The organism is Azospirillum agricola (assembly GCF_017876095.1).
Lineage (GTDB): Bacteria > Pseudomonadota > Alphaproteobacteria > Azospirillales > Azospirillaceae > Azospirillum > Azospirillum agricola.
Genome location: NZ_JAGINM010000030.1, coordinates 1 through 57,671 on the forward strand (window position 1 = coordinate 1; position 57,671 = coordinate 57,671).

Sequence of the window (57,671 nt, forward strand, 5' to 3'; positions counted from 1 at the left end):
ATGCTCGACTACCGGGCGGCGACGCTGCTGTTCGCCGTCGGCATCCTGCTGTCGGTCGGCTACCTCTTCGCCAACACCATGTCGGAGCTGGCGCCCGAGGAGGACCAGGGCATCCTGTTCGGCATCTCCAGGGCGCCGCAATACGCCAACCTCGACTACATCGACAGCTTCGGCAAGCAGATCGACGAAACCTTCAAGTCCTTCCCGGAGACCGACACCCGCTTCGCTACGTCACCACCGGCTCGGGCGCCGCTTCCCTCCGCTGACCGGCTGGCTTGGATGGCCTGCCACGTCCGGACGCCTGAAACGATCCGGATGTGGCGGCAGCTGCGGGAGCGAAGCGCGGATCCCATCTTCGAGGGCGGTCGTGGCGGTGGCTGGACGGCGCCCCTTCAACCGTCGTAGCGCGCCTCCAGCAAGTCGAGTTCGCGGACGATCTTCCGCGCCATCTCGCCGCTGAGCTCGCGCCGCCGGACCATTTGGAAGAGCGCCTTGCGCTCGGCCTTGAGGGCGGCGACATGGATCGTCCGCCCGATGGCGTCGGTGTGCCGCGTGGTGTCGGCCGCAGCCCCCTCCTGGGACAGCGCCTCGATGCGGGTACGGTAGACGTCCATGACCTGGGCGGCCGCGGCGACGTAGAGGTCGGCGTCGTCGCGCCCCGCCGCCATGTCGTGCTCGACGCGCTCGATCGCGGCGATGGCCGCCTTGGCCGCCGCGATGCGCGCCCGGTCCTCCTCGGCCTGGTGGGAGGGCTCCGGCGGCATCTCCAGCCCCTTCAGCAGCATGGGCAGGCCGATGCTGGCGGCGATGAGGGAAACGATGATCACCCCCATCGCCAGCAGGATGGCCAGATCCCTGGCGGGAAAGGGCGCGCCGCTGTCGAGCGCGACCGGCAGCGTCAGGATGCCGGCCAGCGTGATGGTTCCCCGCGCGCCCGCCAGCGAGGTGGCGGCGACGAGGCGCCAGCTGGGCCTGTTCATGGCGCGGCCCCGCAGGTTGGCGCGGAACAGCGTGAGGCTGAGGGAGACCCAGACCCAGGCGAAGCGGAGCGCCGCCAGCGCGAGGTTGATGGCGACCACGTAGATCACCAGCCATCCGGGATCGTGGTGTCCGGTCACGCGGACCGTCTCGACCGCGCCCGCCAGGATGGTGGGCAGCTGTTCGCCCAGCAGCACGAAGATGATGCCGTTCAGCGCGAACTGGATCATGTCCCAGACGGTGTTGCGGCGGATGCGGGTCACCGCCAGGGTCTGGCCCGTCACCTCGGCGACGCTCATCGTCACCCCCGCCGCGACGGCCGCGAGGATGCCCGAGCAATGCAGGTGCTCGGCCACCAGATAGGACGCGAAGGGAATGAGCAGGCTGATCAGGATCTGCGAGCCGCTCTCCTCGCCGTAGCGCCGGGCGATCCATTCCTTGGCCCGCGTGATGCACCAGGTGACGAGGACGCCGACGGCGATGCCGCCCAGCGCCACCCACAGGAAGCTCAAGGTGGCGTCGTAGAGCGAGAAGGCGCCGGTGAGGGTGGCCGCGATGGCGAAGCGGAGGCAGACGAGGCCCGAGGCGTCGTTGAGGAGGGATTCCCCTTCGAGGATGTGCATCAGCCGCTTCGGGATGGGCACCCTGGCGGCGATGGCCGACACCGCGATGGGGTCCGTCGGCGACAGCACGGCGGCCAGCGCGAAGGCGACCGGCAGCGGCATGGCCGGGATCATCCAGTTGATGAAGAAGCCCACGCCGATGACCGTGAACAGGACCAGCCCGAGGGCCAGTTCGAGGACCGTCTTGGCGTCCTTCAGCAACTCCTCCTTCGGGATCCGCCAGCCATCCAGAAAGAGCAGGGGCGGCAGGAAGAGCAGGAAGAAGATGTCAGGGTCGAGCTGCACGCGAAGGTCCGCCGCAAGCCCGATCACGCCGCCAAGGCAAATCTGGACGAGGGGACGTGGAATCGCCCATGGCAGTGCCCGCGCGATAAATCCGCTCAAGACGACGGCGAGCAGAAGAATGAGTGCGATCGTGATGACGCCCAATGATCGATTTCCCCCTGTGTGCCGTGGAGGGGCGAGTATCTTGGATGCGGGGATCGTTGGAAACCTCTTTGTGCGTCAGGGACGCCCGATCTTCCTGAGGCCGGGGCGGGCGGGGTGGAGAATCCCGCGCGTCCGGGAACTGCGGATCGGGAACTCCCGCATCGGCCAGCTCGTCGGCGGCGTGCTCCGCCTGGCCGACGGAGCGGGGGCGGGATCGTCGCGTGGCGGTCGGCCCCGAACCATCCGGACCGCGCCGGGCGGCGGCAGCGCTGGCATGTTCCGGAAGGCGTTGGGGAGGGGCTGGCGTGCCGCCGCCAGTCCCGCCGCCGACATGCCCACCCAGGCGATCCCAGGCGGCGGCCGTCGCCCGCCGGCAAACATTCGCAGCGGAACTTTGAAGATTGTGCCGTCCGGGACTTGAAAGATGGGGGATTTACCTCATATAGATTTGGCGTCCGATGGACGCTTTTCCGTCCAGCTTCCTTCCCAGACGCCGAACGGCTCGAACGCGCCACCCGAAAGGAGGGCGTGGACGCCTCCGGCTCCGGGTCTTGCCGTCCGATCCTGCGAGGGCCGGGGCAAGGGCCGGGCGTCAGCCACCTGTGTCCGGGATGTGTCTTCGCTATTGTCCTCATCACCAAGCGATTGTCATCAAATCGTTGTCATCGGATCGTTGTCGCCAGGACCTTTCGTGGTCCCGCTTTCCCCAGTTTTCCGGATCGGCGGCGCTGAACGCAGCGCGCCTTCCTTCTCGGCCGAGCTTGTCTGGCCGCCGCGATGCCGCCCCGGCATCGTGGCGCCGCGGCGTGGCCGGGGAGCCCCTTTGCGCATCGACGAGCGATGCACGCCCTCCGGCAGCGTCGAATGCCGGCTTCGAAAGACCAGAACAGAATGACGTTTGATCCCAAGCGGCGCCGCAAGGCGTCGGGCGACCAGTCACGCCCGCAGCGCGGGTGGTCGTCCGGACAGGCCCTCCACGGGTCTGGCGGGCGCCGCCAGCCGATGACGGGGCCGGTGCCCGGCACCGATGAGGTGCTTTTCCTGCCGTTGGGCGGCTGCTCGCGCATCGGCATGAACATGGCGCTCTACGGTCACGCCGGGAAATGGCTGATCGTCGACGCCGGCGTCGCCTTCATGGGCGACGACGCGCCGGGCATCGACTCCCTGATGGCCGATCCGGCCTTCATCGAGGAGCGGATGCAGGACGTCGTCGGGTTGATCGTGACCCACGCTCACGAGGACCACATCGGCGCCATCCACCATCTGTGGCCGCGCCTGACCTGCCCGATCCATGCCAGCCCCTTCGCCGCCCATGTGATCCGCGAGCGCATGAAGGAGGCCGGCGCCCTGCGTCAGGTCCGCATCCGCGAGTTCGCCATCGGCGACACGCTGGCGCTCGGCCCCTTCGAGGTGAAGACCATCGCGGTCACCCACTCGATCCCGGAGCCGATGGCCCTGGCCATCCGCACGCCGGCGGGCACGGTGCTGCACACCGGTGACTGGAAATTCGACCCCGATCCGCTGGTCGGCCGGCCAACGGACCTCGACGCCTTGCAGCGCCTCGGCGACGACGGCGTTCTGGCGATGCTGTGCGACAGCACCAACGCCGACGTGGAGGGCTCCACCGGTTCCGAGGCCGACGCCCGTGCCGGCCTGATGGATGCCTTCGCCGGGTGTGGGGGGGCGATCGCCGTGACCGGCTTCGCGTCCAACGTGGCGCGGATGAGGGCGGTGGCCGAGGCCGCCTCGGCCAACGACCGCAAGGTCGTGCTGCTCGGCCGCTCCATGCTGCGCATGGAGAAGGCGGCGCGCGCCTGCGGCTATCTGGACAGCGTGCCGGCCTTCATGAGCCCTCTTGAAGCCTCCTGGACGGATCGCCGGAACCTCGTCTTCCTGTGCACCGGCAGCCAGGGAGAGGAGCGGGCGGCGCTCAGCCGGCTGGCCCGCAACGAACACCGCGACCTCTGGCTGGAGCGCGGCGACACCGCCATCTTCTCAGCCCGTGCCATCCCCGGCAACGAGGAGGCGCTCGGGCGCGTGCAGGATCATCTGCGGGCCACCGGGGTGGAGGTGGTGACCCCGGCGGATGCGCCGGTCCACGTCTCCGGGCACCCGAAGCGCGACGACCTCCGGCGCATGTACGGTCTGGTCCGCCCGCGCTTCGCGGTGCCGGTGCACGGCACGCTGGAGCATCTGGAGGCCCACGCCCGGCTGGCCCGCGCGTGCGGCGTGGAACGGGCGTTGATCCCGCAGGACGGCGACATTCTGCGCCTGGCCCGCGAGGGCACGGCGGTGGTCGGCTGCATCGAACCCCGGCGCCTCGCCAACAACGGGCGGGAGCTGGTGGCCTGGACGGAGCCGGCCTGTGCGGACGAGGAGAGCGGGACCGCCTGCCTCGCGGCCTGACCACGGCTCTCGACCGGGGCCGGGCGCGTCTTGCCGGAGGTCCGGCATCCCGACCGGCCGCGTGACGCGGCCGGCCCGAACGGGACCTGTTCCCATCACGCGACGGAGTGCAGCATGGCAGGACGTCCCGAGAACCGGCCGCGCTTTCCCGACCTGCTCGAGCCGGTTCTCACCGCCCTGGACGGCGATGAGGTTGGCCTCGACCGGGCCATCAACGCGGTGGCCGAGGCGCTCGCCGACTGCGAGGCCCTGATGGTCGACGGCTTGGGTCGGCCCGCCCAGGGCATGAGCGACGAGCAGGCCGTCCTGAACGCGCTCGACACCTATGTTCGTGTGCTGCTGCATTCGGGCGAGGTCGAGGGTGCCGCCGCTGTGGGCGACCTCATGGAGCGCATCGACCGCTTCAGCCGCCGCCGCAAGCGCCGCGGTTTTCGGACCGCCTGAACGCAGGCCGCTCCATCCCGGCGCGCCCGCTCCGCCTCGGCCCGCGCCTTTCCGGCGTGGGCCCGGCGGTGAAACCGCCCCTCAGTTTTTCAGCCTGTAGCCCGTGCGGAAGATCCACCACACCACGGCGAGGCAGATCACCAGCAACAGCGCGGTCATCGCGAGGCTCAGCGCGACGGGCACGTCGGCGGTGCCGTAGAAGCTCCAGCGGAAGCCGCTGACCAGATAGACGACCGGGTTGAACAGGGCGACCTTCTGCCAGAACGGCGGCAGCATGGTGATCGAATAGAAGCTCCCGCCCAGGAAGGCCAGCGGCGTCACGATCAGCATCGGCACGATCTGCAATTTTTCCCATCCGTTGGCCCAGATGCCCAGGATGAAGCCGAGCAGGCTGAAGGTCACCGAGGTCAGCACGAGAAAAGCGATCATCCAGAACGGGTGGACGATGGAGAACTCCACGAACAGCCGCGCCGTCAGCAGGATCAGCGTGCCGAGGATGATGGACTTGGTCGCCGCCGCCCCGACATAGCCGACCACCGTCTCGAAGGCGGAGATCGGGGCCGACAGCACCTCGTAGATCGTGCCGGAGTAGCGCGGCATGTAGATGCCGAAGGACGCGTTCGACACGCTCTCCGTCAGAACCGACATCATGACGAGGCCGGGCACGAGGAAGGCGCCGTAGCTGACGCCCTCCACCGACGCGAAGCGTCCGCCGATGGCCGCCCCGAAGACGATGAAGTACAGCGACGTGGAGATCACCGGGCCGGCGATGCTCTGGAACAGCGTGCGCCAGGTGCGGGCCAGCTCGAAGATGTAGATGGCCCTGATCGCATGGATGTTCATGCCCGCTCCTTCACCAGGCTGACGAAGATCTCCTCCAGGGAGCTTTCCTCGGTGCGCAGGTTCGTGAAATCGATGCCGTGATCGCCCAGCTTGCGGAGCAGCCCGGCGATGCCCGTGTGCTCGTGCTGCGCGTCGAACCGGTAGACCAGCTCCCGCCCGTCGTCCGACAGGGTCAGGGGATAGCCGGCGAGTTCGGCCGGGATGGCGTCCAGCGGGTTCTGCAAGCTCAGGGTCAGCAGCCGCTTGCCCAGCTTTTCCATCAGCGCCGCCTTTCCCTCCACCAGGATGATCCGCCCGCCGGAGATCACCCCGATGCTGTCGGCCATCTCCTCGGCCTCCTCGATGTAGTGGGTGGTCAGGATGATGGTGACGCCGCTGTCGCGCAGCCGCCCGATCATCTCCCACATGCCGCGGCGAAGCTCCACGTCCACGCCGGCGGTCGGCTCGTCCAGGAACAGGATGCGCGGCTCGTGCGACAGCGCCTTGGCGATCAGCACGCGCCGCTTCATGCCGCCGGACAGCGCCATGACCTTGGTGTCCCTCTTGTCCCACAGGGACAGGTCCTTCAGGATCCGCTCGATCACCGCCGGGTCGGGGGGCTTGCCGAACAGGCCCCGGCTGAAGCTGACCGTCGCCCGGACGCTCTCGAACGCCTCGGTCGTCAGCTCCTGCGGGACGAGGCCGATCAGCGCGCGCGCGGCGCGCCAGTCGCGCACGATGTCGTGGCCATCCACCGTCACGCTGCCGGATGTCGCCCGGACGAGGCCGCAGACGATGCTGATCAGCGTCGTCTTGCCGGCGCCGTTCGGGCCGAGCAGCGCGAGGATCTCCCCACGGCGGATGTCGAGATCGACCCCCTTCAGGGCCTGGAAGCCGGACGCGTAGGTCTTCTCCAACCCACGGATCTCAATGATAGGCTGCATGTCCTCCCCTCGGCTTGCCGGTCCACCCGCTGCGGGCGCCACGGGAGCCGGGCCACCATAGCGTCTGGCGGTCCCCGACGGAACGCGAACATCGGCGGCGCTGGCCGGTGCCGTCCGGCGGGGGCTCCGCGCCGGTTCCGGCGCGCCAGCCATTCGCTCCATCGGAGGGGGCCGGGGCAAGGGAACCCCGTCCTCGCGGCCACGTTGAAGCATGTGGTGTCCCCGCGACAGGCCGACGCTCCCCTGGCCGGGCGGTTCGGATCGCTTGATGACCGGAGGCTTCGGAACCAGCATGTCCGCCGATGCGACCGCTTCCAACGGCATCGACCCGGCCTTCGCCGTCGGGCTGGCACGGGCGTTCGCCGGTGCCCTGATCTTCGCCCTGCCCATGCTGATGACGATGGAGATGTGGCAGATCGGCTTCTCCATCAACCCGTGGCGGCTGGTCCTGCTGCTGGTGGTGCAGATTCCGCTGCTCGTCGGGCTGTCCCGCTTCGTCGGTTTCGAGCGGACGGGGAGCCTGGGCGAGGACGTCACCGACGCCTTCGTCGCGATCGCCGTCGCGGTGCTGATGGCGGCGGCGGTGCTGTTCCTCTTCAAGGTCATCGACACCGGGATGACCCGGCAGGAGGTCATCGGCAAGATCGCGTTGCAGAGCTTTCCCGGCAGCATCGGCGCCATGCTCGCCCGCGGCCAGCTCGGCCAACAGAAGCGCAACGCCGACGAGGACCGCCCGGACCGGCAGGATCCCAGCTATCCGGGCGAGCTGTTCCTGATGGGCGTCGGCGCCCTGTTCCTCGGCCTCAACGTCGCGCCGACCGAGGAGATGATCCAGCTGTCCTACATGATGGATCCCTGGCGGGAGCTGGCGCTGATCCTTCTGTCGCTGGTGATCATGCACGCTTTCGTCTACAGCATCGATTTTCCCGGCGGGTCGGAGTTTCCGGAGGGCGTCGGCTTCTGGACGCTGTTCGTGCGCTTCACCGTGGTCGGCTACGTCGTCGTCCTGCTGATCTGCCTGTACCTGCTCTGGACCTTCGGGCGGACCGACGGAACCGGCATCGGGGACGTGCTGAGCGCCGCCGTCGTGCTCGGCTTTCCCTCGTCCGTCGGCGCGGCGGCGGCACGCCTCATTCTCTAGATCCCCATGCCGGAGCAAGGAGAACCGACGTCGTGAAGGCACGGAACGTGAAGGCGGAATCCCTGCGGGAGGCGGACGCGGACGGAGCGCGCGCCGGCTCCGCGCGGCTGTGGGAACGGGTGGTCGCCGCGCTCGGCGTCGTCGTCACCGTCGCGATGATCGGGTTCATGGTGTCCGTCGCCTTGACCCCCGAGCGCGGCAATCCCGCCGTCACGATCGAGACCGAGCCGCCGAGGCCCGCCGGGGAGAGCCACCTCGTCCGGTTCCGGGCGACGAACGCGGCGGGCGCCACCGCCGCGGCGCTGCATGTCCGTGGCGAATTGCGGCAGGCGGGCGTCGTCGTGGAGACGAGCGAGGCCACGCTCGATTTCCTTCCCGGCAATTCGGAGCGGTCCGGCGGTCTGTTCTTCCGGAACGACCCGGCCCGTTACGAGCTGCGCGTCTTTCCGGTCGGCTACAATGAACCCTGACACCGCTTCCGCCGCCGCGTCGCGGCGCGGCGTCGAAGGCCATGGGACGGGTGTCGCCCGTCAAATGATATGTTATATCGTAACGTATCATTTGACGGATGGAGGCGTGCGTGAAGGAAGCCGAGGGCGAATCCGCCGAGCTGGCGGATGCCTTGACCCTGGTGCGGAGCCTGTGGGAGCGGGGGGATGTGCCCGAGCGCGCCGTGGCCTGGGCGATGATGATCGAGGCGGTGGACCGCCTCGCCGCCCTGCATGGTCCGGCGCGCGCGGCACGCCTGCTCGAACGGCTTGCCCGCGACGTGCGGGGTTGGCCGGTCTCGCGGGTGCTTCAATGAGCGGGACGACCAACAACCGCATCCGGGGGGCGCGGTCCTGGCGCCAGGCCAAGCCGGTGCTGCTGCACCCGAAATTCTTCCAGGGCTTCACCGATTTCCGGCTCGGCCGTCCGTTCGACTACCGGATGCTGGACGCGTGGCCGATGCTCGACCAACACCGTTACGAGAACGGCCGTGAACTGGCGGCCGAATGCCGTCTGGCCGGCCTTTCGGTGGTGTGGATCGAGCGGACCCGCGTCCCGCCTTCCCTGAAGGGCGTGGTGGTGGAGCGCGCCTGGGCACGCCGTTCCGCCGGATAGGTTGCCGGGCGGTCGGCCCGGAGCCATGCCCCGGACCATCACGAATCCCGCCCGCAATCCAGCCGGAACGGGCCGAAGGCGGTCGCGACGTCCCGGCTTTCCACCCGGCCGAAGCCGGCGGCGGACAGCGCCGCCGCGATGGCGCCCTGGTCGAAGGAGCGGTCCTGCCCGCGCAAGGCCGCCACCAGCCGCCCGACGACATGGGTTTCCGGCCGGGTGCGCTCCGCCGTCAGCCCCTCGTGCAGGCTGACGAGGACGCCGCCCGGCGCCAGCGCCCGCCGGGCCCTGGTCAGCAGCGCCACGAGGTCGCGGGCGTAGTAGAGCGTCAGCGACGCCCAGATCACGTCGTACCCGCCGCCCGTTTCCGGATCGTCGAACGCCACGTCGTTGAAGTCGTCGGCGATCACCGCGACGCGGCGGCCCGCCGGTCCGGCCGCCGCCAGCCGTCCGGCGATCCGGTCGGCCATCGGCGGCAGATCGACCAGCGCGGCGGTCATGTCCGGCCGCCGCTGGGCGACCGTCAGCGCCAGCGTTTCCGATCCGGCGCCGAGATCGAGGAAGCGCCGGGCCGACGGCCATTCCGGCAGGCTTTCCAGAACGGCGATCATCGCCGCCGCGCCCATGCCGCGATGAAAGGCGCGCAGGCTGAAGGCCGAACGGTCCCAGAATTCCGGCGCTGCCATGTCGAGGGCCGCGTCGCCGGCCTCCCCCCGCAGGAGCGCGGCGATGTCGCCATGCCGCAGCCGGGGCAGGGTGGTGAGCAGGTCGCGGAGCGACCGCTCGCCGTCGGCGCGCAGATAGGGCGCGGCCTCCTCCGCGAGGCGGTAGCGGCCGCCGCTCTTGACCAGCAGATCCATGGCGGCCAGCGCGTCGAGCACATGGCCGAGGCGTCCGGCGTCGAGCGACAGATCGGCCGCCAGATCGGCCGCCGTGGTGGGCGCGGACAGCCGGTCGAACAGGCCGAACTCCAGCCCGGCCGCCAGCAGTTGCCAGCGCAGCGGCGCCTGGATCAGGTCGAACAGCCGGGCGGGCAGCGCGCTGCCGTCACAGGGATGAGCGATGGGGGGCGTCGTCATGGCCGTCACCACGCCGCCTTGACGCGCAACCCGACCTCGCGCGCGGCCCCATCCTCGGCCAGCACGCCGAGCGGCGCCCGGACGGCGCGGGCGTGGACGTTCCGGTCGAACAGGTTGCCGGCCCACAGCGCCAACTCCAGCGCGGCGAAGCGGTAGCCGATCTCGGCGTCGACCAGCGCGTAGGCCGATTGCCGCAGCGTGTTCTCCGAATCGAAATAATAGGGGCCGGAGCCGTTCACGCCCGCTTGCCCGAACCAGCCCCGCCCGCCCTCGTCGTAGCGCAGGCCCAGCGCGTAGGTGGCCTGCGCCGCCATCGGCAGGCGGTTGCCCGACAGGTCGGCCGGCACCAGCCCGCCGTTGCGGCTGACGGTGACGCTGTAGGCGGTCGCCTTGGCCCGTTGCAGGCCGCCGCTGCCGAACAGCGTCCAGCGCTCGCTCAGCCGCCCGGTCAGCGACAGCTCGGCGCCGAGGATTTCGGCCTCGGCGGCGTTGCTGACCTTCTGGGTGCCGCCGGGCACCAGATCGAAAATCTGCTTGTCGGTCGTGCGCGTGTGGAAGACCGCCAGCCCGGCCTCGCCGCGCCCGCCGGCGAAGCGGCCCTTCACGCCGGCCTCGGCGGTCCAGCTGTGCTCGGGCGCGTAGGTCAGCGTGTCGCGGTTGACCGCCGTGCCGTAATTGTAGCCGCCCGGCAGATATCCCCGCGCGTAGGAGGCGTAGAGGGTGGCACCCGGCCCGGCCTCGTAGGACAGGCTGACGCGCGGCAGCAGCGTGGTGTGGCGGAGATCCCGCCCATAGCTGGCGCGCCCGGCCGCGCCGGAAAGGGTCTGGCTGCCGCTCTGGCCGATCCATTCGATCCGGCCGCCCAGCGCGAGCCGCAGGGCGTCGGTCAGCCCGGCCTCCACCTGCCCGAAGCCGGCCAGCCCGGTCTGGTCGATGGCGGTCTCGCGGCGGACGCGCGGGGTGCCGATGCGGAAATCCAGCTTGGTCCATTCCCGGTGGGCGTAGAGCCCGGCCAGCCAGCGCAGCCGCGCCTGCGGATCGGCGGAGGTCAGGCGGATCTCCTGCGACAGCGCGTCGTCGCGGTGGGCCGACAGGGTCGGCAGGGTGGGGAGCGGCGCGCCGTCGAGATCCATCTGGAAATCGCGCCGGTAATGGGTCCAGCCGGTGACGCTGGTCAGGTCGAACCCGTCGCCGCGCCGGTCGATCCGCAGGGACTGCACCGCGCTGGTCGAATCGTCCCAGGAGGGGCTGTCGTAGTTGGTGATGAAGCGGCGGGTGGCATGGGGGCCGGACACATAGCGCATGCGCGCCTTGCCCAGCTCCGCCCGCTCGACGACGCTCTTCAGACGGATGTCGGTGTCGTCGCCGGGCCGTGCCTCCAGGCCGCCGGACAGCGTCCATCGCCCGGTTTCGGCGCCGTTCCTCGACCCGTCGAGGCGGTTGAGGCCGGTGCCCCGCGCGTCCTCCGCGCGGAAGGCCAGCGCGCCCGCCACGGCGTCGCCGCCCAGCGGACCCGACACCCGCCCGGCCGCCGTGACGGCGGGGCGCCAGCCGTCGGGGCCGTCCTGGAAGCCGGTGGACAGGCTGGCCCAGCCGGACGGCGTCCAGTCCGGATCGGAGGTGGCGGCCTTGACGGCGCCGGACTCGGTGTTGCGGCCGTAGAGGCTGCCCTGCGGGCCCTTCAGGATTTCAAGCGCGGCCGGGTCGGGCAGCCGGGGCGCCTGGGTGGCGCCGTGCGGCAGGGCGACGTCGTTCACGAAGAAGCCCAGCGGATCCTGAAGGGCGGTGTTGGCGCTGGTCATGCCGCGCACGACGATCCGCGTCTGCACCGACGACTGTTCGATCCGGACGTTCGGCGAGCGCTTGGCGACCACCGCCAGCCCACCCGACAACGGGCTGTCCTGCTCCTGAGGAGTCAGCACCTCGACCGATCCGGGGGTGCGCCGGACGTCCTCCTTCCACTGCCGGGCCTCGACCGTCACCGGGGCCAGTTCGACGGCGGCGGGAGCGTCCGGCGGGTCGGCGGCCAGCGCCGGCCCCGCCATCGCCAGAAGGAGCGGGGCCGGAACAAGCGGGGCCAAGGAGAGCAGGCGGGCGCGCGGCGGCGTGCGGAGCGGTGGGTGCGTCATCGAAACGGTTGTCCTCGCTGAAGTCCGGGGCGAGGCTAGACGAAGCGCCGGGGGGCGCGCCCAAACGCCGAACGTTTCCCGTCATCGGGCGAACGCGTCATCGGGCGAACGGGCCGGCCGGTGTGGCCGGAACGCCAGCGCGCACACCGCGCCCAGAATCGCGGCGCCCGCCCAATAGGGCATCGTCGGCGAAAGCTGGTGCAGCGACGCTCCCAGCAGCGGGCCGGCGGCCATGCCGATCCCCTGCCCGACGCCGTTGAGGCCGGCGGCCCGCGCCTGCGCGTCCGGCGGCGTCCGCAGGCTGAGCGTGGCGAGGTTGCCCGGCAACAGCAGCCCGAGGCCACTGCCCAGCCCGGCCATCGCCGCCGTCAGCAGGGCGGGCGAGGGCGCCAGCGCCGCCGCCAGCAGGGCGAGCGTCGCGGTGGCGGCCCCGGCGCGCAGCAGGCGGGCGGGGCCCCAACCCAGCCAGCGCACCGCCAGCCCCTGCGTCGCCACCATCACCGTCATGGTGAGCGCCAGGATGGCGCCGCCGCGCTGCACCGAGTCCACCGGGCTCAGGCCGAAGGCGTCCTGGAGGCGCAGCGCCGTCACCTGCTGCAACAGGCTGTAGGCCGTCAGCCCGCACAGCGTGATCGCCAGGAACGGGCGGATGCCGGCCAGACGCGGCCACCCCCTTGCCGGGACCGCCGCCGCGCCATTGCCCCGCGCCGCCTTCCGCTCCGGCTCGCCGATGCAAAACCAGACCGCCAGCGTTCCGGCGGCGATCAGCGCGGCGATGGCCAGCAGGGCCGCGACGGGATTCGTCCCGCCCATCCGCCAGGCGAAGGCACCGCCGAGGATGGCGCCGAGCCCGAAGGCGGCGCCCATCATCCCCATGCCGCCGGCCCGCCGGTCGGCGCTGGTCACGTCGGCGAGGAAGGCCTGGGCCGCCGGCATGATCCCGGCCGACAGGGCCGACTGGACCAGCCGGGCGGCCAGCAGCAGGGCGAAGGCCGCCCCGCCCGACAGGGCTCCCCCGGCGTGGCCGGCGAGGATCGCCGCCATCGCCGCGGGAAACAGGGCGGCGGCGGCCAGCCCGGCCGTCAGCACGCGGCGCCGGCCCCAGCGGTCGCAGATATGCCCCCAGACCGGCCCGGCGACGACCAGCAGCAGGGCGGAGAGGCTGAGCAGCAGCCCGGTCCGCACATCCCCGAAGCCGAGGCTCCGCCCCAGCGGCGGCAGCACGATCAGCAGGAAGGAATGGCCGGCGCCGTTCGCCAGCAGCCCGCCGAACAGGGCGGCGACGGCGCGTGTCTTCCGGTCGGGCGGCGTGGAGGTCGGCGCGGTGGTTGGCGCGGTGGTCATGGCGGTTCCGGAGTCGGATTGGGGGCCGACGACCCTACGCGCGTTCCGCCGCCGCCGCCGTCATCGGCGGAACGCGGCCGGACAGACGCCGAACGGCCGGTGTCGCCGGTGTCGGCATCGCCAGTGTCGGTATCGCCAGTGTCAGCGGCGCTGGCGGAATTCGGCCGGGCTGCACCCGTGCCGCTCGCGGAAGGCGGCGGCGAAATGGCTGGAGCTGCTGAAGCCGCAGAGGAAGGCGATCTCGGTGACGCTCCGCCCGCCGTCCCTCAGGCAATGTTCGGCGCGCTCCAGCCGCCGGTCGCGCAGCCAGGCGAAGACGGTCTGGCCATAAGCCTTGCGGAAGCAGCGGTTCAGCCGCGCGTGGCTCATCCCCGCCGCCTCGGCCAGCCGCTCCAGCGAGGGCGGGTGGCAGAGGTCGGACAGCAGCAGATCCGCCACCCGCCCCAGACCGCGCCGCTCCCCGTCTCCCAACGCGCCCTCTCCCAAGGCACCATCGCCCGGCGCGCCGCCGTTCACCGGGCCGCCGGCCGCCAGCGGCGCCAGCCAATGCGCCAGCATCCCGAGCGCCGCGCTCTCCGCCATCAGCCGGTCGAGCGGCGAGGCGAGGCCGTTGTCCAGCAGCAGGCGCAGCCGTTCGACACCCCCCTCCGACCGCCCCAGCCGGACCGCGCGGGTTCCGCCCGGCATCCGGGTCAGGCCGGCGCCGTCCAGCGCCTTGCCGATGCGGTCCAGGTCGAACTTGACCGCCAGCATCCCGGCCCGCTTCTGCGCCGGGGTCAGCCGGGTGATGGGCGCGTCGTCCAGACGGAACAGCCAGACGTCCCCGGCGCGCACCGTGTGGCGCGGCGCCGTGTCGCCGCAGCCGAACAGGCTGGTGCCCGACAGGCCGAAGGCCAGCACCCCGACCGCCCCGCCATGCTCGATCCGCGACCGGTAGTCGCCGCGCAGGCGGCAGTCGCTGCTGGTCAGGCTGATGCCCGGCCCGATCCGTCCGGTGCGGAAGCGCACGGCGCCGTCGTCGCGCGGCAGCGCGTGGTCGCGCCAGCCGCACTCCGGCCCGGCGAGACGGGCCAGCAGTTGCGGGCCGACCTGGAACACGTCCGGTCCGGTCTTGCGGAGGCTGTCCATGGCGGGCGGTCCTTCTGCCGTGGCATCGCCGGCGCGCCGGCCGGCGGACCATAGCATCAGTTGCGAGCGATTCGCAAATAGGGCGCGTGGCGGCTGTCCAACCCCGCCGCATGGGCGGTTCCCGTCCGGGGCCGTCGATGCGATTGCGGCGCTCCGTTGGTGGTCGCGGCGATCGCAGCCCTATATAAGCGGTATGGATTCACCGAGGGCTGTGGGTTGGGATGCATGAGGGCGAGCGGGGTGGGAGAGGGGTGTTCGATCGGCCGGGCATGGCCGCGGCCCTCATGCGCGATCTCGATTGGTCGCGCACGCCGGTCGGTCCGGTGGACGGCTGGCCGCAGAGCCTGAGGGCCACGGTCCGGACGCTCCTGGCCTCCCGCTACCCGATGATCCTGACCTGGGGACCGCATTTCACCCAGTTCTACAACGACGCCTACGCGGAACTGATCGGCGACAAGCATCCCGAGGCGCTCGGCATCGACATCCGGGTCACGCTCGACAAGGCGTGGGACACGCTGGGGCCGATGATCGACGAGGTGATGCGCACGGGGGTGGCCAACTGGACGCCGGCGCTGCTGCTGCTGCTGGAGCGCGCCGGCTACCCCGAGGAGGCCTATTTCAGCGTGTCCCATGCCCCGGCGGAGGACGACGACGGGCGGATCGTCGGCATGCTGGCGGTGTGCAGCGAGGTGACGCCCCAGGTCGTCGGCGAGCGGCGGATCGGGCTGCTGCGCGATCTGGCCGCGAAGGCCGGAGAGGCGCGGAGCGTGGAGGCGGTCTGCCGGGACTCGATGGCGATCGTCGCGCAGCATCCTCTCGACCTGCCCTTCCTGCTTCTGTACCTCGCCAACCCCGAAGGGACGGAACTCTTGCTGCACGGCGCCGTCGGGATGTCCGCGGCCGAGCTCGGGATTCCGGAAAGGCTGTCGCTGGACGGCGGCGGCCCCGATCCCTGGGGGCTGCGCGGCGCCGCGGCGGGCGGGACGGTGGTGACCGGAGCCGTCGACCAGCGCGTCGCGAAGCCGGCCGGCCCCTGGGGCGACCCGGTCCGCGTCGCCGTGAGCCAGCCGATCGGCCGGTCAGGGCACGGCGCCCCCATCGGCGTCCTGATCGCCGGCACCAGCCCGAACCGCGCGCTGGACGAGGGATACCGATCCTTCCTGGACCTGCTGGCCGGGCAGATGGCGGTCCTCCTGGGCAACGCGCTGGCCTACGAGGCCGAGCGGCGGCGCGCCGACGCGCTGGCGGAGCTGGACCATGCCAAGACGCTTTTCTTTTCCAACGTCAGCCACGAATTCCGCACGCCCCTGACCCTTCTGCTCGGACCGCTGGAGGAGCTTCTGCCCAAGGCCGCCGCCTGGGACGCCGCCGACGGCGAGCGGCTGCGCACGATCCATCGCAACGGGCTGCGTCTGCTGAAGCTGGTCAACGCGCTGCTCGATTTCGCGCGCATCGAGGCGGGGCGGACGCTCATCCGGTTCGAGGCGACCGATCTCGCGGCCTTCACCGCCGACATCGCCGGTTCCTTCCGGTCGGCGGTCGAGACGGCCGGCCTGCGCTTCGAGGTGGCGTGCGGGCCGCTGTCCCGGACCGTCGCGATCGACCGCGACATGTGGGAGAAGATCGTCCTGAATCTGCTGTCCAACGCGCTGAAGCACACGCTGGCCGGCGGCATCGCCGTGCGCCTGACGGAATCGCCGGAGGGGGTCGCTCTGGCGGTGAGCGACACCGGGAGCGGCATCGCCGCCGAGGACCGGGAGCGGATTTTCGACCGCTTCCACCGCATCGCGTCGGCCCGGGCCCGGACCCACGAGGGGACGGGCATCGGCCTCGCGCTGGTGCGTGAACTGGCGCGCCTGCACGGGGGCGACGTGACCCTGGCCAGCGCCGTCGACGCGGGCTCCACCTTCACGGTATCCCTTCCCTGGGAGCCGGACGCCGGGCGCGCGGCGGAGGACGGGCAGGCGGCGGATCTTGCCCCGACGCCCCTGCGCGCCGACGCCTTCCTCGCCGAGGCCGGCCGCTGGGGCAAGCGGCGGGAGGACGTCGGGCCGTCCGCGCCGTCCGCGCCCGCGCGGGCGGCCGGGGACGGAACGCCCGCCCGCGTCCTAATCGTGGACGACAATGCCGACATGCGCGATTACGTCGCCCGGCTTCTCGCCCCCGATTTTGCCGTTGCCACCGCCGAGGACGGGGCGGAGGCGCTGGAGGCGGTCCGCGCCGACAAACCCGATCTGGTGCTCAGCGACGTGATGATGCCCCGGCTGGACGGGTTCGGGCTGCTGGCGGCGCTGCGGTCCGATCCGGCGACCCGCGATGTTCCGGTCGTGCTGCTGTCCGCGCGGGCCGGCGAGGAGGCCAGCGTCGAGGGGCTCGACGCGGGCGCCGACGATTATCTCGTGAAGCCCTTTTCGTCCCGCGAGCTCATCGCGCGGGTCCGGGCCAACCTGACCATGGCCCGGCTGCGGCGCGAGGCGGCCGACGCGCACCACGACGCCGAACGCATGCGGGCGCTGGGGCAATTGACCTCGGGCGTCGCCCACGACTTCAACAACCTGCTCATGGTGCTGCGCGGAGCGGTGCACCTCGTCGGGCGTCGCACCAGCGAACCCGCCATCCGCGTCGTGCTCGATCAGGCGACGGAGGCCATCGAACGGGGCGCGCTGATGACCCGGCAGCTCCTGTCCTTCGCCCGGCGCCAGCGGCTGGAGCCGCAGCCCCTCGACATCAACGAGCGCTTGTCCGAGCTTGCGGCGGTGCTCGGCCGTGCGTTCCCGGAGAACATCCGGGTGGAGCTTTCGCTGGGCGACGTCCCGGCGATCCTGGTCGACCGGGCGGAGCTGGAGGCGGCGCTGCTGAACCTCGCGGTGAATGCCCGTGACGCCATGCCGCAGGGCGGCACGCTGCGTTTCGAGACGGGACGGTCGACCGGCGCGCTGATCGGCGGCGAACCGGCGCCGGACGGGCTTGTCGGCATCCGGGTGATCGACAGCGGAACCGGCATGGCCCCGGACGTCGCCCGGAGGGCCTTCGAGCCCTTCTTCACCACCAAGCCGCCGGGCAAGGGGACGGGGCTTGGGCTCAGCCAGGTCCATGGGTTCGCCACCCAGTCGGGCGGCCGTGCCACCGTCGCGAGCCGGCCGGGCAACGGAACGACGATCACCCTCCATCTGCCGGCAGCGGAGTGACCTCATGCAGAACGAACAACAAGCCCCGGCGCTTCCGCCGACCGTGCTGGTGGTCGAGGACGAGACCCTGGTCCGCCTGATGACCGTCTCCATCATCGAGGACATGGGCTACCGCGTGATCGAGGCCGGTTCGGCGGAGGAGGCGCTGGAGCATGTCCGGAGCGAGCCGGTCATCGATCTGCTGTTCACCGACATCCGCATGCCGGGTCTCGACGGGTTCGCCCTTGCCGAACGCGTGCGGACGCTCCGTCCGGCCATCAAGGTGATCTACGCGACGGGCTATGCCGAGCTGGAGCGGACGGCCCCGCCGAACGCGCTGGGGCCGCTGCTGGGCAAACCCTACGCGCCCGACAGGCTCGACGAGGAGATCCGGAAAAGTCTTGGGGGGTAGCGCCGCGGTCAGCGGCCGGCGGTCTCGTCGGCCGATTTGAGGGTCAGATACTTCAAGGTGATGGTCGGCACGTTCTCGAGCACCCAGGCCGCCATCGCCTCCTCCTCGCCGAGCGATTTCTGGAGCAGGGGAACGGCGAAGGAGAAGGCTCCCACATCGGCCACCGTGAGCAGAGACCGGTAGCTCGCCACCTCGAAATTCTCGAAGGCGAAGTTCGCGAAGGAGTTCTTGAGGATCTCGTCCTCGGCGAAGGTGTGGCCGAGCGCCGCGAGGTTTCCCATCATCGACATGGCCGTGTCCTTGAGGCTGGAGTGGCTCTCCTTGAGCGTCTCCAGGATTTCCTCCAGCCGGGCGATCTGGCCCTCGGTCTCGGCGCGGTGCATCCGCAGATGGTCGGCGACCTCCGGATAGCTGACCACCCGGTCGAGCTGGCGGTCCATCAGGGAAAGGGCTTGGTTTTCCAGGGCGTGGGCGTTGCGAAGCCCGGTGATGAAGAGGTCGCGCGTGAGGCGTGCCGAGTAGACGGCCATGGGTGTCTCCCAAAGTTGAGGACGATCACCCTCTCCAACAGCGTTTGCGTGCGGCTGCTCCCTGCCCAGAGGGTCATGAGCGTTGGGTGATGGTCCCATGGCGCCGCGCCGTCACCGGGGCTCCTCCACCATCGGGGCCGCCGGTGGCCGGCGCTCTGCCCTTACGGGAACTGACCATCCGATGCGCAGGACGGCGGAGGGGGCGGCCTGTTGTCCCCTTGTCAGTGACATGTGACCTCCTGAACTCCCGCCCGCCTGAAAAGGCGGGCTTTTCCTTGCCGGCGTGACGCGTTCAGGAGGCGCCGTCGTCGGCCAGCAGGCTCTGCACGCTTCTGGAGAGGGTGTCGGGCGCGAACGGCTTGCGCAGAAGCACCAACCGGTTCGCCTCCTCCTTGGGAAGCCCGTCGCTGTAGCCGGTCATGACGACCACCGGCAGGGAAGAGCGGCGGTGGCGGATCATCCGGATGAGGGTGGACCCATCCATCACCGGCATCCGCATGTCCGTGACCAGCACGTCCGCCGGATCCGTTTCGTCCATCTGGAGCGCCTCCAGCCCGTTGTGCGTCACCGTGACGCGGCAGCCAGCGTCCTCCAGGGCGATGCACAGGCTCATGGCCACCAGATCTTCGTCCTCGGCCAGGATGACGTGCGGAACCTTGTTCATGACCGATCCGAAAGGGCGAAGGGACGTGGCCCGCCCGTGGCGCCGGTGCGCGGCGGAGGGCGGGAAGCGTAAAATGAGGAAAATGCCGGGTCGGTCAAGAGCATATGACCTTGGCTCCAGATTGGACCGGACCGCCGCCGATGGGGCTTCAGTCCTGGAACAGCGCCGTCAGGCAGGCGGCGAGCTGCTTCTGCGAGAACGGCTTGTGCAGGATCCGGATGCTCGGGTCCGGCTTGCGCATCTCCGCGTATCCGGTCACGACCATGGCCGGCAGGCCGGGGGCGAGGCCGCGCGCCTCGTGGATCAGGTCCGCGCCGTTCATGTCCGGCATGGCGAAGTCCGTCACCAGCGCATCGACCCGTCGTCCGCTCCGCAGGATCGCCAGCGCTTCCGCGGCACCGCCGGCCTCGACCACCCGGTAGCCGAGCTCCTCGACCAGCGCCACCGTGCCCAGCCGCACCAGCGGGTCGTCCTCCACGACCAGGATGGTCTGTGCGGCGCCGCCGTGCGGCTCCGTCGGCTCCTCGGTACCGGCGCCACGGGGCAGGGGGACCGCCGGCAGGTAGAGCGTGATCGTCGTGCCGGCGCCGACCCGGCTGGCGATGTGGACACCGCCGCCGGATTGGGTCGCCATCCCCTGCACCATCGAAAGCCCGAGACCCGATCCCTTGCCCACCTCCTTGGTGGTGAAGAAGGGTTCGAACACGCGGGCCAGCGTCGCCTCGTCCATGCCGGTGCCGGTGTCCTCGACACGCACCGCGACATGGGCTCCGGGCGGGATGGCCGGCGGCTCGCCGGATTCCGGGGGCCATGCCGCCGTGGTGGTGCCGAAGGCGCTCAGCGTCAGCTGCCCGCCCGACGGCATGGCGTCGCGGGCGTTGATCACGAGGTTCAGGATGGCCGATTCGAGCTGGGCCCGGTCGACCAGGGCCGCCGGGGTGCCGGGCGCCACCAGGATGACGACCCGGATCAGCCCGCCCAGCGAGCGCTCCAGCAGCGGGCGCATCCCGTCGAGCAGGTCGTGCAGGTTGGTCGCCTGCGGCATCAGGGTCTGGCGCCGCGCGAAGGCCAGCAGCGACTGCGTCAGATGCGCGCCCCGCTGGATCGACCGGCTCGCCGCCTCGAACAGGGCGCGCGGGGTTCCGTCGGGCACATGCCGGTCCAGGACCGCCAGACAGCCGGCGATGCCCTGAAGCACGTTGTTGAAGTCGTGCGCCATGCCCCCGGTGAGCTGGCCGATCGCCTCCATCTTCTGCGCCTGGTGCAGGGCTTCCTGTGCGCGCCGGCGTTCCGCCATCTCCGTGACGAGGGCCTGGGACCGTTCCGCGACACGCTGCTCCAGCACCTCGGCCGACCGCTCGATGGCCTCCAGATGCATCCGCGAACGGTACTGCCGCATCCGGCTGCGTTGGGCGGACCGGGCGGCGCTCCGCAGCGCCTCGGCCTGGAGGGGGCGGTCCAGCAGGGTGACGTTGCCGAGACGCTGGAACAGATCCCAGCGCCCCTTCCCGGCGGGCTGCTGCCCGCGCGCGGTCAGGACCAGCACCGGAAGATCCGACCAGGAGGGCTGTCCGTCCAGCCATTCGGCCAGCCGTTCCAGCCCCCCGTCCAGCAGGGCGGCCTCGGCGAGAACCAGGGCGACCGCCGACTCCGTCGGGATGGCGCACACCGCCGCGACGTCGCCGCAGGGGCGCACGGCGAGGCCGGCGTCGCCCAGCACGAGTCCGATCACCTCGGCGTCCCGGCCGTAGGGGGCCAGGATCAGGATCGCGCCGTCCGTCGCCACGGTCTCAGGAACTTTCCGTCCCGTCGCGCAGCAAGGGCTCCAGCGATCCGTCATACTCCGGCGTCCCGGTCAGGATGCCCTGGAAGTCCATCAGCCGAGGGCCGACCTGCATGCCGTCGGGGAACAGGCGGAACTCGCGGATCGACAGCTCGTGGACGCCGGTCCGCTTCTTGACCACCGAGATCGCCTTGCGCACCTCGCCGCCCGCCTCGAAGAAGCGCAGAAGGACGACCGTGTCGCTCATGAAGGACAGGTCGACCGGATTCTCGATGTCGCCGATGATCCCCTGCTGGGCGAGGATCAGGATGGTCACGACCCCCTGGTTGTTCAGGTAGGTCAGCAGCTCGTGCATTTGCAGGATGAGCGCCTGCTCCTCCGGCATGGTGCTGAGGTAGGAGTTCAGGCTGTCGATCACCACGATGCGGGCGCCCTGGTCCTCGACCTCGCGGCGGACCTGCCAGACGAACTGGCCGGGCGACAGCCGCGACGGGTTCGCCCGCGTCCAGCCGAGGCGGCCCTCGCGCACGGCCTGCGCGGTGTCCATCCTCAGGGCGCTGCTGCGCTGCTGGAGCGTGTGAAAGCCCTCGTCGAACGAGAAGTAGGCGGCCCGCTCGCCGCGCCGCACCGCGGCCATCACATATTGCAGGGCGATCGAGGATTTGCCGACACCGGACGGGCCGAGAAGCATGGTGGTGCTGCCGTGCGACAGCCCGCCCCCCAGCAGCGTGTCGAGCCCGCCGAGGCCGCTCGTCATCAGGGCGGGCGCGAACTCGGCCTCGTGGTCCTCGGCGATCAGGCTGGGGAAGACCAGCACGTTGCGCGTGGTGATCATGAAGTCGTGCCAGCCGCTCTGGTAGTCCGCGCCGCGCATCTTCACGATCCGCAGGCGCCGCCGCGCGGCCCCGTAGGATCGCTCGATCTGCTCCAGATGGATCACGCTGTGCATCAGGCTGTGAAGATCGGTGCTGTCCTCGCGGTGGCTCAGGTCGTCCAGCACCAGCGTGGTGCAGGAGCGCCCTTGCAGGAACTGCTTCAGGGCCAGGAGCTGCCGGCGGTAGCGGAGCTGGTCCTGCGCCAGCAGGCGCAGTTCCGACAGGCTGTCGATCACCACCAGCTCCGGATCGTCGCTTTCGATGCGGTCGGTGATCAGGCGCATGGTTTCGCCCAGTTCGACCTCGGACGAGTAGAGGACGCTCTGCTGGCGGTCGAGCTGGGCCTCCAGCGGGACGAGGTTGACGATCCCGATGCCGTCCAGCGACCAGCCATGGCTGGCGGCGGCGGAGACCAGCTCCTGCGTGCTTTCGGACAGGGTGACGTAGAGGCACCGCTTTCCGTCCTCCTGGCCCTTCAGCAGGAACTGAAGCGCGATGGTGGTCTTGCCGGTGCCGGGCGCCCCTTCCAGCAGATGGAGCCGTTCGCGCGGCAGGCCGCCCCGCAGGATCGCGTCGAATTCCGGAATCCCGGTCTGGAGCTTCTCGATCGGCAACGGATCAGGCACGCGGACATCCCCTATCGATGGTTCTTGGCCGATCCCTTTGCGGCGTGATCGGCGTCGTTTCACAAAGAACATGGCTGGCGACAAATGGTTTCATCCTGCCAAAGACAAAGGAAAGCGGAAGGAGGAATCCGCTTGTCCTCTTCTCTGAAAATGGTGATAGGACCAGGCGAAGCGCCGAGCCTTGCGGGGGAGACGGCCCGCCGATCGTTTGCCCACCCAACGCTCGGTTCGCTTGGACTTCTTGTTGCCCTTCACTTCATTGCCGACGTGCCGCGCGGCCGGCGGCCCCCGGCCGCACCCCAGGACCGGCTTGACAGCCGGCCGGCGAATGGTCCGATATGCCTCTCCGGTCCGCCGAAGGGATCCTGGCCATTTGTTCAAGCATTCCCAACTGGAATCGGTCCAGGCGTGGATCGCCCACCCCGCGCACGCGGCGATGCCGCTTCACGCGCGGATCCAGCGGGCCATCCGGCAGTTGATCGTCGACGGCGCGCTTGCGCCGGGCAAGCCGCTGCCTGCCTCGCGCGCGCTTGCCGGATCACTGGGGGTGTCGCGCGACACGATCGAGGCGGCCTATGGCCAGCTCCACGCCGAGGGCTTCATCGAGCGGCGCGTGGGAAGCGGCAGCTTCGTGGCGGAGATGACGGCGTTCGCGCCCCTCCGCCGCTCCTCCCGGCGGGACAGGGTGCCGCGCGACGAGGCCCCGGCCCTCGGCAGGCGCGGAACCGCCATCTTCCAGGGCGGCGGCGTGCGCGAGATGCTGGCGCCGCGCCCCTTCGCCCCCGGCGTGCCGGAAACCCGCGGCTTTCCGCTTGCGCTCTGGGAGCGCCTGGAACGGCAGGTGCGCAGGGAGGCCGGCGTCCAGACCCTGCTGCACGGCGATCCGCAGGGGGCCGAGCCGCTTCGCCGCGCCATCGCCGACTACGTGAACCTCGAACGCGGCGCGCGCGCCACGGCCGACCGCGTGCTGGTGCTGACCAGCGCGCAGCAGGCGATGTCGCTGTGCGCGGCCATGCTGTTCGATCCCGGCGACCGCATCTTCATCGAGGATCCCGCCTATTACGGCGCGCGCAAGGCGTTCGACGCGGCTGGGCTGGACTGCGTTCCGGTCCCCGTCGACCGGCAGGGCATGATCGTCGATCCGATCATGGCCGATCCGCAAGGGGCCAGGGCGGTGTCCCTGACGCCGTCCCACCAGTTCCCGACCGGGGCGACGCTGGCGCTCGACCGCCGGCTGGCCTTGATCGACTGGGCGGCCCGGCACCGGGCGTGGATCATCGAGGACGACTACGACAGCGAGTTCCACTACGCCGGCAAGCCGACGGCCTGCGTGCAGGGGCTCGATCCGCACGACCGCACCCTCTACATCGGCACCTTCACCAAATCGCTCTTTCCCGGCCTGCGGATCGGCTATGTGGTGCTGCCGCCCCAGCTCGTGGAGCCCATGACGGTCGGGCGCACGCTGCTGGACGGCCATACGGCCCCCATGGCGCAGCTGACGCTGGCCCGCTTCATGGAGGGCGGGCATTTCGGCGCGCATGTCCGCGGCATGCGGAGCGTCTATGCCCGGCGGCTCGACGCGCTGGCCGGCCTCGTCGCCAGGCACCTGTCGGATTTCGTCGAGCCGCGCCTTCCCGTCGGCGGGCTGCAAATGCCCTGCGTGCTGACCCGCGACCTTCCGGAACGCGCCGCCATCGACGCGGCGCGGCGCGCCGGGATCGAGCTTCTCGGCCTGTCGGGGCTGCACGCCGGCGGCGGCGAGGCCGGCTTCCTGATGGGCTTCGCCGCCTACACGCCGCTTGAGATCGAGGACGCGGTCCGGAGGCTGGAGGCCGTGCTCCGCGCGGTGGCGAAGCCGTAGGGCAGGCACTCCCCGGCCTCCACGTCCCGACCCTCCACGCCCCGTCAGCGCACCAGCGCGACGCCCAGCTCCGCCTCGAACCGGTCGAGCAGCCCGGCCGCCGTGGCGTCGGCGTCCCGCAGATCCTCGCCCCGGATCTGGTAGCGCGCCAGGATGTCGAGGCGCTTCACCGCTTCGTTGGGCCGCAGGATGTAGGGGTCGAAATGGATCAGGTTCGGGACGTCCCTCACCCAGTCCAGGGCGATCCGGTCGGCGAGCCGCCCGTCGGCCCGGACCATGATCTTGCGCGAGGAGATGAAGCCGCCGGCCCCCCGCGCCGGCGCCGGGACGTCCAGGCCCAGATGGATGTCCAGCAGATGGTCGAAGATGTTGTCTCCGGTCAGGTTGTTGTAGAGGCCGGGCATCACGCCGCCCATCAGGCGCGGATTCACCTCGACCAGGACGGGGCCGTCCTTGGTGACGATCAGCTCGATGTGCAGGATGCCGAGATCGAGGCCGAGCGCGCGCGCCACGTCCTCGGCGTAGGCGAAGCAGCGCTCGCGCTCCGGCTCGGGCAGGTCGGCCGGCATGATGGCGCCCAGCTCGATGCACTCGTTCTCCGCCGCCCGCGTGCGGCCCGAGATCATGAAGCGGTGGAAGCGACCCCGCGAAACCCCGATCTCGGCCGACACCAGCGGTCCCTGCAACAACTCCTCCACCAGGATTCCCCGGCGGAGCTGCGGGCGGATCTGCGCCGGCACGCGGTCGATTCCCTCCAGCAGCCGCGCCGCCGCCGCCTCGGCCTCCTCCGGCGTCGAGGCCGGGCAGGCGAACAGGCTGTCGTAGCCGGTCTGCGGCTTGACGATCACCGGCACGCCCAGGTCGCGCATCGCGGCGGCGGCCTCCGCCGGGCTGTGGACCACCCGGAAGCGGGCCGAGCGCAGGCCGGCCTCCTGGATGACCTCGCGCGCCCTGGCCTTGTCGCGCGCCCGCTCGACGGCGCCCGCGTCGGTGAAGGGAAGGCCCAGCTCGGCGCAGATCCGCGCAACCACGTCGACACAGATCTCGAGCTGCGTGATGACGCCGTCGACCGGGCGGTGGCGCTGCACCGTTTCGATCGCGTGGCGCACTTCCGCGATGTCGGTGGGATCCTCGATGGTCAGGACGGTGTCGATGTCGTAGACGGCCTTGCGGATGGCCTCCGTCTCCGAATACAGCCGGTATTTGGAGCGGATGAAGGAGACGTGGTAGCCGCGCTGCTTGGCGCGCCGCATCGTCTCGAAGCCCGGCAGGTTGGAATCGATGATCAGAACATGCTTGGACATGCCGACGTCTCTTTTCGAAGTCCCTTGTGGAACCGATGGGTGATGGAAAGGGGCGGTCAGGCCGCGCGGTACACGACCCGCCCGAAGAAGAAGTAGCCGGCCAGCGCGACGTTCAGCGCCGCGCACAGGACCAGCAGGAACAGCAGCCCGCCATAGCCGAAGGGCTGGATCGCCTGCGCGGCGAAATAGGGGAACAGGTAGCGGGCCAGCAGGTAGGACATGCTGACCGTGATCAGCACCTGCGAGCGCAGCGCGTCCGGCGCGTGGGCGGTGGCCTGGGCCTGGATCATCGGAACGATCAGGCCGTAGCTGAGGCCGAACAGCACGGCCGCCGCCGCGTAGAAGACGGAGGACAACGCGGCCCCGTACAGGCAGGCCATCGCCACCAGCATGACCGCGACCAGCGCCGGCATGGAGCGCCGGGGCGGGACGTCGGAGAGCAGCCGGCCCAGCGAGAAGCGCGCCAGGATGATCGAGGAGGTGAAGAACAGGAAGAACAGCTTGTAGTCCAGCCCCATCGCCCCGGCGAAGCTGGTCTGGAAATTCGTCATGCTGGTGTAGAGGCAGCCGCATAGCAGCATCATCGCGAAGAAATAGACGCTGGGCAGCGCGAAGACCTGGAGGATGGCGTTGCGGTCGGTGTTGACCGAGACCTCGCGGCTCACCGCCGCGTAGGACTCGTTTCCGCGCGCCGCCGTCCAGGAGCAGAGCCAGCCACCGAGGTTGGCGACGCAGGCCAGCACGAACAGGTCGAGAAAGCTCGCGTGCAGGTGCGTCATCGCCAGGCTGCTGACGATCGGGGCGACGCCGATGCCCAGCGTGTTGAAGGCTCCGTAGAGGGCGAAGAAGCGGGGCCGCTCCTTGGCCTCGACCATCGACGAGACGCAGATCGGGCCGATCGGCAGGAACAGGCCCCAGCCGACCCCCTGCAACAGCGAGGCGGCGTAGAACAGTGCGTCGCTGTCGGCGAAGCGCTGCGCCGCCAGGGCGTAGACCACGCTTCCCAACCCGAAGGCCAGGCTGCCCCAGGGGGCGACCCGGTTCAGCCCGAAGCGGCGCAGCAGCCAATGAACGGCGACGACGCAGGTGAGCGCGCCCACCGCGCCCACCGCGAAGACCTGGCCGAAGAAGATTTCCGTCCGCCCCTGCTGCTGAAGGTAGGTGGGCAGGGTCAGGAAAATCCCGACCGCGAAGGTGATCAGGAAATTCTCGGCGTACAGAAGCCGTTTCGCGGCGGACGTGCTGGCAGACGTGCTCATCGACGATTCCATGCATGAATGACAGAGGGCGGTCGGAAACCGGCGAGGCCCTCATGACGGGCCGTGCCGCCCGCCATGGACAATCCGTTCCTGAAATCAGTGCGGCCGGCGTGCCGCGTCATGATCCGACAAGATTTGCGAGAGACTCGTAATCAACGCCGCCGTCCATATTGACGACGTGGACAGAATTCACCAGATCGGAGTCAAGTTCAATGCCGTTGTCCGCCAGCCACATATCCGAGTATATAGTATCGAGATATTTCTCGCCGCTGTCGGGAAGCACGCACAGGACATTGTTGTTCGGTCCCTCCAACTGGTGGCGCGCGGCGTGCAGCACGGCGCCGGCCGATCCGCCGAGCAGCAGCCCCTCCTTCTGGGCCATGCGCCGGCACATGGAGAAGGCGTCGCGGTCGCCGACCTTCACGGCGCCGTCGACATGGGTGCGGTCGAGGTTCTTCGGGATGAAGTAGTTTCCCGGCCCCTGTTGCAGGTAGGGCCCCTTGGTGCCGCCGAACAGCGTCGATCCGACCGGCTCGACGCCGATGACGCGGATGGCCGGGTCGTGGGCCTTGATCCGCCGCGACACGCCGGTGATGGTCCCGCCGGTGCCGACGCTGACCAGCACGGCGTCCAGGGTAATGCCGTGCGTCTCGATCCAGTCGACGATCTCCTGGCCGGTGCCCCGGTAATGGGCGTCGGGGGCGTCGGGATTCTCGTACTGGTTCGGGACGAAGACGCCGTCGATCCGCCGCCGCAGCTCCTCGATCAGGCGGATGCGCGACTGGGTCAGGTCGGCGCCCTTGTCGTGCTCGCTGCGCACCATCAGGATGGTGGCGCCCAGCGCCTGGAGGATCTTCAGCTTCTCGACCGGGCAGTTCTGGTCGACGACGACGATGTTCCGGTAGCCCTTCACCCGGCAGGCGATGCTGAGCCCGATGCCGGTGTTGCCGGACGAGGATTCGATGATCAGCGGGTCGCGGGCCAGCTCGCCCCGCTCCTCCGCCCGCTCGATGATGTTCAGCGCGATGCGGTCCTTGACGCTGCGGCCGGGGTTGAAGAACTCCAGCTTGGCGAAGACGTTGCGCCCGGGGGGCTGCGACAGGGTGGCGACGCGGACGACGGGGGTGTCGCCGACCGTCGCGAGAAGGTTTTCGTGGATCACGGTGCGGTGTTTCCAGTCGGGGGCGGCGCGGGGCAGGGAGCGGAGGCGCTCACCAGCGCGCCGTGTCGGGGAAGAAGTCGTCGATGCGGCGGGTGTGCCCGCCCGCGACCGCGCGGGCGAGCAGGTGGCGGCCGACCGCGATGTCGAGCACGCCGAGCCCGAAGGGCGAGAAGACGATGGGCTTGTCCCGGTCCGGAACCAGCGTCCCGTCCATCACGTCGGCCAGGGTGCCGGCGACGAAGTCCCGTCCGCCGGTCAGCTGCTCGGCCAGATGCGGGGAGGTCGCGGCCTTCAGGCAATGCTCGACGTCGTCGAAGACGTTGCAGGCGGCCAGCAGCAGCTCGGGCGCCAGATCGCGCAGCGACACGTTCAGGATCACCTGCCCGGCGTGCAGCAGGGTCGCGTCGTGGATGTACGGGGTGGCGGCGGTGGTGGCGAGGACGACGTGCGACGCCCCGCGGACCGCCTCCTCCAGCGAGGCCGCGACCCAGCGTTCCCCGGCGAGGGACGGCGCGACGTCGCGGAGCCGCTCCGCGTCGGCTTCGTTCAGGTCGTGCACGGCCAGGGAGTCGAACCGCCAGCCCTGGGCGCGGAAGTAGTCGAGGATGGTCCGCGCGATGACGCCGGCGCCGACCACCGCCAGCCGCCCGCCCCGCCGCCCGCCCTCTTGCCCGCCCGCCTGTCCACGGCTCAGCAGGTCGGCGGCGAGCACCGCCGAGGCCGCCGTCCGCGCCGCGCTGATCTGCGAGGCTTCCAGGCAGGCGACCGGGTAGCCGGTCTCGTAATCGTTCAGCAGCAGGGTGGCCGAGGCGCGTTGCAGGTTGGAGCGGATGTTGTCGGGGTAGCTGGCGATCCATTTGATGCCGGACACCGGGGATTCCCCGCGGACCGCCGCCGGCAGCGCGATGATGCGCGCGTTGGGCTTGTCGTCGAAGCGCAGGAAATAGCTGTCCGGGTTGTTGGTCTCGCGGCGGCCGTGCATCCGGTAGGTGTCGCGCACGACGCCGACGACCTCGTCATGGCCGGTCGCGAGAAGGGCCGCGATGACTTGGCCGGAGAGGACGTGGAAACTGGGGGCGGAGGTCATGCCGGTTCCTTCGCGCGCTGTTCGATGCCCACGGCGGGGGCAGGGAGAGGAGGGGGGAGCAGGGAGGGCAGGAGGCCGGGGAAATGCTCCTCGACCCACTCGTCGTTGTAGATCGTGTCCAGGTAGCGCTCCCCCAGGTCGGGGGAGATGGCGACGACGCAGGCCCCCGGCGGGATCGCCGGGGCGAAGGCCTTCACTCCCGCCAGCACCGTGCCGGAGGAGCCGCCCAGCAGCACCCCGTCGCGGGCCAGCCGGCGGCACATGGCGATGGTGTCGGCCTCGGGGACCATCAGCAGCTCGTCGAAGCTCGACAGCCGGCTGATCGGCGGCTTGCGGCTGGTTCCCAGACCGGGGATGTGGCGCTTGCCCGCCGGCCGGCCGAAGGTCACCGACCCTTCGGAATCGACGGCGACGATGCGCGTCGACGGGGACCATTCCCTCAGGGCGGCCGAGACGCCGCCCAGCGTTCCGGTGGTGCCGGCGCCGACGAACACATAGTCGGGCCGGGGAAAGCGTGCCAGCAGCTCCGGCCCGGTGGTCAGCTGGTGCGCCCGGACATTCTCAAGATTCTCGTACTGGTTGATCCAGACGAGCCGGGGGTCGCGGTCGAGCATCGCCTTGATCAGGTCGATGCGGGTGCCGAGATAGCCGCCGCTGGGGTCGCGGTCGCGCACGATGACCAGCTCGGCGCCATAGGCGCGGATGGCGCGGGCGGTGAGCGGCGCGATGTTCGGATCGCTGACGCAGGTGAAGGCGTAGCCCTTGGCCGCGCAGATCATGCTCAGCGCCAGCCCCAGGTTGCCGGACGAGCTTTCGATCAGCCGCGCCCCCGGCCCGAGCCGGCCGCTGGCCTCCAGCTGCCGGACCATGTGGACGGCCGGCTTGACCTTGATGGAGCCGCTGACCGAGAAGCCTTCCAGCTTCACGTTGATGGCGATGTGGGGGGCGATCGACCGCAGGGACAGATAGCACCCGCCGTGGATCAGCTCGGTCGGGCAGCCCGCGACCATGCCCGCATCACCGCACATGGAAGCGCCCCGTGCAGACGGTCTCGGCCGGGCCGGTCATGAACACGCGGCCGTCCGCGTCCCGCTCGACCGTCAGTTCGCCCAGCTCCAGTTCGACCGTGACGCGGGGGCCGGTCAGCCCGCGCAGGCACGCGACCACCGCCGCCGCGCAGGCCCCGCTGGCGCAGGCCAGCGTGGCGCCGGCGCCGCGCTCCCAGCTCCGCACGCGCAGCCGGTCGCGCGCCAGCGGCTGGACGAAGTTGACGTTGATCCCCTCGGGAAACAGCGGGTCGCGTTCCACCCGCGGCCCGGCGCCGCGGACCAGCGCGTCGTCCAGGGAGTCCACGAAGGTCACCGCGTGCGGCACCCCCAGCCCGATGGCGTGGAACCGCAGCGGCGGCTCGCTGGAGCCGTTTCCGCCGACCAGAAGCGCCGCCGGATCCGCGCCGGCGCGGACCGGGATGCCGGCGGCGTCGAACCGCGGCAGCCCCATGTCGATGCGCAGGCCGGTGACCGTGTCGCCGTCCCGCTCGACCGCGACCGTCATCAGGCCGGCGCGGGCCCGCACCGCCAGGACGGGGCGCCGCAGGATGGCGCGGTCGTGGACGTAGCGGGCGACGCAGCGGATCCCGTTGCCGCACATGCTGGATTCGCTGCCGTCCGGGTTGAGGACCCGCATGCCGACCGCGTGGTCCGCATCCGGCCCGGCGACCAGCAGCAGGCCGTCGGCGCCGACCCCGGTCTGGCGGTGGCAGATCCGACGGGCGAGCGCCCCCGGCTCCAGCCCGTCCAGCCCGTCCAGCGCCCGCTCCTCGACGACGATGAAGTCGTTGCCGAGGCCGTGCATCTTGGTGAATTCGATGTCGATGGACATGATGCGGCGCCCCTGGCTCAGACCGGGAACTTGCGGCGCAGATACACGCGCTGCAACCAGCGCCGGTCGCCCGCCGCGAGACCGATCCGCGGAATCGGCGCCCGGCCGTGGCACGTCTTGCGGTTGTCGAACAGCAGCGCGTCGCCCGGTTCCAGCACCACGCTGACGCAGTTGCGCGACACGCCCTCCGGCGTCACGCAGAAGGCGAAGAGCTTGTCGAGGAGCCGCTGCGCCTCCTCGTCCTTGCCCTTCATCGAGGTCAGGTCGAGGCGGAGCTTCAGGTCGCCGAACTCGTTGCGGCTCAGCACCGGATGCTCGAACCAGCTCCGCTCGCCCCAGCTTTCGCCCATCTCGACGAGGAAGCGCGGCTGGAACAGGATGCCGATCTCGCGTTCGTCGAGCTCGGAGAGCAGGATCTCCATCGGCCACAGGGTCGTCGGGCCGCGCTCGGTGTTCTTGAGGCAGACCAGCATCACCAGATCGGGCGGGTCGGGCAGGTGCGGCGCCTCCATGTGCGCCTCGAACAGGTTCGTGCCCTCGTTGCTGCGGCTGTCCTCGCGGCCATGGATCGGGATCACCTGATGGATGTATTCGCCCTTCTTCTCGCCGGGATAGCCGAGGATGTCGCAGTCCAGGGCGGCCGACAGGCGGATGGTCGCCCACTCGACGCCCCACTCCTCGCGCGCCGGCCGGTCCCCCGTGGGGCCGGTGGGGGGCAGATTGCCGACATGCTCGCGCAGCAGGCCACGCGCGATTCCATAATCGCTCAAACCCGAAATCACGTCGGACAGTTCGTTTGGCAAATGATCGAACTGTTTTCCCATAATCGGCGGAATAATGCCTTTGCGCCGATTGATCCAGTCATAGGCGTTCACGCCATGAAGCTGATTCATAGCTCTGTCCGTGCTTCGTTATTTTGGAGAGAATGGAAAAATTCTTTTGGGTAGCCGTCGGATTCAACCGGAACGGGCTATTTCTCGAAGTTATTCAGCCAAATCGTCGATGTCCAGAGAATTTATCGACTATTGAGAGATAAATATTGAATTCATTCAATCGTATGCGTGAACAGCAAGCGCAAGCTGGACTTGCTTTGTTGGTGCTTGCCTCTTTTTCCCAATTCAATCCGCTGATCTGAAACAGTTTTCAGAGCGCAAGAAAAAGGAGGTTTGGAATTAAAATCATTATAAAGAAAAAGCGGCCGCGCGGACACGGCGTCCGCCGCCGGCTGAACGCACCGAAATCCCACCGCTCGGATTCGCACAATGCATCCAAAGTACGATGGTCAATCCCGTTCCTTTGGCGTATGATCCGGGCCGCCACGACCGCGACGCCATGACCACGAAGCCGTCACCGGGTCTCCGCCGCCGAACGACCGCGAGCGTACCGTATGAAGAGCGCCTCCATTCCCGATCCGACGCCGGAAGTCGCCGACAGGACGGCCTCGCTGCAAGAACGGGCCTACCGGCTCCTGAAGGCGATGCTCGAAGACGGCCGGATCGCTCCCGGCGAACGGTTGCTGGAGGCCCAGGTCGCCAAGGCGTTCGGAATCAGCCGCTCTCCGGCGCGCCACGCCCTGCGGTCGCTCTGCGCGCAGGGGCTGCTCGACGAGCATGACGGCAAGGGCTATGTCGCCGCCGGCCAGGGCGGGCCAAGCCCCGACGGCCCGCTGGCGACGCTCGATGCGATCCGCATCCAGGCCACGCCGCAATGGGAACGCATCTACAAGGAGGTCGAGCAGGAGCTGTTCATCCGGGTCCTGTTCGACGCGGTGCGCATCAACGAAAAGCAGCTGGCGCTTCATTTCGACGTCAGCCGCACGGTGACGCGCGACCTGCTCGCCCGCATGCACGGCATGGGGCTGATCGTGAAGGACGACACCGGGCATTGGCTGGCCCGGCGGATCACGCCCGAGCACATCCGCGACCTCTACGAGATGCGCGGCCTTCTCGAACCCCAGGCGCTGCTGAAATCGCTTCCCCATGTGCCGGACGCGCGGCTGCGGGCGGTGCGGGACAATCTGACGCTCGCCCTCGAAGGCCCGGTCGCGGACAGCGCCGCCTTCGATCAGGTCGAGCGCGACCTCCACATCGGCATCCTGTCCTTCTGCCCCAACAAGGAGATCCTGCGGGCGCTGGAACGGACCCATCTGGTGTTCGGCCCGACCCGCTACCTGTTCCACCCCTTCCTGGGCGTTCCCGTCGAGATGATCCAGGCGGCCCTGACGGAGCATCTGGACATCGTCGACCGCCTGCTCCGCCGCGACGGCGGCGGGGCGGCGCAGGCGCTGCACGAGCATCTGAAGGTGGCGGACGATCGGTGGCTGAAGCGCTTCGAGATCATCGCGCGGACGACCCGGTTGCAGTTTCCCCCCTACCTCGCGCCCGCCGCCCCCGACCGTTCCTGAGCGGCTTATTCCGGCGCGCGGACCACCCGCTGCCGCTGCCGCCCGAGCGATTCGACGCCGAGCGTCACCGTGTCGCCGGGCTTGAGCCAGATGGGTTCCGGACGCTTGCCCATGCCGACGCCAGGCGGCGTGCCGGTGGCGATGACGTCGCCGGGAAGCAGCGTCATGTAGGCGCTGCAATAGGACACCAGTTCCGCCACGCCGAAGATCATGGTGCGCGTGTTGCCGGTCTGCATGCGCTCGCCGTTCACGTCGAGCCACAGGTCGAGGGTCTGCGGGTCAGGAACCTCGTCGGCGGTGACCAGCCAGGGGCCGAGGGGGGCGAAGCTGTCGCAGCCCTTGCCCTTGTCCCATTGCGACGACTGCATCTGGAAGGCGCGCTCCGACACGTCGTTGACGACGCAGTAGCCGGCCACATGGTCGAGCGCCCGTTCCTCCGGCACGTGCCGCGCCTTGCGGCCGATGACGACGCCCAGCTCGACCTCCCAGTCCAGCCGGGTCGAGTGGGGCGGCTGGATGGTGTCGTCGTTCGGCCCGCAGATCGCCGTCGTCGGCTTCAGGAAGATGATCGGTTCGGTGGGAACCGGCAGCCCGGTCTCCGCAGCGTGGTCGGAATAGTTCAGGCCGATGCAGACGATCTTGGAGGTGCCGTGGAACGGCACCCCGATGCGGGGGTTGCCGGACACGAAGGGAAGACTCCCGGGATCGATCGCGGCCAGCCGGGCCAGCCCCTCGGGCGACAGGTCCTCGGGCCGGAAGGGGCCCCGCAGGCCGGACAGGTCGCGCAGCCGGCCCTCGCGGTCGACGAGGCCGGGCTTCTCGTTGTTCGGATCGCCGAATTGGCACAGTTTCATCGTGGTCGGGTCCTGTTGGGTCGCCATGCCGGAATCCGGTTCCGGCGCGAAGGATGGAGAACGGGTTGCGGAGGATGGGGATGGAAGATCAGGCGACCGTGGCGCCGTCGTCCACGGTCCAGGCGGCGCCGTTGACGTGGGCGGCCTGGTCCGACAGCAGGAAGGCGATGATCCCGGCGACGTCCTCCGGCCGGCCGTAGGCGGCGCTCCCGGCGCGCCGGATGCCGCCGGAGCGTTGCGCCTGCTCGTCGAGCGAGCGGATCATCCGGGTCTCGACCGGGCCGGGCAGCACGGCGTTGACCCGCACCCCCGTGCCCGCCACGTCGAGCGCCGCAACGCGGGTCAGTCCGAGCACCGCGTGCTTTGTGGCGACGTAGCCGGCCAGTCCCGTCCGACCGCGGATGGCCGAGGTCGAGGCGGTGTTGACGATGGCGCCCGTCCCGCGCGGGACCATGCGGGCGAGGACATGCTTCAGGCCGAGGAAGACGCCCTTCGCGTTGACCTGGAACAGCCGGTCGAAGACCTCGTCCGGGTAGAGGTGGATCGGCGCGACGACGCCCTCGATCCCGGCGTTGTTGGCGAAGGCGGTGATCGGCCCGAGTTGCCGTTCCACCGCGTCGACGCAGGCGGCGACCTGGATGCCGTCCGAGACGTCGGCGCGGACGAACAGCGCCCGGCGGCCGGCGGCCTCGACGAGGCGCGCCGTTTCGTTTCCCAGCCCCTCGTCGACGTCCGCCACGGCGACGTCGGCGCCACCCTCGGCGAGCCGGACGGCGGTCGCCCGGCCGATGCCGCCGCCCCCGCCGGTCACCAGGGCGACGCTCACGACTTCACCAGCGGGCAGCCGCCCTCCGCCAGCGGCCGCCACACCTGATCGGCCGGGATGACCTTGCGGACATGGTAGTAGTCCCAGGGATACTTGGATTCGTCGGGCTTCTTGACCTCGAACAGGTACATGTCGTGCAGCTTGCGGCCGTCGACGCGGATCGAGCCCTTGCCGAAGAGCGGGTCGTCGGTGGGGGTGGCCTTCATCTTCTCGACGACCGCCTTGCCGTCGGCGGACCCGCCCGCCGCCTCGGCGGCGCGCAGGTAATGCAGCACCGAGGCGTAGGCGCCGGCCTGGAGCGCGCTGGGGTGGCGGCCGCCGTTGCGCTCCGCGAAGCGTTTGCTCCAGGCGCGGGTCTGCTCGTTCAGATCCCAGTAGAAGGCTTCGGTGAATTGCAGCCCCTGCACCACCGGCAGGCCGAGCGCGTGGACGTCGTTGATGTACAGCACGGTGGCGACGAGCCGCTGGCCGCCGCCGGTGACGCCGAACTCGACCGCCTGCTTGATCGAGTTGATGGTGTCGCCGCCGGCGTTGATCAGCCCGATGACCTGTGCCTTCGACGCCTGGGCCTGGAGCAGGAAGGAAGCGAAATCCTGCGTGTTCAGCGGCGTCCGCACGCCGCCCAGCACCTGCCCGCCGCTCTTGGCGACGACGTTCCTGACGTCCTGCTCCATCGCGTGGCCGAAGGCGTAGTCGGCCGTCAGGGTGAACCAGGTCTTGCCGCCCGACCCGACGACGGCGGTCGCCGTGCCGGTGGCCAGCGAGTAGGTGTCGTAGGTCCAATGGATGGTGTTGGGCGAGCAGCTCTTGCCGGTGAGGTCGGAGGAGGACGGGCCCGACGCCAGCATCACCTTGTTCTTGTCGCGGACGATGTTGCCGACCGCCAGCGCCACCGCCGAGTTGGGCACGTCGACGATGACGTCGACGCCGTTGCGGTCGATCCACTCCCGCGCGGTCGACGCCGCGATGTCGGCCTTGTTCAGATGGTCGGCGCTGATCACCTCGATGGGCCGTGTCTTGCGGCCGGCGGTGAAATCCTCGATCGCCATCTGCACCGCGCTGATCGATCCGTTGCCCGTCACGTCGGCGTAGAGGCTGGACATGTCGGTCAGCACGCCGATCCTCAACGGCCCCGTCTGCTGCGGCGCCGGCTGTTGCGCCTGCGCGCCGACGGCGGCGAGGCAGGCCGCGCCGAAGGCGGAGGCCAGGATGGTCCGGCGCGGCATCGTCATGCGTCCTGTCAGGCGTTTCCTGGTCATTGTCGACCTCCCGATGATGCGGCGCCGCGTTGGAACCGAGCGCCGCGAGCGTTGATTCTGGGTGGGCGGGCGCGGCGGCTCAGGGAATGAGGCGCTTGAGCAGGCGCCGGTCCTCGACGGCGAAGCCGCCGCCATAGACGTCCGACACCATGAAATGCGCGCCGAGGATCTCCGGTTCGAGCGCGGCGATGGGATCGAACTCCGAGGGGTGGAGCGTCATCGTCACCCGTCCCGGCCGCGGCGGTGAGTATTCGAGCGGCGTGCGGCGGTAGACGACGTCGGCGTAGACCGGCTCCGGCCGTTCGGGATGGGGAACGCGGCGGACATGGATCTCGCCGGCCGGCTGCTCGTCCCCGTCGACCAGCCGGACGAGCGGGGCGCCGTCGTCGGGGGTGAAGCGGAAATCGGCCAGCGGGGTGCCGCGCCGCCGGACCCAGCCCTCGACCGAACCGTCGGTGCCCTCCTCGAAGCGGTGGGTGGCGTCCTTCTTGGTGTAGCCGAAGATCTCGCGGCCCGCCGCGATGCCCATGGGGTCGGTGCAGTACATGAAGATGTGGGTCTGGGTGAACAGACCCTCGCAGCGGACCGGCACGGTGACCATCAAATCGAACATGGCGCCGGCGTGCAGCGCCAGCGTGTGGCCCGGCGACAGCATGAAGCGGAAGGCGACGCGGTCGTTGACCAGATCGAACGGCGTGTCGGCAAGCAGCGCCTCCACCTTCGACCGCTCCACCCGCGTCACCACCTCCAGCGTGCGCAGCGGGCATTCCCACTCCAGCGGGTAGGCCGGGGCGTAGGGCGGGTTGACCCCGCTGTTCGGGTGCATCTTGTACTTGCCAAACATCTCGCTTCCTTCCTTCGGGCCCCCCTTGGCGGGGCAGCTGTGACGCATGTGATGAAGTGATCGGGCTCAGGCCGCCGGCCGGTCGCGGCGCATCAGGATTGCGCCGTCGACGGCCTGGATGTCGGTGACGCCGCACAGCCCCATGGTGAGGTCGAGCTCGCGGTGGAGGATCTCCAGGCAGCGGGTCACGCCGGCCTCGCCCATGGCGCCAAGCCCGTACAGGAACGAGCGTCCGATCAGCACGCCCTTCGCCCCGAGCGCCACCGCCTTGAGGACGTCCTGGCCGGAGCGGACGCCGCTGTCGAACAGCACCTCGACGCGCCGGCCGACCGCCTCGGCAATGTCGGGCAGCACGGCGATGGTCGAGGGCGCGCCGTCGAGCTGCCGGCCGCCATGGTTGGACACCACCACGGCGTCGGCGCCGCTCTCGGCCGCCGCCAGCGCGTCGTCGCGATCCATGATGCCCTTCACGATCAGCTTTCCCGTCCAGATCGACCGCAGCCAGCGCACGTCCTCCCAGCTCAGCGTCGGGTCGAACTGCTGGCTGACCCAGCCGGCGAGCGAGGAGACGTCGGTGACCCCGTCGACATGGCCGACGATGTTGCCGAAGCTGCGCCGCCGGGTCCGCAACATGCCCAGGCACCAGCGCGGCTTGGTCGCCAGATCCAGCAGGTTGCGCAGGGTCGGCTTGGGCGGAGTCGACAGCCCGTTCTTCAAATCCTTGTGCCGCTGCCCCTGGATCTGGAGGTCGAGGGTGACGACGAGCGCCGAGCATCCCGCGTCCCGCGCGCGGGCGACGAGGCGCTCGATGAAGGCGCGGTCCTTCATCACGTAGAGCTGGAACCAGAAGGGCCGGCTGGTGTGCGCCGCCACGTCCTCGATTGAGCAGATGCTCATGGTCGACAGGGTGAAGGGCACGCCGAAGCGTTCGGCCGCCCGTGCCGCCAGGATCTCGCCGTCGGCGTGCTGCATGCCGGTCAGTCCGGTGGGGGCGATGGCGACCGGCATCGACACCGGCTCGCCCAGCATCCGGCTGGCCAGGGACCGCCCGGCGATGGGGACGCCGACGCGCTGGCGCAGCGGAATTTCGGACAGCGCCTCGCTGTTGGCGCGGTAGGTGCGCTCGGTCCAGGACCCGCAATCCACATAGTCGTAGAACATGCGGGGCACCCGTCGCCGCGCCAGAAGGCGCAGGTCCTCGATGCATGTGATGACCGGTTCGGATGACGCCATGTCCTCATCCTGCAAGTTGCGCGAAGCCACGCGCCGAGGGCGGTGCCGGGCACCGGCGACGGCGGCCGTGGAGGTTCGGTCGTTGGATCGGGCCGTCGTTTCGCGAGGCGGCGCGCTCGTGCGTACATTGCATCCAAAGTACGTTTCTAAAATGCAACGCCCTTCCGCCGCTGTCAACCGATTCCGTTGGGATGACGGACGATGCGGCGTGCCGCCTTTACAGGCCCGGCCCGATGGCCTTATCTGCGGGGCATGGACCGCCGCCGGCTTCAGTCTTCCAGGACGCTCCGCGAGGAGCCGCCCTTCCACCGCGCCGGGCGGTGCGGCGGATGGCTGCGCGGGGTCGCGGCCGTCGCGGCGGTGCTTCTGCTGCCCGCGCCGGCCGCCCTCGGCCAGGAGGGGGCCGCGGCCGTCACGGTGCTCACCTCCTATCCGGCCAGCTTCTACGAGCCGGTGCGCGAGGCGTTCGAGCAGGCGCATCCCGACCGGCGCCTCCGTGTCGTCAACACCAAGACGACGGCGGCCATCACCCAGTTGCAGGACCGCGCGGGGGAGGAGGTCGACGTCTTCTGGGCCTCCGCTCCCGACGCCTTCGAGGTGCTGAAGGCGGCGGGGCTGCTGGCACCCGTCGTGTCGCGGCCGACCGGCGCGCCGGCGACCGTCGGCAACCAGCCGATCGACGATCCGGACGGCGCCTATCTCGGTTTCGCGCTGTCGGGCTATGGGCTGGTCTGGGATCAGCCCTATCTCGACCGGCACGGGATCGCCGCCCCGCGCGGCTGGGAGGACCTGCGGCGGTCCGGCTACGCCCGCCATCTCGGCATCACGGCGCCCTCGCGGTCCGGCACCATGCATCTGATGGTGGAGACGGTGCTGCAACTCCATGGCTGGGAGCGCGGCTGGGCGACGTGGCTTGAGATCGCCGGCAACCTCGCCACGGTGACGGCGCGCAGTTACGGCGTGGTCGAGGGGGTCGCCCGGGGCCGCTTCGGCATCGGGCTGGCCATCGACTTCCTGGGCCAGGGGACGGAGCAGAGGGCGGGCCAGGGGACGGAACCGGGAGAGGCGGCCGGCGGTGGCCTGCGCTTCGCCTATCCGGCCGACAGCGTGTTCCTGCCGGCCAGCGTGGCGGTCCTGCGCGGCGCCCCCAACCCGGACGGGGCCGGAGCCTTCATCGATTTCCTGCTGTCGCCCGCTGGGCAGGCGCTGATGCTGCGCCCCGACATCGGCCGCCTGCCGGTGAGCCCCGCCGCATACGCCGCCGCGCCGGCGGGCTATCCCAACCCCTACGCGCGGGAGACCGGCGACGATCTCTTCCTCTTCGACCGCGCCTTGTCCAGCCGCCGCTACGAGCTGGTCAACCGGCTGTTCGACGAGCTGATCACCTTCCGGGTGAGGACGCTCAACCGGGTCTGGCAACTGATCCACGAGGGCGAGAGCCGGCTGGCCGCCTCCCCCGACCCGGTGGCGCGCGACCTGCTGCGCGCGGCCCGCGCGGCGGCCACCGCCGTTCCCGTCGACGCCGCCCAGGCCGTCGATCCGGCCTTCTCCGCGCCGTTGCGCCGGCCGTCGCGCGGGGTGCCCGTTTCGGCGCGGCAGGGCGAGTTGGAAGCCGAATGGCGGGCCTTCTCGAAGAGCCGGCTGGACACGGCGCTGTCGGCCGCCGAACGCGCGCTGGTGATCCTTCGCGTGGCGGCCGGCGAGGGAGGCTGGCCGTGAGCGCCCCGGCGGCTGCGCCGGAGGGTGCGTTGGGGCCAGATGGTGTGTTGGGGCCGGATGGCGGGGTGGTGCCGGTGCGTTTCGGCATCCGGGTCCGCCTGTTCCTGGCCTTCGTCGCGGTGGCGGTGCTGTCGGTGGCGGCCTGCGCGCTCGGCTGGCTGTCCTACGACCGGCTGGGCGGCACGCTGGACGAGTTCGCGGAAAGCCATCTGCCGGCGCTGGGCCTCGCGGCGAGGCTGGCGGAGGAGGGCGGCGCCATCATCGCCACCGCTCCCATCCTGGCCGGCAGCCGGACCGAGGCCGAGATGGACGCGATCCGCGACGCGCTCGGCCGCCGCCTGACCGCGCTGCGGGCGCTGACGGACGCCATCGAGGGCGGGGTGCCCGGCCTGCGCCCGGTGGTGGACGCGCTCGGCCGCAACCTGTCGGCGCTGGACGGCACGGTGCGCCACCGGCTGGCGCTCGCCCGCCGCAACCAGGAGGCCGTCGAACGGCTGCGCTGGCTGCACGCCGACTTCCTCGACGAGATCGAGCCGCTGGTGGCCGACGCCCGCTTCAACATCCAGAGCGCGCTGGCGACGGTCGCAAGCGGGAAGCCCTCCGACGGCGCGGTCCGCACGCTCCGCGAGGAGAATCGGCGCAGCGAGGCGGTATTGCAGATCGGCGCCAACGGCAACCTCGCGGTCGGGCTGATCGCGCGGGCGGCGACGCTCGCCACCGCCGAGACGCTGGACGACAACGCCGGCTTCCTCGACGAGACCGCCGACCGGCTTCAGCGCGACCTCGCGGCGCTGGCCGACTGGGCGGACGGGGTGACGCTGGGGCAACTGGTGACGCAGCTTCTCGACCTCGCGAGCGGGGCCGACGGCGGCGTGCCGGCGCTGCGCCGGGAGGAGCTGGAAACCGCCGCGCGCGGGCAGGCCCTGCTGGCCGAGAACCGGGACATCGTGGCGCAACTGAACGGGCTGATCGCCCGGCAGGTCCAGGCGGTGGAGAGCGATTCCCGCGCCGCCGCCGCGCGCTCCGCCCAGGCCATCGCCTTCGGCCGCTCCGCCCTTCTGGCGAGCGCCGTGGTCAGCCTGCTGGTGGCGGTGCTGGTGGCGTGGCTTTACGTCAACCGCAACCTGATCTCCCGCCTGACCCGGCTGGGCGACGCCGCCCGCGCCATCGCCGCCGGGGATCTGAAGGCCGACATCCCGTTGGGCGGGCGCGACGAGCTGTCGGAGATGGCGGCGGCCCTGCTGGTCTTCCGCGACACCGCCGTCGCGGTGGAGGAGGCGAACGCCCAGGCGATCATCGACAACGCCCAGGCCGGGCTGGCGATCACCGACGGGGAGGGCGTCATCGAGTTCGTCAACCCGCTCGCCGCCGCCCTGATCGCGCCGCCGCCCGGCGCCCGGAACGGGGAGGGCGGGGGTGCCGCCCGCCTCGCCGACCATCTGGACGCGGAGGGCGCGGCCCGTGTCGCGGCCTTCTTCGCCGCCCAGTCGTCCATCCAGGCGTCCCTCCAGGCCTCCGCCGGTTCCGAGGGTGTCGCGCCCGCCCTGTCCATCCTGGTCAGCGGGCGGCGTCCGGACGGCGGGGCGGTGCCGGTGCAGGTCGGCGTCCGCCCCTTCTGGCGCCGCCAGCGGCAGCGCTTCATCGTCACCCTGACCGACATGACCGAGCGGCTGGAGGCCCAGCATGTCCTGGAACGCACGGTGCGGGAGCGCACCGCCGACCTCCGGGCCACCAACGACCGGCTGGAGCGCGCCATCGCCGAGCACCAGCGCACCGAGCGCGAGCTGCGCGAGGCGCAGGCGGAGCTGGTGCAGGCCGGCAAGCTGGCGGCGCTCGGCCAGCTCGCCGCCGGGGTCGGGCACGAATTGAACCAGCCGCTCGCCGCTATCCGCTCCTACGCCCACAACGGGCGCAAGCTGATCGGGCTGGGCCGGGTCGATGAGGCCGACGGCAACCTGGGCAAGATCGCCGACCTGACGGCCCGCATGGCGAACATCACCAACCACCTGAAGCGTTTCGCCCGGCGTCCCGACAGCCGGCTGGGCGCGGTGGAGCTGGAGCCGGTGATCCGGGGCGCCCTGTCGCTGTTCGGCAACCGGCTGCGCGAGGAGGCGGTCGGCTTCGAGCTGGCTCTGCCCGACGCCGAGTCCGGGGGCCCCTTGCGGGTCCGCGCCGAGGAGGTCCGGCTGGAGCAGGTGCTGGTCAACCTGCTGAGCAACGCGCTGGACGCCGTGGCCGGCGCGCCGGTCCGCCGCATCCTGGTCCGCGCCGAGGCGGTGGAGGATGGGGAGGAGGGGGGCGCCGTCCGCATCGAGGTGCGCGACAGCGGCCCCGGTATCGCCGCCGATCCGGTCGGGCAGATCTTCGATCCCTTCTTCACCACCAAGCCGGTGGGGACGGGGTTGGGGCTCGGCCTGTCGATCTCGTACAACATCGTCCGCGACTTCGGCGGCGTGCTGTCGGTGGCCGAGAGCGGCCCCGGCGGAACCGCCTTCGTCCTCACCCTGACCCGCGCGTGAAAGCCTCTGCCATGACCGTCCTGCTGATCGACGACGATCCGGAAGTGCTCGATTCCAGCCGCCAGACGCTGGAGCTGGAGGGCTTCGCGGTCCAGGCGGTGACGGAGCCGGAGGCGGGGCTGGTCCGGCTCGGCGGCTCCTGGCCTGGCGTGGTGGTGACCGACGTGCGCATGCCGGGGATGGACGGCTTCGCCCTGCTGGAGCGGGTGCGCGCCGTGGACGCGGAGGTGCCGGTGGTGCTGGTCACCGGGCACGGCGACATCGCCATGGCGATGCGCGCGGTCCGCGAGGGCGCCTACGACTTCATCGAGAAGCCGGCCGAGCCCGACCATCTGGTCGAGGTGGTGCGGCGCGCGCTCGCCCACCGCGGGCTGGTGCTGGAGAACAGGCGCCTGCGGGCGCAGCTGGCGGAGGGCGGGCCGGAGGGGCGGATCATCGGCCGTTCCCCGGCCATCGAGCGCCTGCGCGCCGCCGTGGCGAACCTCGCCGACGCCGAGGTCGACGTGCTGCTGTTCGGCGAGACCGGCACCGGCAAGGAGCTGGTCGCGCGCAGCCTGCACGAGGGCGGGCGGCGGCGGGCCGGCAATTTCGTGGCGCTGAACTGCGGCGCCATGCCCGACACCATCATCGAGAGCGAGCTGTTCGGCCACGAGCCGGGCGCCTTCACCGGCGCGCAGGGCCGGCGCATCGGCAAGCTGGAGTACGCGGCCGGCGGCACCCTGTTCCTCGACGAGATCGAGAGCATGCCGATGCATCTCCAGGTCAAGCTGTTGCGCGTGTTGCAGGAGCGGGTGATCGAACGCATCGGCGCCAACCGGACGATCCCGCTCGATCTGCGGGTGGTGGCGGCGACCAAGGTGGACCTGCTGCGGCTGGCGGCGGAGGGCAAGTTCCGCGAGGATCTCTATTACCGCCTCAACGTCGTCACCGTGCCGCTGCCCCCCTTGCGGGAGCGGCGCGAGGATGTGCCGCTGCTGTTCCGCCATTTCCTCGACGCCGCCGTCGCCCGCTCGCGCCGGACGGCCCCGACGCTCGACGCCGCCACGCTGGTCCGCCTCGCCGCCCATGGCTGGCCCGGCAACGTCCGCGAGCTGCGCAACGTCGCCGAGCGGGTGGCGCTCGGGCTGGGCGACGGCCTCGCCCCAGCCGCCACCGGAGGGGCGACGGCGGAGATCGAACCGCTGGCCGACCAGCTCGACCGCATCGAGAAGCAGCTGATCGAGGATGCGCTGGCCCGCTGCGGCGGCCGGGTCGGCGAGACGGCGGAGCGGCTGGGGATCACCCGCAAGACCCTGTACCTGAAGATGCGCCATCACGGCCTGAACCGCGACGATTTCACGGAAGAATGAGAGGATCGGGCGCGGGGATGTTCCCCGCGTTACCCAGCCTCGCCCGCCGATGTTTCCGTCCTGACCCATCGACGCCGCCCGAAGCCCGGCCGTGCAAGGCCGGAACGTCTGGCATGCCGATTGCTGAATGGGCGAGCATAAGACATCGAGGGGAGGACAACACCCATGCTTCGCACCACGCGCACCCTGCGCAACGCCGCCGCCGCCCTGGCCGTCCTGCTGCTGTCCGGCGCCGCCGCCTTCGCGGAAGATCCCAGCGGCAAGCTGGTCATCGTCACCTCCTTCCCGAAGGACATGACGACCGCCTTCCAGCAGGCCTACCAGAAGGCCAACCCCAAGGTCACCGTCGAGATCCTGAACCGCAACACCAACGCGGGCGTGAAGTATCTCCAGGAGACCGCGTCGAACAACGGCGTCGACCTGTTCTGGGCGTCCGCCCCCGACGCCTTCGAGGTGCTGAAGGGCGCCGGGCTGCTCCAGCCCTACAAGCCCAAGGTGGAGGGCATTCCTGAGAAGGTCGGCGCCTACCCGGTCAACGATCCCGAGGGCATGTACGCCGGCTTCGCCGCGTCGGGCTACGGCATCATGTGGAACAGCCGCTACATGAAGGCCAACGACCTGCCGGTTCCCAAGGAATGGGCCGACCTGACCAAGGCGGTCTATTACGACCACGTCGCGATCTCCGCCCCGTCGCGCTCGGGCACGACGCACCTGACCATCGAGACGATCCTCCAGGGCGAGGGCTGGGAAAAGGGCTGGCGCACCAACAAGGAGATGGCCGGCAACTACCGCACCATCACCGAGCGCAGCTTCGGCGTGCCCGACGGCGTGAATTCCGGCGCCTTCGGCGTCGGCATCGTCATCGACTTCTTCGCCCTGTCGTCGCAGGCCTCGGGCTTCCCGGTGGAGTTCGTCTATCCGACCGTCACCACCATCGTGCCGGCCAACGTCGGCGTCGTGAAGAACGCCCCCAACAAGGCCGCCGCCGAGGGCTTCGTCGACTTCCTGCTGTCGCCCAAGGGCCAGGAGGTCCTGCTGGAACCGGCGATCCGCCGCCTGCCGGTCAACCCCGTCACCTACGAGAAGGCGCCCGCCGGCTACCCCAACCCGTTCAAGGACACGTCGCTGGGCTCGCAGGTGAACTTCGACGTCAACGTCTCGCAGGCCCGCTACAACGTGGTGGACGCGCTGTTCGACCAGCTCGTCACCTTCCAGCTCGACGACCTCAAGGCGGCGACCCAGGCCATCCACAAGGCCGAGGCGGCACTCGCCAAGAAGCCCAACGACAAGGCCAAGGCCCTGCTGGCCGAGGCCCGCGATCTCGTCGCCGCCATGCCGGTGACGGCGGAGCAGGCCGCCGACCCGCAACTGGCCGGCGCCTTCACGGTGGAGCGCAAGTCGGCCAAGGACGCGGTGCCGGAACGCCAGGCGCAGGTCGAGCAGAAGTGGGCCGCCTTCGCCAAGGAGAATTACGCCAGCGCCCGCAAGAAGGCCGACGAGGCGCTGGCCCTGGCGCGCTGACGCTGGTGCGTCGAGCCTCGGGGGCGTCCTTCGGGCGTCCCCTTTTTTCTCCCCCAGCCCACGGGCCCAATCCATGACGTCACTTGCGCTCACGCGCGACCGCATCGCGCGCGTGCGGCCGGGGCCGGCGCTGGCCGCGCTGCTGATCGCCGCCTTCCTGCTGCTGTTCCTGGTCGTCCCGGTGGTCCAGGTCATCTTCGTCGCCTTCCAGGACAAGACGACGGGGGCCTTCACCCTGGTGAATTTCGCCGACTTCTTCCAGAACGACCTGTTCATGCGGTCGTTCTGGAACTCCTTCTACGTTTCGGCGATGTCGGTGGTGGTGGCGAGCCTGCTGGCGCTGCCGCTCGCCTATCTGACCACGCGTTTCGAGTTCCGCGGCGCGGTGCTGATCCAGAGCCTGGGCATCATCCCGCTGATCATGCCGCCCTTCATCGGCGCGGTGGCGATGCAGCTGCTGTTCGGGCGCAACGGGTCGGTCAACCTGCTGCTGCGCGACCATTTCGGCTTCTCGATCCCCTTCATGGAGGGGCTGAACGGCGTCATCTTCGTCCAGAGCATCCACTATTTCCCCTTCATCCTGATCAACCTGTCGGCCAGCCTGAGGAACATCGACCGGGCGATGGAGGAATCGGCGCAGAATCTCGGCTGCCACGGCTTCCGCCTGTTCCGCCGCATCGTCTTCCCGCTGGCGATGCCGGGCTACGTCGCCGGCGCCTCGCTGGTCTTCATCAAGGTGTTCGACGACCTCGGCACGCCGCTGCTGCTGAACGTCAACGACATGCTGGCGCCGCAGGCCTACCTGCGCATCTCCTCGATCGGCATCGCCGACCCGATGGGCTACGTCATCTCCGTCGTGCTGATCGCCTGCTCGCTGCTGGCGCTGTGGGTGTCGGCGCTGGCGATGCGCGGCAAGGACTACGCCACGGTGCAGCGCGGCGGCGGCGGTCTGGCCAAGCGGCGCCTGAAGCCGCTGGAGATGGTCGCGGCCTACGGCATCGTTCTGCTGATCCTGGTTCTGGTGCTGGCGCCGCATGTCGGGCTTGGCCTGCTGTCCTTCGCCACCATCTGGTCCTTCAGCCCGGTTCCCGACGCCTTCACGCTGAAGCACTACCAGACCGTCTTCACCGAGAGCGGGCAGTACATCACCAACACGCTGCTCTACGCCTCGCTGGCGGCGCTGCTCGACGTGGTGATCGGCACCGCCATCGCCTATCTGGTCCTGCGCACCAAGCTGCCGGGCCGGCAATGGCTGGACTACATCGCCATGGCGGCGCTGGCGGTGCCGGGCGTCGTGCTGGGCATCGGCTACCTGCGCAGCTTCTACGACGTGCCGATGCCCTTCACCGGCCAGCCCTTGTCGAACTTCTGGCTGATCCTGGTCTTCGCGCTGGCGATCCGCCGTCTGCCCTACGCGCTGCGCGCCTGCACCGCCGCCTTGCAGCAGGTCAGCTCCTCGCTGGAGGAGGCGGCCGAGAATCTCGGCGCCACCAAGCTGCGCACGGTCGGGCGCATCGTCGTGCCGCTGATGTCGGGCGGCATCCTGGCCGGCTTCGTCACCAGCTTCGCCACCGCGGCGGTCGAGCTGTCGGCGACCATCATGCTGGTGCATTCGCAGAGCGACGCGCCGCTCGCCTACGGCCTCTACGTCTACATGCAGTCGGCGGCCGGGCGCGGTCCGGGGGCGGCGCTGGGCATCTTCGCCGTCATCATCGTCGGGCTCGGCACCTACCTGTCGCACGTCGTCATCGAGCGCGGCCGCCGCGAACGCGGCCAGGACCATTGAGGGAAGCCATCGTCATGAACCACCAGTTTTCCGACCAACGGTTTTCCTCCGCCGCGCTCGCCGCCCAGATCCAGAGCGTCGGCGTCGACATCGAGGGCGTCAACCTGTCCTACGGCAGCAACCATGTGCTGAAGGACGTCAACCTCGCCATCAAGCCGGGCGAGTTCTTCGCCTTCCTCGGCCCGTCGGGCTGCGGCAAGACCACGCTGCTGCGGCTGATCGCCGGCTTCAACACCGCGCAGCGCGGCGAGGTCCGCATCAGCGGGCGCGACATCTCCACCCTGCCGCCGCACCGGCGCGACGTCGGCATGGTGTTCCAGAGCTACGCCCTGTGGCCGCACATGACGGTGCGCCGCAACGTCGCCTTCGGGCTGGAGGAGCGCCGCGTCCCGCGCGCCGAGATCGAGCGGCGGGTGGACGCCGCCCTCGATCTGGTCGGGCTCAGGCATCTGGCCGACCGCCGGCCCTCGCAGCTCTCGGGCGGCCAGCAGCAGCGCGTGGCGCTGGCGCGGACCGTGGTAATCGAGCCGAAGATCCTGCTGCTCGACGAGCCTTTGTCCAACCTCGACGCCAAGCTGCGCGTGCAGATGCGCCAGGAGCTGCTGAGCCTCCAGCGCAAGCTCGGCCTGACCACCATCTTCGTCACCCACGACCAGGAGGAGGCCAACACCATCTGCGACCGCATCGCGGTGATGGAGGACGGCAAGGTGCAGCAGGTCGGCACGCCGCAGGATCTCTACGACCACCCGGCCAACCTGTTCGTCGCCGGCTTCCTCGGCACCGCCAACGTGCTGGACGGCGCGGTGCAAAACGACGGGGCGGGGGGCCGCGTCTTCGTTGGTGACGGCGTGACGCCGGTGGCGCTGCCGCCGACGGTCGGGGCGGGTGGGGCGGGCGGCAAGCTGATGTTCCGCCCGCAGAACCTGATGATCCGCGCCGACGGCGGGCCGCCGGCCGCCGGCCACGCCCGGCTGACCGGCACCATCCGCCACCGGGAGTTCCTCGGCGCCTCCATCCGCTACGCGGTGGACGTCGGCGGGCAGCTGGTGCAGGTGGACGCGCCGCACCAGGCGGGCGATGCTCTGCTCGCCCCGGATGCCCCGATCATCCTCGACCTCGCGGCCGACAAGGCCCGCCTCCTCCACCCGTAAGGTGCCGTCACCGTGACCGATCCCCTGAACCGCCGCCCCATCCGCGCCGTCGCCTTCGACCTCGACGGCACGCTGGTGGACAGCGCCGCCGACCTGATGCACGCCTCCAACGCCCTGCTCGCCGAGCTTGGGCGGCCGCCGGTCGATCTGCCGGCGGTGCGCTCCTTCATCGGCGACGGAGCGCCCAAGCTGGTGGAGCGCGTGCTGGCCGCCACCGGCGGCCGGCCGGCGCCGGAGGAGGAGGCCCGCTGCCTCCAGCGCTTCCTGGCGCTCTACGAGGCCGACCCCAGCGCCCACAGCGCGCTCTACCCCGGCGTCGCCGACACGCTGGGCCGGCTGGCGGCGGCCGGGCTGCGGCTCGGCGTCTGCACCAACAAGCCGATGGGGGCGACGGTGCGGCTGCTCGACGATCTGGGCATCGCCGGCCGCTTTGCCGCCGTGGTCGGCGGCGACAGCTACCCGACCCGCAAGCCCTCGCCGGAGCCGGTGCTGGGGCTGCTGGAGCGGCTGGGCGTTGCCCCGGCGGAAGCCGTCTTCGTCGGCGACAACGAGCACGACGTGGCGGCATCCCGCGCCGCCGGGGTGGCGCGGGTGCTGCTGGTGCCCTACGGCTACGCCCGCGTGCCGCTGGATGGCCTGCCGCACGACGGCATCCTCGACGGTTTCGCCGATCTGGCGGGGCGGCTGTCATGCTGACGTCGGTGATCTTCTGCCGGCACGGCGAGACGGAGAGCAACCTCGGCGGCTGGCTCGCCGGCTCGCGCGACGTGTCGCTGACCGAGCGGGGGCGGGCGCAGGCGCGCGAGGCCGCCGCGACGCTGGTCGCCATGGGTCGCCAAGAGGGGCGTTCGGTGCCGGTCATCCACAGCAGCCCGCAGCGCCGGGCGCTGGAGACGGCGGGCATCCTGGCCGGGGCGCTCGGCGTCGCGGTCGTCCCGGTGCCCGGACTGGAGGAGCGGCGCTGGGGCGACCTCGAGGGCGGCGCCATTCCGGCCGACCTGCTGCGCGAGGAGGTGCCGAACGGCGAGAGCCTGACGGCGTTCCGGGCCCGCGTCACGGCGGCGCTCGACGGGCTGTTTGGCGGGCTGCCGGTGCCCGTGGACGGCCGGCCGCCGCTGATCGTCGCGCACGCCGGGACATGGCCGGTGCTCTGCCGCTGGATGGGCGTGGAGTCCGCGCTGCTGTGGCCGCCCAACGCGGCGCCGGTCACCCTGACGCGGGAGACGGCGGCCCCCCGGTGAGGCGGCGGTGGCCGGCGCCGCGTTGGGCGGGGGTTTACCGCAGCGCGGCGGCGAAGCTGGCGACGTTCGCCTCCAGATGGGCGACCTTGCCGGTTCCGGTGAGGACGATGCCGTCGGCGAGGTGCCGGCCGATGAAGGCGAAGGCCGCGCGGGCGGCGTCCCCGTCCGCCGCCGGGCCGGCCGGCGAGCCGACCAGCGAGCCGACCAGCGAGCCCATGGCGAAGGGCCGGTTGACGATCGCCCGCAGCCCCGCCCGCGCCATCGTCGGCAGCAGCGGCAGCATCCGGTCGTCGGCGCTGTTGAGGGGGAATTGCAGGAAGGAGTAGAGCCCCGTCGCGATCGCCCGTTCCCCGGCCTCGACCGTGGCGACGCTGGCCCCGAAGCGCGTCACGCCCGCCGCCCTGGCGTGCTCGATCGCCGCGACGACGTCCGGGCTGTCCACCAGCTCGGCCGTCGCCTTGTGGATTTGCAGCACGTCGATGCCGTGCAGGAGCGTCAGGCTGCGGTCGATGCTGCGCCGCAGGGCGTCCCGGCCGTGATCGACGAAGGTCGTGGCGCTCTCCGCGTCCCAATGCTCGCCGGCCTTGGTCATCACCGTCAGGGCCGAGCGTTGCGGGCCGTCGAGCCCGGCGAGGAAGCGGCCCAGCACGGCCTCGCTGCCCGCGTAGGCCGGGGCGGTGTCGAGGCTGCGGACGCCGAGGTCGAGCGCGCGGCGGAGCAGGGCCTGGGCCTCCTCCTCCGCCGGCACCTCGGTCGGGCGCACGCCCCAGCTCCGGCCGATGGACAGCAGGCCGAGGCCCAGTTCAAGCCGCCGGTCGGTGGCCCGTGTTTCAACAGTCGTCATCGCGTCACGCCCGTGGTTTCGGGTGGAAGAAGGATTGCGGGCGCAGCGGGGCCTCGCCGAACAGGCCGAAGGCCTGGATCACCATGCCGGTCGGCACGGTGAGGCCACGGGCGACGCCGCCGCCCTTCAGCACGCCGCCACGCCGGTCCGGGTCCGGGTCGCGGTGGCTGCCGCCGGCCTCGAGCCGGCAGCTCTGCATCCGGATCGGGCCGAGCACCTGCGCGCCGTCGCCGATGTGGTTGCCGAGGGCGAGCGACCCGCCGCCGAGCAGCCGCGCGTGGCTGCCGATCTCGATCGCGTGGTCGGGATGGTCGGCCTTGATGGTGAAGCCGCCTTCCTCGCCGATCTCGGTGTCGGCGCCGATGCCGACCCGCCCGCCGGCGGCGACGATGCGCGTGCCGGAAAAGAGCCGGGTGCCGCTCCCGATGGCGATCCGACCGCCCTCCGTCGCCTGGACGGTCGTGCCGGGCCACAGCGTGACGCCGGCCGCCAGCGTGACGCCGGGCGAAACCAGCGTCGAGAACGGGTCGAGGACGAGAACCCCGCCGTCCGCGAGCGCCGCCACGGCCTCGACGGACAGGAAACCGGCGCGTTCGCGCGCCCGGTTGGCGGCGCCGACGAGCGCCTCAACGGCGAGCGCCTCACCCATGATCGGCGGCCTTGGCGCGCGTCGCGCCGGACGGTGTCGGACGGCTTCCGTTAACAGTGTTTCGCTGCCTTCCCCTCATGGTGACATCCGCCATTCATTCGCCCCTTGTATGAACAATCGGAAAGAAAGGCGCCGGGAAACGATGCCACGCGAGCAGACGAAGGGAGGAAGAAGGAAATGGACGTCGTTCTTGCGCTCCCTTCATTCTTGATACCGCTTTTTCTCCAAAGCGCAAAGTGTTTTGGATGAATTGGTGTCGAATCAGGAAATAAAAACGGAATTTTCACCGGAGGATTCTTCCCATGGTTTGTGCGGTTTCCAAGATGAAGTCTGTCGGTTTCGGCATCGGCGCGCTGGTTGCGCTTGCCGTTAGCCCGGCCCATGCGCGGGGAAGCGTCACCGTGATGTGCGGCGTGCAGGAGGAATGGTGCAAGGTCATGGCCGTCGCCTTCGAGAAGAAGACCGGCATCGCCGTCGCCATGACCCGCAAGAGCGCCGGCGAGGCGCTGGCCCAGATCCGCGCCGAGGCGGCCAACCCGAAGATCGACATCTGGTGGGGCAGCTCGGGCGACCCGCACCTCCAGGCCGCCGAGGAGGGCTTGAGCGTCGCCTACGAGAGCGCGCGGCTCAAGGATCTGCATGGCTGGGCGCAGAGCCAGTACAAGCAGTCGCAGGGGCGCAGCGTCGGCATCTACGCCGGGGCGCTCGGCTTCGTCTACAACACCGAGATGCTCGCCAAGCGCGGCATCCAGCCGCCGAAATGCTGGGCCGACCTGCTGCGTCCGGAGTTCAAGGGCGAGGTCCAGATGCCCAACCCCAACTCGTCCGGGGCGGCCTACACGGCGCTGGCGACCCTCGTGCAGATCTTCGGCGAGGACGCCGGCTTCGACTATCTGAAGAAGCTGAACGAGAGCGTCAACCAGTACACCAAATCCGGCGCCGCCCCGGCGGCGGCCGTGGCGCGCGGCGAGACGCTGGTCGGCATCTCCTGGGTCAACGACAGCGTCATCCAGAAGGTGAACAAGTTCCCGGTCGACATCTCGACCCCCTGCGAGGGGACCGGCTACGAGATCGGCTCGATGAGCATCCTCAAGGGCGCCAAGAACCTCGAATCGGCCAAGACCTTCTACGACTTCGCCCTGACGCCGGAAGCGCAGGACTATGGCGCGCTCAACATGCAGATGACGCCGTCCAACAAGCAGTCGGTGTCGCCGCCCGACGCGCCGAAGTTCGAGGATGTCCGGCTGATCGACTACAACTTCCAGAAATACGGCATGGTCGATGAGCGCAAGCGGCTGCTGGGCCGCTGGGATTCGGAGATCAAGTCGGTCGCCAACTGACGGGCGGCCCGGCACCCGCACCCGCACCCGCACCCGCACCCGCAAGGCCCGCGCCGGGGACGGCGGGCGGCGGGTGCCGGGCGGTTTGGAACGTTTGAAACGGCGTGGAACGCTTTTCCCATCCCGTTCCGTGTTTCGTTCCGGCGCAAGGCGGCTCATCGGCGGCTCATCGGCGGCTCATCCGCCGGGCCCGCCGCGCCGCCCGCAGGGGCCCTTGCCGCGCCGCTCCTCCGCCGAGCCGAGGCTGGGGTAGGCGTCGTCGGGGTTGAGGGTCCAGGGATAGACGCCCTTGGGGCCGTCCGCTTCCGGCTGCGCCAGGATGGCGGCGATGATGGCGGGGTCGGGCTGGGTCCGTTCGCGGAAAGCGCCGGGAACCGCGTCGTCGAGGGCGGGGGCGAGAACCGGGGCGGGCATCGGGGGCGCGGCGGGATCCTCCGCGGCGCCGAAGCCGTCTTCCGAAACGGGAGAGGGCGGCACGGGCGCCGCAGGGGCCGCAAGGTTCGCAAGTTCCGGTGCGCCGAACAGGCCGAGCCGGTCGGCGGCCCAGCGCACCGTCGCCGGGTCGCCCATCGCCACCAGCCGCTCGACCTGCTGCGCCACCAGATCGCGCAGCGACGACAGCCGCAGCTCCGCCTCGCGGTTCAGCGCCTGACGCTCCCACCAGACGCGGGCGCGCAGGGCCTGCGAGCCGTAATAGGCCCGCCACAGCGTGGTGCGGCTGCACCCCAAGGCGCGCGCGACGTGCAGGAAGGACGCCCCGCGCGCCAGCATGCCGGCGGCCATCACCCATTGCTCCTCGGCGAAGCGCGATCCGGGGACCAGGGATCCGTCAGGCGGAGCCGGAGGCTCCTCGGCCCAACGGGGCAGGGGGGCGGCGCGTGTGGTGTTGGTGGGAGCAGCGGCGGGGGTGGCGAGCGCGTCGAGGGGCATCGCGGGGCTCCAGGGGTGGGGACGGGAGCGCCAAGTTATAGGTAAATTTTCCTTTGACAGAGGGCTTTCGGGAAAAAAGCGGTTTTCCGGAGGGGCGGTTTGCAGCAGAGGCTTTGACTTCCGACCTCTTCAGCCGTCATGTCATGCCGTCGCGCATGGGCGCTGATTTTGGCAAGGTAGAGCGCCTAAGAGCACCCAACAGAACCTTGGGCGGTCTCTCGCCTCGTCATCCCCGCGAAGGCGGGGATCCAGAGTTTTCCGAGCGGACCCCATGGGAAAAGCCTGGATCCCCGCCTTCGCGGGGATGACGGGAATCCTCGAAGAGGTTGGCGTGGAAAGCGGGCGTTTCCGTCTCCTGCCGTTCGCTTGGGCGTCGGATGCCGTTTCAGAGGCGCTCCGGCAGGACCGACGGTTCCGGCCGATTGCGCGCCGGGCCGGGCTGGGCGCCGCCGCTTCCGCCGCCGAGGGCGGTGCGGATCTGCGCGGCGAGCGCCGGCTTCTGGTAGGGCTTCTGGATGAAGTGGAGGTCGAGCGGCAGGCTGGCGCTCTCCACCAGGAAGTCCCGCGCGTAGCCCGAGCAGAACAGAACCTGCAACGCCGGCTGTTTCGCCTTGGCGACGGCGACCAGGGCCGGACCGTTCATGCCGCCCGTCAGGATGACGTCGGTGAACAGCAGGTCGAACGGCGTCCCGTCCAGCAGCGGCAGCGCCTCCTCCGCCGAGGCCGCCGGCACCGCCCGGTAGCCCAGCGCCGTCAGCATGTCCACCGCCGTCAGGCGGACGGCGGGGTCGTCCTCCACCACCAGGACGCGCTCCCGCCCGCCCTCGACCGGGCCGGCGTCGCGCGGCAGGGCCAGCGTCTCCGGCAGCATGCGGGCGCGCGGGAAGGCCATCGCCACCAGCGTGCCGATTCCGGGCTCGCTGCGGATGTCGACCGTGCCGCCCGACTGGCGGACGAAGCCGTAGACCATCGACAGGCCGAGCCCGCTGCCCCGGCCGAAGCGCTTGGTGGTGAAGAAGGGCTCGAAGACGCGCGACAGCACGGCGGGCGGCATGCCGCTGCCGTCGTCGCGCACCGACAGGACGATGGCGTCGCCGTCCTCCCGCGCTGCCGCCTCCGTGGCGATGACGATGGTGCCGCCGTCGGCCAGCGCGTCGCGGGCGTTGACGACGAGGTTGAGCAGGGCGTTCTCCAACTGGCCGGGATCGACCAGCGCGGGGGGCAACCCCGGCGTCAGCGCCGTCGTCAGGACGATGCCGTTGCCCAGCCCGTAGGCCAGCAGATCCAGCATCCCCTCGACCAGCTCGTTCAGGTCGACGGCCTGCGGCTGCAACGCCTGCTGGCGCGAGAAGGCGAGCAGGCGCTGGATGGTCGTCGCCCCGCGCTCGGCGGCGTCGAGCGCGCGCAGCGCCTTGCCGCGCACCGGGTCCTGCTCGGCCGTCTCGTCGTGGATCATCTGGAGGTTGCCCATGATCGCGGCGAGCAGGTTGTTGAAGTCGTGGGCGATGCCGCCGGTCAGCTGGCCGACCGCCTCCATCTTCTGGGCGTGGCGGAGCTGCTTCTCGATGTCCTTGCGCTCGGTCAGGTCGGAATAAGTGGTGATGAAGCCGCCGGACGGCATCGGGCTGCTGTGCAGCTCGACCACCCGGCCGTCGGGGAAATGGTGCTCGCAGCGGAGCGCCTGCTCGGCGCGCCGCCGGGTCAGCGCGTCGAGATCGACGCTGCTGCCGTCGAGCATCCGGATGCCGACCCCGCGCCGCAGCAGGTTGCGTTGCAGCTCCGCAAGGTCGCGCCCGGCGACGTCGGCCGGGGTGAAGCCGTTGAGCTCAAGGAAACGCGGATTCCAGGTGACCAGCCGGCCGTTCTCGTCGAACACCGACAGCCCGTCGTTCATGTTGTCGAAGACGGCCTCCAGCATGCGCGAGTTCTCGCCCAGCTTGCGGGCCAGCGCGTCGCGCTCGGCGACGTTCTCCTTGAAGACGCTGAAGGCGCGGGCGAGGTCGCCGATCTCGTCCGGGCGGCCGGTGGCCGGGACGCTGACCAGCCGGTCGCCGCCGGCCAGCGCCGACATCGCCCGCGTCACCGCCCGCAAATTGCCGGCGACGTCGCGCATGACGTAGACCGCCGCCGCGACGGCCGCCAGCGCGCAGAGCGCGCCCAGCGCCAGGATGCCGGCCTTGCCCGAGGACAGGGCGGAGAAGGTGGCGTCGCCCCGGCTGCGCGCCGCCGTCTGCATGGCGGTGGTGACGCTCTCGACCTCGCGGTTCAGCTGCGCCGACAGGGTGTTGGCGGCGGCGACCAGGAAGCGGCTGCGCTGCTCGATGCCGAGCTGGCGGTTGCGGATGTCGAAGACCGCCCCTTGGCCGTCGAGCACGGCCAGCAGCTGGTCGAGCGAGGGGGCCATGAGGGCCAGCGCCGGCGCGGCGGTGTCGATCGCCCGCAGATCCCGCCGGTCGGCGTCGAAGCCGCCGCGCCAGCGGGCGAGGTCGGCCGGGCTGGTCGTCGTCAGGGCGGCCGACACGGTGTCGCGCGTGCGGTCGGCCAGCCGCAGGACCGAGAAGGGCAGGGGCGGGGTTCCGGCCGCCGCCCCTTCCAGGCCGGGAAAGCCGGGATGCTCGAAGGTCCGCGCCGCCGCCCCGGCCAGCGTCTCGCCGAGGATGCGCTGGCGCTCCAGCCCGAGGCGGATCGCCGCCGCCTCCGCCCGCACCGCGATGGCCTCGCCGGTGACGTCCATCAGGTTGCGCAGCGTGCCGTCGAGCCGGCCGGCGAGCCTGACCAGCGACGGCACGTCGGACGGGACGTGCGGCGAGGCGCGCTCCAGCCCCGGCAGCCGGTTGACCAGGACGGTCAGGTCGGCGAGCTTGAGTTCGAGCTGGCCGCGCTCCTCGTCGAGGCCGGGCGTCGCCTCGATGGCGGCGATGAAGGGGGCGCGGGCGGCCAGCCCGGTGCTCAGCTCCGCCATCCGCATCGCCAGCGCGATGTTGCCGAGCCCCTCGCGCTGGAGGGACAGCAGGGCGCGCTCCGTCTCCCCCAGCCCGAACCAGCCGACCCCGCCGACCGCCGTCGTCAGGACCACCATGGCTCCGAAGGCGGCGAGCAGCCGGCCGCGAACGCTAACGGGGGACAGCATGCGTCTGACCATCGGGTTGGAGGCTACCGCCGGCCGCCCCGCCGGCGCCAGCGGGAAACGCGCGGGTCGGCGGGGGGCGGGGCGGCGCGTGACGGGTCAGCGCGCGACGGCGGCGATGCCGTCGCCGGTGAAGGTGGCGAGCGCGGTCGCACCCGCCGGCACCGGGTTGGCGACGTTGGGATCGACCACGAACAGGTCGCCGAACTCGCTGGTCAGCCCGTACTCCATGTGCGAGCCGAGGTAGGTCGCCTTGCGGACGGTGACCGGGATGCCGTCGCCGCTGCCGTCGCCGCCCCCATTGATGCCCCCGTCGGCGCCGGCGGGCCGCAGGCGGATCGCGTTCGGCCGGACGGCGAGCAGGATCCCGCCGGCCGGCAGGCCCGGATCGGGCACCGACAGGGTCAGCCGGCCGAGCGCCACCGTCGCCGTTCCGCCGCCGCGCGCGACCAGCTCGCCGTCGATCAGGTTGGCGCCGCCGATGAAGTCGGCGACGAAGCGGCTGTTCGGCCGGCGGTACAGCTCGTCCGGCGTGCCGGTCTGGGCGATCACCGACTTGTTCATCACGATGATGCGGTCGGAGACGGCCAGCGCCTCCTCCTGGTCGTGGGTGACGTAGACGGAGGTCAGGCCGAGCTTCTGCTGAAGCTCGCGGATGTCGTCGCGCATCTTGCGGCGCAGCTTGGCGTCGAGGTTGGACAGCGGCTCGTCGAACAGCAGCACCTCCGGCTCCAGCACCAGGGCGCGGGCGACGGCGACGCGCTGCTGCTGGCCGCCGGACAGCTCGCTCGGCAGGCGCTGGCCGTAGCCGCCGAGCCCGACCAGCTCCAGCCCCTCGGCCGCTCTGGCGGCGGCGTCGCGCTTGCGCACGCCGCTGACCACCAGCCCGTAGGCGA

General features: G+C 70.6%; 48 protein-coding genes (1 of these 48 running past the window's edge). 20 read left to right on the plus strand and 28 right to left on the minus strand.

The genetic code is table 11. The annotated features are described in order from the left end of the window. On the plus strand, positions 1-405 hold a 405-nt coding region (locus J2847_RS34380), incomplete at its 5' end, for a hypothetical protein (RefSeq protein WP_233474875.1). Here the strand turns inward: J2847_RS34380 and J2847_RS29880 are convergent. Continuing rightward, entirely contained in the window at positions 393-2,030 is a 1,638-nt protein-coding gene (locus tag J2847_RS29880) for a Na+/H+ antiporter (RefSeq protein WP_209782379.1), read from the minus strand. The genes J2847_RS34380 and J2847_RS29880 overlap by 13 nt on opposite strands. A gap of 891 nt (positions 2,031-2,921) precedes the next feature. On the opposite strand from J2847_RS29880, the gene J2847_RS29885 reads away from it, so the two are divergent. Continuing rightward, positions 2,922-4,436 carry a ribonuclease J gene (locus J2847_RS29885; protein ID WP_233474876.1) on the plus strand — a complete coding sequence of 505 codons (1,515 nt, stop codon included), beginning with the start codon at positions 2,922-2,924 and terminating at the stop codon, positions 4,434-4,436. Between the two features lie 114 nt (positions 4,437-4,550). Then, positions 4,551-4,880 carry a hypothetical protein gene (locus J2847_RS29890; protein WP_209782380.1) on the plus strand — a complete coding sequence of 110 codons (330 nt, stop codon included), beginning with the start codon at positions 4,551-4,553 and terminating at the stop codon, positions 4,878-4,880. A gap of 81 nt (positions 4,881-4,961) precedes the next feature. Here the strand turns inward: J2847_RS29890 and J2847_RS29895 are convergent, their stop codons facing one another. Next, on the minus strand, positions 4,962-5,723 hold the full coding sequence (locus tag J2847_RS29895; protein ID WP_209782381.1) for an ABC transporter permease: 762 nt from the start codon (positions 5,721-5,723) through the stop codon (positions 4,962-4,964). Further along, positions 5,720-6,646: an ABC transporter ATP-binding protein gene (locus J2847_RS29900; protein ID WP_209782382.1), complete on the minus strand. Its 927-nt coding sequence runs from the start codon at positions 6,644-6,646 to the stop codon at positions 5,720-5,722. Before J2847_RS29900 ends, J2847_RS29895 begins: the two co-directional genes overlap by 4 nt. Positions 6,647-6,938: 292 nt before the next feature. Here J2847_RS29900 and J2847_RS29905 point away from each other — a divergent pair, with 292 nt between their 5' ends. The 4 genes from J2847_RS29905 to J2847_RS29920 all read left to right on the plus strand — a co-directional run bounded on the left by J2847_RS29905 (position 6,939) and on the right by J2847_RS29920 (position 8,891). Continuing rightward, positions 6,939-7,787, plus strand: coding sequence for a TIGR02587 family membrane protein (locus J2847_RS29905; RefSeq protein ID WP_209782383.1), 849 nt, complete (start codon positions 6,939-6,941; stop codon positions 7,785-7,787). Positions 7,788-7,819: 32 nt separating this feature from the next. Further along, entirely contained in the window at positions 7,820-8,257 is a 438-nt protein-coding gene (locus tag J2847_RS29910) for a TIGR02588 family protein (RefSeq protein ID WP_209782384.1), read from the plus strand. Between the two features lie 110 nt (positions 8,258-8,367). After that, positions 8,368-8,592: a hypothetical protein gene (locus J2847_RS29915; RefSeq protein ID WP_325169512.1), complete on the plus strand. Its 225-nt coding sequence runs from the start codon at positions 8,368-8,370 to the stop codon at positions 8,590-8,592. Beyond that, positions 8,589-8,891: a hypothetical protein gene (locus J2847_RS29920; protein ID WP_209782386.1), complete on the plus strand. Its 303-nt coding sequence runs from the start codon at positions 8,589-8,591 to the stop codon at positions 8,889-8,891. Before J2847_RS29915 ends, J2847_RS29920 begins: the two co-directional genes overlap by 4 nt. A 38-nt stretch (positions 8,892-8,929) precedes the next feature. Here J2847_RS29920 and J2847_RS29925 read toward each other — a convergent pair whose 3' ends face one another. From J2847_RS29925 to J2847_RS29940, 4 genes are all read right to left on the minus strand, one after another. After that, a complete protein-coding gene (locus J2847_RS29925; protein WP_209782387.1) occupies positions 8,930-9,967 on the minus strand; it encodes a class I SAM-dependent methyltransferase in 1,038 nt (345 codons plus the stop codon). Positions 9,968-9,972: 5 nt separating this feature from the next. Further along, positions 9,973-12,096 (minus strand): TonB-dependent receptor, encoded by a 2,124-nt coding sequence (locus J2847_RS29930; RefSeq protein ID WP_233474877.1) that lies wholly within the window; start codon positions 12,094-12,096, stop codon positions 9,973-9,975. Between the two features lie 81 nt (positions 12,097-12,177). Next, a complete protein-coding gene (locus tag J2847_RS29935) occupies positions 12,178-13,440 on the minus strand; it encodes an MFS transporter (RefSeq protein ID WP_209782388.1) in 1,263 nt (420 codons plus the stop codon). Between the two features lie 141 nt (positions 13,441-13,581). Beyond that, on the minus strand, positions 13,582-14,568 hold the full coding sequence (locus J2847_RS29940) for a helix-turn-helix transcriptional regulator (RefSeq protein ID WP_209782389.1): 987 nt from the start codon (positions 14,566-14,568) through the stop codon (positions 13,582-13,584). A 1,181-nt stretch (positions 14,569-15,749) separates the two neighbouring features. Here J2847_RS29940 and J2847_RS29945 point away from each other — a divergent pair. Then, entirely contained in the window at positions 15,750-17,756 is a 2,007-nt protein-coding gene (locus J2847_RS29945; protein WP_411800657.1) for an ATP-binding protein, read from the plus strand. A gap of 4 nt (positions 17,757-17,760) precedes the next feature. Continuing rightward, positions 17,761-18,147 carry a response regulator gene (locus J2847_RS29950; protein WP_209782391.1) on the plus strand — a complete coding sequence of 129 codons (387 nt, stop codon included), beginning with the start codon at positions 17,761-17,763 and terminating at the stop codon, positions 18,145-18,147. A gap of 8 nt (positions 18,148-18,155) precedes the next feature. On the opposite strand, the gene J2847_RS29955 is transcribed toward J2847_RS29950, so the two are convergent. The 4 genes from J2847_RS29955 to J2847_RS29970 all read right to left on the minus strand — a co-directional run bounded on the left by J2847_RS29955 (position 18,156) and on the right by J2847_RS29970 (position 22,625). Beyond that, positions 18,156-18,677, minus strand: coding sequence for a ferritin-like domain-containing protein (locus J2847_RS29955; RefSeq protein WP_209782392.1), 522 nt, complete (start codon positions 18,675-18,677; stop codon positions 18,156-18,158). A gap of 292 nt (positions 18,678-18,969) precedes the next feature. After that, a complete protein-coding gene (locus tag J2847_RS29960) occupies positions 18,970-19,341 on the minus strand; it encodes a response regulator (RefSeq protein WP_209782393.1) in 372 nt (123 codons plus the stop codon). 148 nt (positions 19,342-19,489) lie between these two features. Next, on the minus strand, positions 19,490-21,127 hold the full coding sequence (locus J2847_RS29965; RefSeq protein ID WP_209782394.1) for an ATP-binding protein: 1,638 nt from the start codon (positions 21,125-21,127) through the stop codon (positions 19,490-19,492). Between the two features lie 4 nt (positions 21,128-21,131). Further along, a complete protein-coding gene (locus J2847_RS29970) occupies positions 21,132-22,625 on the minus strand; it encodes an ATPase domain-containing protein (RefSeq protein ID WP_325169513.1) in 1,494 nt (497 codons plus the stop codon). A 373-nt stretch (positions 22,626-22,998) separates the two neighbouring features. On the opposite strand from J2847_RS29970, the gene pdxR reads away from it, so the two are divergent. Next, complete coding sequence (gene pdxR / locus J2847_RS29975) at positions 22,999-24,486, plus strand: MocR-like pyridoxine biosynthesis transcription factor PdxR (protein WP_209782395.1); 1,488 nt, start codon at positions 22,999-23,001, stop codon at positions 24,484-24,486. A 44-nt stretch (positions 24,487-24,530) separates the two neighbouring features. Here the strand turns inward: pdxR and J2847_RS29980 are convergent, their stop codons facing one another. The 7 genes from J2847_RS29980 to J2847_RS30010 all read right to left on the minus strand — a co-directional run bounded on the left by J2847_RS29980 (position 24,531) and on the right by J2847_RS30010 (position 31,949). Beyond that, positions 24,531-25,790: an ATP-grasp domain-containing protein gene (locus tag J2847_RS29980; protein ID WP_209782396.1), complete on the minus strand. Its 1,260-nt coding sequence runs from the start codon at positions 25,788-25,790 to the stop codon at positions 24,531-24,533. Positions 25,791-25,846: 56 nt separating this feature from the next. Next, positions 25,847-27,049 (minus strand): MFS transporter, encoded by a 1,203-nt coding sequence (locus J2847_RS29985; RefSeq protein ID WP_209782397.1) that lies wholly within the window; start codon positions 27,047-27,049, stop codon positions 25,847-25,849. Between the two features lie 118 nt (positions 27,050-27,167). Further along, positions 27,168-28,211 carry a PLP-dependent cysteine synthase family protein gene (locus J2847_RS29990; protein WP_209782398.1) on the minus strand — a complete coding sequence of 348 codons (1,044 nt, stop codon included), beginning with the start codon at positions 28,209-28,211 and terminating at the stop codon, positions 27,168-27,170. Positions 28,212-28,260: 49 nt separating this feature from the next. After that, positions 28,261-29,298: a 2,3-diaminopropionate biosynthesis protein SbnB gene (sbnB, locus tag J2847_RS29995; protein WP_209782399.1), complete on the minus strand. Its 1,038-nt coding sequence runs from the start codon at positions 29,296-29,298 to the stop codon at positions 28,261-28,263. Beyond that, positions 29,295-30,326, minus strand: a complete 1,032-nt coding sequence (gene sbnA, locus J2847_RS30000) for a 2,3-diaminopropionate biosynthesis protein SbnA (protein ID WP_209782400.1) — start codon at positions 30,324-30,326, stop codon at positions 29,295-29,297. Before sbnA ends, sbnB begins: the two co-directional genes overlap by 4 nt. Further along, positions 30,316-31,179, minus strand: a complete 864-nt coding sequence (dapF, locus tag J2847_RS30005; RefSeq protein WP_209782401.1) for a diaminopimelate epimerase — start codon at positions 31,177-31,179, stop codon at positions 30,316-30,318. The genes sbnA and dapF overlap by 11 nt, the downstream gene beginning before the upstream one ends. A gap of 17 nt (positions 31,180-31,196) precedes the next feature. Continuing rightward, the gene (locus J2847_RS30010) at positions 31,197-31,949 is read right to left on the minus strand and encodes a TauD/TfdA family dioxygenase (protein ID WP_209782402.1); all 753 of its coding nucleotides are present in this window, start codon (positions 31,947-31,949) and stop codon (positions 31,197-31,199) included. Positions 31,950-32,566: 617 nt separating this feature from the next. On the opposite strand from J2847_RS30010, the gene J2847_RS30015 reads away from it, so the two are divergent. Next, on the plus strand, positions 32,567-33,583 hold the full coding sequence (locus J2847_RS30015; protein ID WP_209782403.1) for a GntR family transcriptional regulator: 1,017 nt from the start codon (positions 32,567-32,569) through the stop codon (positions 33,581-33,583). A gap of 5 nt (positions 33,584-33,588) precedes the next feature. Here J2847_RS30015 and J2847_RS30020 read toward each other — a convergent pair whose 3' ends face one another. The 5 genes from J2847_RS30020 to J2847_RS30040 all read right to left on the minus strand — a co-directional run bounded on the left by J2847_RS30020 (position 33,589) and on the right by J2847_RS30040 (position 38,599). Next, positions 33,589-34,437: a fumarylacetoacetate hydrolase family protein gene (locus J2847_RS30020; RefSeq protein ID WP_209782431.1), complete on the minus strand. Its 849-nt coding sequence runs from the start codon at positions 34,435-34,437 to the stop codon at positions 33,589-33,591. Positions 34,438-34,525: 88 nt separating this feature from the next. After that, a complete protein-coding gene (locus tag J2847_RS30025; protein ID WP_209782404.1) occupies positions 34,526-35,263 on the minus strand; it encodes an SDR family NAD(P)-dependent oxidoreductase in 738 nt (245 codons plus the stop codon). Then, on the minus strand, positions 35,260-36,522 hold the full coding sequence (locus J2847_RS30030; RefSeq protein WP_233474878.1) for an ABC transporter substrate-binding protein: 1,263 nt from the start codon (positions 36,520-36,522) through the stop codon (positions 35,260-35,262). Before J2847_RS30030 ends, J2847_RS30025 begins: the two co-directional genes overlap by 4 nt. Before the next feature lie 79 nt (positions 36,523-36,601). Further along, entirely contained in the window at positions 36,602-37,366 is a 765-nt protein-coding gene (locus J2847_RS30035) for an acetoacetate decarboxylase family protein (RefSeq protein WP_209782405.1), read from the minus strand. Between the two features lie 66 nt (positions 37,367-37,432). Continuing rightward, the gene (locus J2847_RS30040; RefSeq protein WP_209782406.1) at positions 37,433-38,599 is read right to left on the minus strand and encodes an alpha-hydroxy acid oxidase; all 1,167 of its coding nucleotides are present in this window, start codon (positions 38,597-38,599) and stop codon (positions 37,433-37,435) included. Positions 38,600-38,800: 201 nt separating this feature from the next. On the opposite strand from J2847_RS30040, the gene J2847_RS30045 reads away from it, so the two are divergent. The 8 genes from J2847_RS30045 to J2847_RS30080 all read left to right on the plus strand — a co-directional run bounded on the left by J2847_RS30045 (position 38,801) and on the right by J2847_RS30080 (position 49,885). Next, positions 38,801-40,318, plus strand: coding sequence for an ABC transporter substrate-binding protein (locus J2847_RS30045; RefSeq protein ID WP_233474879.1), 1,518 nt, complete (start codon positions 38,801-38,803; stop codon positions 40,316-40,318). Next, complete coding sequence (locus J2847_RS30050) at positions 40,315-42,837, plus strand: ATP-binding protein (RefSeq protein WP_325169514.1); 2,523 nt, start codon at positions 40,315-40,317, stop codon at positions 42,835-42,837. Before J2847_RS30045 ends, J2847_RS30050 begins: the two co-directional genes overlap by 4 nt. Before the next feature lie 11 nt (positions 42,838-42,848). Next, positions 42,849-44,186 (plus strand): sigma-54-dependent transcriptional regulator, encoded by a 1,338-nt coding sequence (locus J2847_RS30055; RefSeq protein WP_209782408.1) that lies wholly within the window; start codon positions 42,849-42,851, stop codon positions 44,184-44,186. 165 nt (positions 44,187-44,351) lie between these two features. After that, a complete protein-coding gene (locus J2847_RS30060; RefSeq protein ID WP_209782409.1) occupies positions 44,352-45,707 on the plus strand; it encodes an extracellular solute-binding protein in 1,356 nt (451 codons plus the stop codon). Between the two features lie 73 nt (positions 45,708-45,780). Then, positions 45,781-47,493 (plus strand): ABC transporter permease, encoded by a 1,713-nt coding sequence (locus tag J2847_RS30065; protein WP_209782410.1) that lies wholly within the window; start codon positions 45,781-45,783, stop codon positions 47,491-47,493. A 14-nt stretch (positions 47,494-47,507) separates the two neighbouring features. Beyond that, complete coding sequence (locus J2847_RS30070) at positions 47,508-48,644, plus strand: ABC transporter ATP-binding protein (RefSeq protein WP_209782411.1); 1,137 nt, start codon at positions 47,508-47,510, stop codon at positions 48,642-48,644. Positions 48,645-48,656: 12 nt separating this feature from the next. Continuing rightward, on the plus strand, positions 48,657-49,340 hold the full coding sequence (gph, locus tag J2847_RS30075) for a phosphoglycolate phosphatase (protein ID WP_209782412.1): 684 nt from the start codon (positions 48,657-48,659) through the stop codon (positions 49,338-49,340). Continuing rightward, positions 49,334-49,885 (plus strand): histidine phosphatase family protein, encoded by a 552-nt coding sequence (locus tag J2847_RS30080; RefSeq protein ID WP_209782413.1) that lies wholly within the window; start codon positions 49,334-49,336, stop codon positions 49,883-49,885. Before gph ends, J2847_RS30080 begins: the two co-directional genes overlap by 7 nt. 34 nt (positions 49,886-49,919) lie before the next feature. Here J2847_RS30080 and J2847_RS30085 read toward each other — a convergent pair whose 3' ends face one another. Together J2847_RS30085 and J2847_RS30090 are read right to left on the minus strand one after the other, a co-directional pair. Continuing rightward, positions 49,920-50,729 (minus strand): aldo/keto reductase, encoded by an 810-nt coding sequence (locus J2847_RS30085; RefSeq protein WP_209782414.1) that lies wholly within the window; start codon positions 50,727-50,729, stop codon positions 49,920-49,922. 4 nt (positions 50,730-50,733) lie between these two features. Next, on the minus strand, positions 50,734-51,378 hold the full coding sequence (locus tag J2847_RS30090; RefSeq protein ID WP_209782415.1) for a hypothetical protein: 645 nt from the start codon (positions 51,376-51,378) through the stop codon (positions 50,734-50,736). 323 nt (positions 51,379-51,701) lie between these two features. On the opposite strand from J2847_RS30090, the gene J2847_RS30095 reads away from it, so the two are divergent. Next, positions 51,702-52,718 carry an ABC transporter substrate-binding protein gene (locus J2847_RS30095; protein WP_209782416.1) on the plus strand — a complete coding sequence of 339 codons (1,017 nt, stop codon included), beginning with the start codon at positions 51,702-51,704 and terminating at the stop codon, positions 52,716-52,718. Positions 52,719-52,895: 177 nt separating this feature from the next. On the opposite strand, the gene J2847_RS30100 is transcribed toward J2847_RS30095, so the two are convergent. The 3 genes from J2847_RS30100 to J2847_RS30110 form a co-directional block, all read right to left on the minus strand. Then, positions 52,896-53,648: a helix-turn-helix domain-containing protein gene (locus J2847_RS30100; RefSeq protein WP_209782417.1), complete on the minus strand. Its 753-nt coding sequence runs from the start codon at positions 53,646-53,648 to the stop codon at positions 52,896-52,898. 385 nt (positions 53,649-54,033) lie between these two features. Next, complete coding sequence (locus J2847_RS30105; RefSeq protein WP_209782418.1) at positions 54,034-56,778, minus strand: ATP-binding protein; 2,745 nt, start codon at positions 56,776-56,778, stop codon at positions 54,034-54,036. A gap of 96 nt (positions 56,779-56,874) precedes the next feature. Then, a protein-coding gene (locus J2847_RS30110) for an ABC transporter ATP-binding protein (RefSeq protein WP_209782419.1) crosses the window boundary here: on the minus strand, positions 56,875-57,671 show its 3' portion. 304 nt of this gene lie beyond the right edge of the window; 797 of the gene's 1,101 nt are visible here — the last part of the coding sequence; its start codon lies beyond the right edge, outside the window; its stop codon occupies positions 56,875-56,877.

Excerpts from the sequence above, each read along its gene's own strand:
- J2847_RS29885 (WP_233474876.1), top strand. The coding sequence starts at position 2,922 with ATGACGTTTGATCCCAAGCGGCGCCGCAAGGCGTCGGGCGACCAGTCA.
- J2847_RS29890 (WP_209782380.1), top strand. The coding sequence starts at position 4,551 with ATGGCAGGACGTCCCGAGAACCGGCCGCGCTTTCCCGACCTGCTCGAG.
- J2847_RS29895 (WP_209782381.1), bottom strand. The coding sequence starts at position 5,723 with ATGAACATCCATGCGATCAGGGCCATCTACATCTTCGAGCTGGCCCGC.
- J2847_RS29900 (WP_209782382.1), bottom strand. The coding sequence starts at position 6,646 with ATGCAGCCTATCATTGAGATCCGTGGGTTGGAGAAGACCTACGCGTCC.
- J2847_RS29905 (WP_209782383.1), top strand. The coding sequence starts at position 6,939 with ATGTCCGCCGATGCGACCGCTTCCAACGGCATCGACCCGGCCTTCGCC.
- J2847_RS29920 (WP_209782386.1), top strand. The coding sequence starts at position 8,589 with ATGAGCGGGACGACCAACAACCGCATCCGGGGGGCGCGGTCCTGGCGC.
- J2847_RS29925 (WP_209782387.1), bottom strand. The coding sequence starts at position 9,967 with ATGACGACGCCCCCCATCGCTCATCCCTGTGACGGCAGCGCGCTGCCC.
- J2847_RS29930 (WP_233474877.1), bottom strand. The coding sequence starts at position 12,096 with ATGACGCACCCACCGCTCCGCACGCCGCCGCGCGCCCGCCTGCTCTCC.
- J2847_RS29935 (WP_209782388.1), bottom strand. The coding sequence starts at position 13,440 with ATGACCACCGCGCCAACCACCGCGCCGACCTCCACGCCGCCCGACCGG.
- J2847_RS29940 (WP_209782389.1), bottom strand. The coding sequence starts at position 14,568 with ATGGACAGCCTCCGCAAGACCGGACCGGACGTGTTCCAGGTCGGCCCG.
- J2847_RS29945 (WP_411800657.1), top strand. The coding sequence starts at position 15,750 with ATGGCGGTCCTCCTGGGCAACGCGCTGGCCTACGAGGCCGAGCGGCGG.
- J2847_RS29950 (WP_209782391.1), top strand. The coding sequence starts at position 17,761 with ATGCAGAACGAACAACAAGCCCCGGCGCTTCCGCCGACCGTGCTGGTG.
- J2847_RS29955 (WP_209782392.1), bottom strand. The coding sequence starts at position 18,677 with ATGGCCGTCTACTCGGCACGCCTCACGCGCGACCTCTTCATCACCGGG.
- J2847_RS29960 (WP_209782393.1), bottom strand. The coding sequence starts at position 19,341 with ATGAACAAGGTTCCGCACGTCATCCTGGCCGAGGACGAAGATCTGGTG.
- J2847_RS29980 (WP_209782396.1), bottom strand. The coding sequence starts at position 25,790 with ATGTCCAAGCATGTTCTGATCATCGATTCCAACCTGCCGGGCTTCGAG.
- J2847_RS29985 (WP_209782397.1), bottom strand. The coding sequence starts at position 27,049 with ATGAGCACGTCTGCCAGCACGTCCGCCGCGAAACGGCTTCTGTACGCC.
- sbnB (WP_209782399.1), bottom strand. The coding sequence starts at position 29,298 with ATGACCTCCGCCCCCAGTTTCCACGTCCTCTCCGGCCAAGTCATCGCG.
- sbnA (WP_209782400.1), bottom strand. The coding sequence starts at position 30,326 with ATGTGCGGTGATGCGGGCATGGTCGCGGGCTGCCCGACCGAGCTGATC.
- dapF (WP_209782401.1), bottom strand. The coding sequence starts at position 31,179 with ATGTCCATCGACATCGAATTCACCAAGATGCACGGCCTCGGCAACGAC.
- J2847_RS30015 (WP_209782403.1), top strand. The coding sequence starts at position 32,567 with ATGAAGAGCGCCTCCATTCCCGATCCGACGCCGGAAGTCGCCGACAGG.
- J2847_RS30020 (WP_209782431.1), bottom strand. The coding sequence starts at position 34,437 with ATGAAACTGTGCCAATTCGGCGATCCGAACAACGAGAAGCCCGGCCTC.
- J2847_RS30030 (WP_233474878.1), bottom strand. The coding sequence starts at position 36,522 with ATGACCAGGAAACGCCTGACAGGACGCATGACGATGCCGCGCCGGACC.
- J2847_RS30035 (WP_209782405.1), bottom strand. The coding sequence starts at position 37,366 with ATGTTTGGCAAGTACAAGATGCACCCGAACAGCGGGGTCAACCCGCCC.
- J2847_RS30040 (WP_209782406.1), bottom strand. The coding sequence starts at position 38,599 with ATGGCGTCATCCGAACCGGTCATCACATGCATCGAGGACCTGCGCCTT.
- J2847_RS30045 (WP_233474879.1), top strand. The coding sequence starts at position 38,801 with ATGCGGCGTGCCGCCTTTACAGGCCCGGCCCGATGGCCTTATCTGCGG.
- J2847_RS30055 (WP_209782408.1), top strand. The coding sequence starts at position 42,849 with ATGACCGTCCTGCTGATCGACGACGATCCGGAAGTGCTCGATTCCAGC.
- J2847_RS30060 (WP_209782409.1), top strand. The coding sequence starts at position 44,352 with ATGCTTCGCACCACGCGCACCCTGCGCAACGCCGCCGCCGCCCTGGCC.
- J2847_RS30065 (WP_209782410.1), top strand. The coding sequence starts at position 45,781 with ATGACGTCACTTGCGCTCACGCGCGACCGCATCGCGCGCGTGCGGCCG.
- J2847_RS30070 (WP_209782411.1), top strand. The coding sequence starts at position 47,508 with ATGAACCACCAGTTTTCCGACCAACGGTTTTCCTCCGCCGCGCTCGCC.
- J2847_RS30080 (WP_209782413.1), top strand. The coding sequence starts at position 49,334 with ATGCTGACGTCGGTGATCTTCTGCCGGCACGGCGAGACGGAGAGCAAC.
- J2847_RS30085 (WP_209782414.1), bottom strand. The coding sequence starts at position 50,729 with ATGACGACTGTTGAAACACGGGCCACCGACCGGCGGCTTGAACTGGGC.
- J2847_RS30090 (WP_209782415.1), bottom strand. The coding sequence starts at position 51,378 with ATGGGTGAGGCGCTCGCCGTTGAGGCGCTCGTCGGCGCCGCCAACCGG.
- J2847_RS30095 (WP_209782416.1), top strand. The coding sequence starts at position 51,702 with ATGAAGTCTGTCGGTTTCGGCATCGGCGCGCTGGTTGCGCTTGCCGTT.
- J2847_RS30100 (WP_209782417.1), bottom strand. The coding sequence starts at position 53,648 with ATGCCCCTCGACGCGCTCGCCACCCCCGCCGCTGCTCCCACCAACACC.
- J2847_RS30105 (WP_209782418.1), bottom strand. The coding sequence starts at position 56,778 with ATGCTGTCCCCCGTTAGCGTTCGCGGCCGGCTGCTCGCCGCCTTCGGA.